The following is a 57,671-nucleotide window of genomic DNA, read 5'->3' on the forward strand; positions in this document are numbered from 1 at the left end:
GCCTTGTGCTTCACGACTGCTTTCCCCCACACAAAGGTATACCGATTCGCGTTGGCTTCAATCTTGGTACCATCCACGAAGTAATGCTCCAATTGCACGTAGTTCTCCTCCGCCAGAAAGTGAAGAACGGCGGTAAACACGGTCTCCAGCACGGTTTTCATGCGCTCCGAGCGAAACCGATTGATGGTGCGGAAGTCCGGTCGTTGTCGGCCTGCGATCCACATGAACATGATGTTTTCGCGCACGGCTTTGGCAATCTGACGAGAGGAGTAGATGCGCTGGGTGTAGGCGTAGATGATGACTTTGGTGAGCATCTTGGGATGGTAGCTATCTCGTCCTCCTCCAGGGTACGCCGCGTCGAAGATGGCGTCGTCGAGACGATTGACGGCGGCGTTCACCACGCGAATGAGGTGATTTGCGGGGATGTCTTCTTCCAAATCCATTGGTAAGCACAGTTGATCCATGCTATATTGAATGTACAAAGAAACCGACTCCTTTTGGCTTATGGTTGGGTGGTACCTCCATTTTACCAAAGAGTGGTTTCTTTTTGCTTATCCAAATGAGAAAGAGGGCGCCCCTCTGTCATCCTTGATGACTTTTGGGACACCCTCTTTTTTTGTTGGAACGTCCTTTTCTTTATATATTGGGACTCTATATATTGGATGGATGGTTTCCGTGGACACAGTTATCCTGATCGCACAGGGCAAGGGGGATATGTGTAGATTTCTATCCTAAAGGAGGCCTGCTTTGCTTCCGAACGTGTGGGAAAAGAGTGGACTAGAGCAACGCTGTATCTCGCAGTGAAAGCCACAGGGCAATAGCTGTATTAACACCCAAAACGGAGTTTATAAACGGATGGGCATGTACGGTGAAATTCACCATTCAAAAGTATTTTTAAAAAAGGCTTGCATTTCATCGATTGGGCTGGTAAGATGTATCCTTGTTACCGCGATTGTTCGTCGGCAAGCGAAACGGACAACCAAAGGACGAAGTTCTTTGAAAACTGAACAAACGAGTGAGTATGTCGCGCGAAATCGACTTCGGTCGAGGACGCACAAACAAACACGCAAGTGTTAAAGAATGAGCTTAATGAAACGATCTATAAACTTTTATGGAGAGTTTGATCCTGGCTCAGGACGAACGCTGGCGGCGTGCCTAATACATGCAAGTCGAGCGGAGTTTACTTGAATCTTCGGATGAAGGTAAGCTTAGCGGCGGACGGGTGAGTAACACGTAGGCAACCTGCCCTCAAGACTGGGATAACCTCCGGAAACGGAAGCTAAGACCGGATACGTTCTTTCTGCCGCATGGTGGGGAGAAGAAAAGCGGAGCAATCTGCTACTTGAGGATGGGCCTGCGGCGCATTAGCTAGTAGGTGAGGTAATGGCTCACCTAGGCGACGATGCGTAGCCGACCTGAGAGGGTGAACGGCCACACTGGGACTGAGACACGGCCCAGACTCCTACGGGAGGCAGCAGTAGGGAATCTTCGGCAATGGACGAAAGTCTGACCGAGCAACGCCGCGTGAGTGAAGAAGGGTTTCGGCTCGTAAAACTCTGTTGCCAAGGAAGAAGGGTAAGGAGAGTAACTGCTCTTTGCTTGACGGTACTTGAGAAGAAAGCCCCGGCTAACTACGTGCCAGCAGCCGCGGTAATACGTAGGGGGCAAGCGTTGTCCGGAATTATTGGGCGTAAAGCGCGCGCAGGCGGTCTTTTAAGTCTGGGGTATAAACGCAGGGCTCAACCCTGTGTCGCCTTGGAAACTGGGAGACTGGAGTGTAGGAGAGGAAAGTGGAATTCCACGTGTAGCGGTGAAATGCGTAGAGATGTGGAGGAACACCAGTGGCGAAGGCGACTTTCTGGCCTATAACTGACGCTGAGGCGCGAAAGCGTGGGGAGCAAACAGGATTAGATACCCTGGTAGTCCACGCCGTAAACGATGCATGCTAGGTGTTAGGGGTTTCGATACCCTTGGTGCCGAAGTAAACACAGTAAGCATGCCGCCTGGGGAGTACGCTCGCAAGAGTGAAACTCAAAGGAATTGACGGGGACCCGCACAAGCAGTGGAGTATGTGGTTTAATTCGAAGCAACGCGAAGAACCTTACCAGGTCTTGACATCCAACTAACGAGGCAGAGATGCGTTAGGTGCCCTTCGGGGAAAGTTGAGACAGGTGGTGCATGGTTGTCGTCAGCTCGTGTCGTGAGATGTTGGGTTAAGTCCCGCAACGAGCGCAACCCTTGATCTTAGTTGCCAGCATTAAGTTGGGCACTCTAAGGTGACTGCCGGTGACAAACCGGAGGAAGGTGGGGATGACGTCAAATCATCATGCCCCTTATGACCTGGGCTACACACGTACTACAATGGCCGGTACAACGGGAAGCGAAGCCGCGAGGTGGAGCGAATCTTTAGAAGCCGGTCTCAGTTCGGATTGCAGGCTGCAACTCGCCTGCATGAAGTCGGAATTGCTAGTAATCGCGGATCAGCATGCCGCGGTGAATACGTTCCCGGGTCTTGTACACACCGCCCGTCACACCACGAGAGTTTACAACACCCGAAGTCGGTGGGGTAACCCGCAAGGGAGCCAGCCGCCGAAGGTGGGGTAGATGATTGGGGTGAAGTCGTAACAAGGTAGCCGTATCGGAAGGTGCGGCTGGATCACCTCCTTTCTAGGGAGTTACCGGCGACTGTAATGGTCCGCCATATGTAACGAACTTGACGCTCCGATCGAGGGAGCAAAGCGACACACTCATTCTTGTTCAGTTTTGAAGGAACTTCCTCTGCGGGTATAAGGGGCCATAGCTCAGCTGGGAGAGCGCCTGCCTTGCAAGCAGGAGGTCAGGAGTTCGATCCTCCTTGGCTCCACCATTTCCTAACAAGTAGAAGCACGTAAGCCATAACGGTTTAGGTGCTTTTTTGTGTTTTCTTCCTTGCGATATCGCGGAGGAAACGGCGGAGTCGTCGCGATCGCGGCAGGACTGACCCGTCTTGTCTCGATCCTATTCATTCTCCTTGAAGCAAGATGCCCATCTTGTACCCTCTTCTCGCATTTAGTTCGCTGTCAGCTTAATAACAGCGGTCTCCGCACAACTTCCCACACCTATTGACGTCGATCCATATCCACACGATTAGGGCTGACAGCGTATTAGTTAAGCGAACCCGCTTCGTTTCCGAATACAAGTGAAGCTCCGTGATTCGCTTCCGTAAAATACGCTCCATTCCTGCACTTTTGTAGCTTATGAAGACGATCTAATTTGCTTGCTGCGTAGATAGTATTTGGTATGTATATGCTCGTCCAAAAGAGCTCTCATGTCGACTGGGCAAACAGCTGAAGGATAGAATCCGTAGGGACGATCCCGACTGACAAGGCCTAGGCCTTGATTGATGTAGACGGGTATTATAAGAAGTTGGGCCATCGTTGGGAAGGCGCTGTATTTGAAGTGAACAGGAGAGAGTAGAGGAGTGGCGTCATCTTCGAGACTTGAGATGACCGAAGGCTTGACGCGGTAACTGTTGGGGAAGATGAGGAGCGAATGCGACGTGAAAAGGCCTGCTGCAATTGGCATAAACGTACACCAAAAGAAAATGTCGAATAGGGGTTGACCCTGGTTAAAAAGCGTGATATTATATTCTTCGTTGCTCTTGAAGCAACAAGCAACAAGAAACAAAGCTTGTTCCTTGAAAACTGGATAGCGAAGCAACAAACGCGTAGGAATATTCTTACCGAATGTGTCGATCTGTTTCTTTTTTGCCGAGGGTTACCTCGACAAAAAGACAACATGGTTAAGCTAGTAAGAGCACACGGAGGATGCCTAGGCGCCAGGAGCCGAAGAAGGACGTGGCGAACGACGAAAATGCCTCGGGGAGCTGTAAGCAAGCATTGATCCGGGGATGTCCGAATGGGGGAACCCGGCTGCGGTAATGCGCAGTCACTCTTCACTGAATCCATAGGTGGAGAAGAGGCAGACCGAGGGAACTGAAACATCTAAGTACCTCGAGGAAGAGAAAACAAGAGTGATTCCGTCAGTAGCGGCGAGCGAACGCGGAGAAGCCTAAACTTACGCACTTGTCCCTAGGGGTTGTGGGACGTCTTACACGGAGTTACAAAGGAGTTTGGTAGGCGAAGAGGCCTGGAAAGGCCCGCCGTAGGAGGTAACAGCCCTGTAGCCGAAATCGAGCTCTCTCCAAGACGGATCCCGAGTACCGCGGGACACGAGGAATCCCGTGGGAATCTGGCAGGACCATCTGCTAAGGCTAAATACTCCCTGGCGACCGATAGCGAAGCAGTACCGTGAGGGAAAGGTGAAAAGAACCGCGGGAGCGGAGTGAAAAAGAACCTGAAACCGTGTGCTTACAAGAAGTCAGAGCCCGTTAACGGGTGATGGCGTGCCTTTTGTAGAATGAACCGGCGAGTTACGTTCACGTGCGAGGTTAAAGCGAGAAGCTGGAGCCGCAGCGAAAGCGAGTCTGAAGAGGGCGAATGAGTACGTGGGCGTAGACCCGAAACCGTGTGATCTACCCCTGTCCAGGGTGAAGGTGCGGTAACACGCACTGGAGGCCCGAACCCACGAACGTTGAAAAGTTCGGGGATGAGGTGGGGGTAGCGGAGAAATTCCAATCGAACTCGGAGATAGCTGGTTCTCCCCGAAATAGCTTTAGGGCTAGCCTCGGTGTAACAGCTCTGGAGGTAGAGCACTGATTGGATGCGGGGCCCGCCAAGGGTTACCAAGTCCAGTCAAACTCCGAATGCCAGAGACTGATCACCGGGAGTCAGACAGTGAGTGCTAAGATCCATTGTCGAGAGGGAAACAGCCCAGACCATCAGCTAAGGTCCCCAAGTGTGTGTTAAGTGGGAAAGGATGTGGAGTTGCACAGACAACCAGGATGTTGGCTTAGAAGCAGCCACCATTTAAAGAGTGCGTAATAGCTCACTGGTCGAGTGACTCTGCGCCGAAAATGTAACGGGGCTAAACACGCCACCGAAGCTATGGCTCGTACACCAATGTACTTGGGTAGGGGAGCGTTCTGTATNTGTATGCGGAGAAGGTATACCGTAAGGAGTGCTGGAGCGTACAGAAGTGAGAATGCCGGTATAAGTAACGAAAAGACAGGTGAGAATCCTGTCCGCCGAAAACCTAAGGGTTCCTGAGGAAGGCTCGTCCGCTCAGGGTAAGTCGGGACCTAAGGCGAGGCCGAAAGGCGTAGTCGATGGACAACAGGTTGAAATTCCTGTACCACCGTAAGCCGTTATGAGCGATGGGGTGACGCAGAAGGGTAGTGACGCGGACCGATGGAATGGTCCGTCCAAGCAGTGAGGCTGGGTTGTAGGCAAATCCGCAATCCGTAAGGCTGGGCTGTGATGGGGAGGGAAACTTACAGTACCGAAGGTCATGATCTCAAGCTGCCGAGAAAAGCCTCTAGCCAGGCGAAGGTGCCCGTACCGTAAACCGACACAGGTAGGTAAGAAGAGAATTCTAAGGCGCGCGGAAGAACTCTCGTTAAGGAACTCGGCAAAATGACCCCGTAACTTCGGGAGAAGGGGTGCCTCGGTAGGGTGAATAGCCCGAGGGGGCCGCAGTGAAAAGGCCCAAGCGACTGTTTAGCAAAAACACAGGTCTGTGCGAAGCCGCAAGGCGAAGTATACGGGCTGACGCCTGCCCGGTGCTGGAAGGTTAAGGGGAGCGGTTAGGGGTAACCCGAAGCTGTGAACCGAAGCCCCAGTAAACGGCGGCCGTAACTATAACGGTCCTAAGGTAGCGAAATTCCTTGTCAGGTAAATTCTGACCCGCACGAATGGCGTAACGACTTGGGCGCTGTCTCAACGAGAGATCCGGTGAAATTTTAATACCTGTGAAGATGCAGGTTACCCGCGACAAGACGGAAAGACCCCATGGAGCTTTACTGCAGCTTGATATTGGACTTGGGTACGGTCTGTACAGGATAGGTGGGAGCCTAAGAAGCATGTGCGCCAGCATGTGTGGAGGCGACGTTGGGATACCACCCTGATCGTATCTAGGTTCTAACCTGTCACCATGATCTGGTGAAGGGACCGTGTCAGGCGGGCAGTTTGACTGGGGCGGTCGCCTCCTAAAGCGTAACGGAGGCGCCCAAAGGTTCCCTCAGAATGGTTGGAAATCATTCGAAGAGTGCAAAGGCAGAAGGGAGCTTGACTGCGAGACGTACAGGTCGAGCAGGGACGAAAGTCGGGCTTAGTGATCCGGTGGTTCCGAATGGAAGGGCCATCGCTCAACGGATAAAAGCTACCCTGGGGATAACAGGCTTATCTCCCCCAAGAGTCCACATCGACGGGGAGGTTTGGCACCTCGATGTCGGCTCATCGCATCCTGGGGCTGAAGTAGGTCCCAAGGGTTGGGCTGTTCGCCCATTAAAGCGGTACGCGAGCTGGGTTCAGAACGTCGTGAGACAGTTCGGTCCCTATCTGTCGCGGGCGCAGGAAATTTGAGAGGAGCTGTCCTTAGTACGAGAGGACCGGGATGGACGTACCGCTGGTGTACCAGTTGTTCCGCCAGGAGCATCGCTGGGTAGCCAAGTACGGACGGGATAAGCGCTGAAAGCATCTAAGCGTGAAGCCCCCCTCAAGATGAGATTTCCCAGTTAGTAAGACCCCTGGAAGACGACCAGGTTGATAGGTCCGAGGTGGAAGTGCGGCAACGCATGCAGCTGACGGATACTAATCGGTCGAGGGCTTATCCAAATAGACCCCACAAAGTGAAGCAGACGCTGACGAAGCGGATGCCGAGTACTTTGCGGGGGCCCCGATAACAAGGGGACACACAGGTAAGAATGTTCCACGCGAGTTGCTTCGCATCCGGTTTTCAGGGAATAACCTTCCTTGAGCGACCTCGAATTTCGGGGTCCCCGAAAAGTAATTGGAGTAAGCTTCAGAGCTTCACTTCACTTTTTGGGGAAATGGTTTGGTGATAATGGCGGAGGGGAACCACGCGTTCCCATCTCGAACACGACCGTTAAGCCCTCCAGCGCCAATGGTACTTGGACCGCAGGGTCCTGGGAGAGTAGGACGTCGCCAAGCACAATCAAGTCTGCACACACCGTGCAGGCTTTTTTGTTGTTTCAGGGCGAATTGGAGCTGGAGCGTGTTTGCAAACACGATCTAGGTGATCGAAAGCGAGAAGCGGAGCTGCCTGCTGATGAAAAAAATGTCGAAAATGCGAGTTTCCTGCCAGTTTGGGCTTGAACATCCCTCCGATGGATTCTATGATGGATAAGTACTTCTAAGCGGAAACGAGCGAATTGAGGGCGAACGATGACAGCATGGAAACGATACCTAACAGCAGTAATGCTCGTAGCCGTTCTGATTCTCGTGTTTCTGTATCGAGCGGGTCAGCTGGAACCGAACTGGGTAATCCATGGAGAGCTTGATTTGGAAGCAGCCGGCTTTACCGCTTCATCCCCTATGGCCCTGAACGGAGATTGGGAGTTTTATTGGGGAAAGCTTCTACAGCCCGAGGATTTCGCAGCTGGCAGGCAGGGAGAGCCTGCCTGGATGAAGGTTCCGGGGAACTGGACGAAGGACACGGACGGACATTCCTATCCGAACACCGGGCTTGCAACCTATCGACTTACCCTACATCACGTTCCGGCAGATGGGATGTTCGGCATTAAGAAAGAGAGCATCCGCAACGCAAGTCGCATTTACGTGAATGGGAAGCTCGTGATGGAGAACGGCTCTTTTACCGAACAGGCCATCATCAAAGAAAGCAACTACCCGCAAACCGCTGCCTTCGAGCTGCCGTCGGAAACGGCCGACATTATTGTCCAGGTCGCTAACCATCAATATATTAGGGGAGGAATCGCCAGTCCGATTCTGCTGGGCAGTCGGGAAGCGATCGTCCTCCACAATAACCGTCATATGCTGGGTGAGACTTTTGCCGCTTCTTTGCTTTTCTCGATCGGGCTTTTTTATCTGCTGCTCTATGTCGGGTCTTCTCATTTTCGCAGGAAGGAACTGGCGATATTGCCCTTTGGGCTTACTTGTCTGTTTTCGATGGTGATGCTTGGCTATCTCAGTCAGCGCATTATTGCACGTATTTTTCCGCAGATCAGCTATGAAACTCTCTTTCGCCTCGGTCATATTGCCACCTACTGCAGCATGATCTCCCTGGTCCTCATCATTCATCGAACTCATGTGCTCTTTCTTTCGAGAAGGGTGAAGCAGGCGATAACTGTGGTGTATGCAGGATGCATTCTTTGCGTGGTTGTTTCGCCTCCGACGATCTTTATCCAGCTTGCTGGGTATATGGGTGTAATGAACGGAATTGTCATTCTCGGTGTGTTCATATCGGTGCTGGTAAGCTTCTACCGCCAGAAAACTCCCGTGGAGCCGGGTGTACATGCGGCACTGGTAGCTGCCTTGTTTTGTGTGAGCGTCTATACGGTGGACGTTGGGTTGTACAGCATGGGCCTCAAGCCGAATATGAACATCGGGATAGCGTTTCTTGTGCTGTATTCCTTAAGCTTGGCCGTATTGGTGATCGTCCGCTACTATTTAATGTTCCAGAATAACGAGCGGGTGTCCCTTCAGCTTGGACAGAGCCTACAAAATCTGAACGAAGCGGAGAGGCGTTCGCGTCAGAGTGAATCGGCCTTCTTGCAGGCGCAGATCAAGCCGCATTTTCTCTTCAATGCCTTGAACAGCGTCATCAGCCTCTGCTACATAAACGGAGCTCAAGCAGCGGAGCTTCTCCAGAAGCTTTCCGGCTACCTCCACCAATCCTTTGACATGGACGTAAGCTCCGAATTTGTCACGGTCCGAAAAGAGCTGGAGCTGATCCGTCTCTTTGTCGATATCGAACAGGTCCGTTTTGGAGCGCGGCTGCACATGGAGTATGACATTGATCCCGAAGCCCTTGATGTCCGAGTCATTCCGCTTGTGATCGAGCCCCTTGTTGAAAATGCCATTCGGCATGGAGTCATGGGCAATCGAGAGGGCGGAGTGATCAAGCTGACCCTCCGCCGCGAACGGGACTGGCTGCACGTATCCGTGGAGGATAACGGCAAAGGGATAAGCCGGCAGCAGGTGGAGTCGATTCAAGGCGGTTCCGGCAAGCTGGAGAGAGCGGAAGGCAATGGGATCGGCCTCGTCAATATCAATGGGCGATTGCGAGAGTTTTACGGCACGCAGCTGCATTTCGAGACGGGGAATGGCGGAACCCGGGTTACGTTTGCCATCCCGGTCGAGGAGAAGGAGGAACGAGATGATTCGAGCGATACTTGTGGATGACGAGGCGTTGGGACTTGCTCTTCTACGGCGGCTTCTGGAGGATACCGAGCAGGTGGAGATTGTCGGTGAATACACGGATCCGGATACAGCCCTTCGCGAAATCCCCCTCCTCTCGGCCGATGTCGTTTTCCTTGATGTCGAAATGCCGGAGAAGGATGGAATCAGCCTGGGGACGGAGCTTTTGGAAGCGGATGTGGAGCTGGAGATCGTCTTTGTCACGGCATACGAGCGCTACGCCGTACAGGCGTTTAAATTAAATGCGATTCATTACCTGTTGAAGCCGGTTAACCCGGATGCGATTGCAGACACGCTCTCTCGCATCGTTAAGAAAAAGCCGCAAGCGGTGCGCCCGCAGCAAGCGCCGGTGAGCTTGAGATTATTTGGAGATATCGGATTTTGGAAAAAGGATACTCCTCTGAAAGTGAATTGGATCACCTCTAAGGTGGAAGAGCTGTTTGCCCTGCTCGTCAGTGAGCGGGGGGGAGGGATCAGCAAATGGCGAATCATGGATCTCCTGTGGCAGGAGCTTGACCCGCATAAAGCGCAGCAAAATCTCTATACCACCGTATTCCGGCTGAAAAAGGCGCTCAAAGAAGCCGATATCCGTGCTTCGGTTGAAAACGAAACGGGCGTTTACCGGATTGTGCTGGAGGGCGTATCCAGCGATCTGGCTGAATTTGAACGGGAAGAAGAAAGGAACGGCTCCTTTGAGGAGTGGACGGCGGAAGAAACGGAGAAGGCGCTTGGCCTCTACCAAGGGGATTTGTTTGGGGAACGGGCATACCCTTGGAGCTTGTGGAGGCGAGACTTGTGTTATAACCGCTTTTTCGGTCTTCTCAAACGCGCGCTCTCTCATTATGCAGCGGCGGGAAACCGCGGAGGGGCCAAACGGCTGCTGCTGCAGAAGCTCCCTCTCCTCCAAGAGGAAGACGCAAAAGATGTAAATGACTTTTATCACAAATATTTTTGACGAGATTCGCTAAGAATAGTGAACAACTTTGGTCCTATAAGCGAGGGAAAACCTTATTCTATAAGGGTTTTTCTCGCTTTCTTCAGTTGCGAACGTGTAAGAATCTTGTAAGCCGGTTCCCGATAATATGACAATATGCCCATACGGAACAGGAGGAACTAGCTTGAGTAGGCAAATGGTCCTAAAAAAGAAATTGAGCATTCTTCTCGTCTCGGCGATGCTGTTGTCGCTGATTTCGCCTCTTTCCGCTCGGTCCTTGGCTTTCGCTGCTGCCGGTGAAGCCGGTATCGATGTAGCGGTTGCCCTTGGAAACAGCGGCCGCGATGTCAGTACGTTCGAGCGGGATTTGAAAACGGTGCTGGAGCAAGTGTACGGCATTCCCAGCAACCAGGTGAAGGTGAACGTCTTTGATCAAGCGAATGTCAAAGCGACGAACCCGAACAATTGGAAGACGTATGATCATTATTACAACAAGGATTACCCGACGAACGGCAGTGTCCCAGCGGCCTGGGATGATCTGCTAGGCTTCCGACCTTATTATTACTACAGAGAAAGCACGACTCCCGATTCAACCAAGTATTTCACGGATATCAGCCCGGATGACGAATCCCTGACGGGCACGTACTTCCGTTCGAAGCATGTGTATGCCAAGGGGGGAGATGTTCACTTCCTCGGCTACAGCGCTCCCGCCTACAAGGATTTTATGCTGTACCCCGATACGAGCAAATGGGAGAAGTCGATCACCTTTACGCTAAGTGAAGGGAAAATCGATGTCCACACGCTGGAGGGTGCCGGGTTCCTGTTCAATACGGAGATCACGGCTAGCGGTAAGATGAACGGCTATCTGGTTCTCTATGATTACAACGCTCCCGCTCAATGGCCGGATTATGATGAGAACTACATCGTGACGGCTTATCATCCCAACGTCAAACTGTACAAGCTGGCGAATGTGGATGTCGCACAGTTCCATAACGCGACCGGCGGCACGATCAGCACCATAGCCGGCGTGCAATTGCTGAAGACAAAGCCCAGCCTGAGCACCTCATCCATCAAGAACATCTCGATGGATGTTACGTCGACCAGCCTGAAGTTCGTGGAGAACGGGCAGACGATTTTTGACACCAAGGGAGCCGATAGCGATGTGGTGATTTCGGCTTCGAATGGCTACGGTTTCGGACCGCTGGTCAGCTATGTGGCCCACGGCTGCACCATTTTGACGTATTTCACCTTCAAAAACATCAGCATGACGAGCAACAAGACGCAAACCTTCGGCGAACTCGTCCGCAACCCGGAATGGGAAGACGGAACCGATCGGTATCTCGTCAACTTCACGGATACGGTAGAGCCGGATTTCACATCAAGCTCCGATACTCGCAGCGAAGTCTTGTACCGTTTGAGCAAGGATGACGTGCATTACATCGGCGTAGGTCAGGATGAGCCGACCCTGCGCGACGAAACGGATAAGCTGATCCAGGACAATGATGGAAAAGGGACGTTCATTTCGGACGAAGACTATCAGAAATCGGTTGAAGCCATTGCCAGCTACATCGCCGCGAACCGCAAGGCGGTTCAAGACAGCGGCACGCCGGTGGCTTCCATCGTCTACACCCCGGAGAATGGCCTGCAAAGCGAGTCTTTTGATCCCGAAGGGGGAACGCTGAGCGAGCTGTGGAAGTGGAAAACCGTCGGGCAGTCCGATTACGGCTGGACCTTCGGTAAGCCGGATACCGTGACCGACTTCGTGTACGCGAACGGCTATTACCTCGTCCAGCTTCAAGTAGTGGACAACGACCAAAAGTGGAGCAAGCCGGATGTAAAATACTTGTCACAGAACGGGCTGGCTCTTCCGGTTGCGGAATTTACCCTGCCGGACAAGGTGCTCAAGCATCATGAAGGCGAAACTTCCATTACCCTGCGGCAACAATCCTTCCATCCTGCAGGAGTGGCCATCGACGAGTATTCCTGGAAGATCTATGATTCCATGGGCAACGAGGTCTATTCCAGCAGCCTTTCGGAACCGACTGTCGATGTCAGCGGATTACCCACGGATACGTATACCGTTAAGCTGAGCGTGAAGTCCGGCAATAGCTGGTCATCGCCCTACTCGCAAAAGCTGACGGTCATCAATGACCAGTCGGCACCGCAAATTGAAACGACCGCTGCCTCCAACAAGACCGTAACGAATGCGGTGTTCCAGATTATCGACAGCGGCGGCAGCGGCATCTACGGATACCGCGTGAAGAAGAACGGCGGAGAATGGAGCGAATGGATTCGCGGTACGAGCGGCTACCTCGATGCCGGAACCTGGAGCTCTTACGAGATCGAAGCGAAGGATGAAGCGGGAAATGTTAGCCCGATCCTTACCTTAACGAACCTCGTGATTGTGGATACGAAGCCCCCGGTCATCGTTTCTGCCGGATTTGAGAGCATCAGCAAGACCGGAGCTGTCCTGTCCGCTACCGGTGATGAAGGCGGCAAGCTTTATTACGTAGTTGTTCCGAAGGGAGCGCCCGCCCCTACGAAGGAACAGGTGAAGAATGGGCAGGACGCGGCCGGCGAACCGGTAAACTCCGGCAGCGCGACCGCGAGCCCCAATACGGCGGCAACAACCGCAGTATCCGGACTCGCTCCGGGAACGGACTATGAGGTCTATGTAGTAGCGGAGGATGCAGCGGGCAATCTTTCCACCCCGCAGGTGCTGAGTCTCACCACGGCGCCGCTCGTGATCCCGTCTCTGACGGCCGAGCTTGCTCAAGTAAATCAGCGCGATGTGCAAGTGAAGGCAACGAGCACCGAAGCCGGTGTGGTCTACTATGTTCTCGTTGCTAAAGATGCGGAAGCACCGAGCAAGGAACAGATCATCGCCGGATTGAACGGCGAAGGCAAGGCAGCGCTTGCCGCAGAATCGGCACCGCTTCAAGCCGGAGTAACGCAAACGGTAACGGTCGACGGGCTTACGGTTGAGACCGCTTATGATCTCTATGTCGTCGTCCTGAACAGCGATGGAGATGCCTCCTCCGACGTAACCAAGCTCAGCTTTGAGACGCTGGACAACCATCGGGAGCTGGCGGAAGCGGATGCGGCTTCATTGAAGATCGGCTATCTGGGGAAAGACAATGAGAATCTCGTTACCCAACAGCTCCAGCTTCCCGTACTTGGCGGGAACGGCAGCGACATAACCTGGACGAGCAGCAACCCCGAGGTGATCTCCGCAAGCGGAGAATTCACCAAGCCGGATGTCAACACGTACGTGACTTTGACCGCTACTATCAAGAACGGCAACGAGACGGTTACCAAGACCTTCATGGTCAGAGCCGTAGCCGATATCGTGCCGCCGGAGCTTGTGCTGGTCGGAGAGAGCACGGTTACCGTAAAACAGGGAACCCTGTTCCACGAACCGGGCTATACGGCAACCGATAAGGTGGACGGGAACCTCACGGCTTCCGTCGAAGTGAAGGGATATGTCGACACCGACAAGCCGGGAACCTACTCGCTGATCTACAGCGTGAAGGACATCACCGGCAATGGAACCGAAATCGTCCGGACCGTAATTGTCACGGCCGCCGTTGTCTCGGCAGACGCTATTATCCCTGCCGCTAACGGGGATGTCTTGGCGGACGAGAAGGTGAACGGAGCCATTGAAGGCGCCAAGCAGCAAAGCGAGAAGAAGATTGTCGTTCGAGTGGACGAGGATGTCACGACGGACAAGCCCGTTCAAGTGGAGCTGACCAAGGAACAAGCGGCGAAGATCGCCGACAGCGGACTTGCCCTGACACTGGAAACCCGAAATGCTTCTATCGAAATCCCGCTGACGCAGGACCTGCTGAATGCCCTGCCGGAAGGCTCCAGGCTGAAGCTGGTATGCGAGCAGGTAGACACCGCCAAACCGGGCAATGAGTCCCTCACTTCGAGCATCAAAGCCGGTATGAGCATTTATCAAAATCAGATCTATGATTTCAAAATGGTCGCCGTCAAGCTCGATGCTTCCGGCCAAGTTCTGAGCGAGCAGGTCATCCCTTCCTATACCGGAGATCAGGATATCACGCTCGGGATGATGATCGGGCAAGGAATTGCGGATCAAGTCTTCATGACTTTCTATTACAACGAGGCAAAGGGAGCTTGGGAGTATGTGAGAGGCCAGTATGACGCGCAAACCGGGCGCATGACTCTTCTTACCCGGCACCTGAGCATCTATTCGGTCATGACCATGTCCCTGGAGCAAAAACGGGCGGAGCTGCTGAGTCTGGTAAACGGCGGCGGATTAACTCTTGAGGAAGTGCTCGCCATCCTGGACGACACGGATGCGGGCTTCCACCCAGAAGCCATTGCCTCCTACCAAGACTTCACCGAGCAGCACAAGGAAAATGTAGCCAAAGAAATACTGGCCGAAGCGCCGTACACCGACTATGCCGATCTGGTGGACAGCTTCGACCGCATCGTTCAAGCTGAGAAGGACAGCATCGCATCCGATACCGTCGCGCCGGTCGTCACCCTCAAGGGAGAGGCATCCATCACCCTTTACCTGAGAAGCGACTTTGTCGATCCGGGAGCGACCGCGATCGATGACCGCGACGGAGACATCACCAGCCGGATCATCATTGTGGGGCATGTGGATACAACCCAAACAGGCGAGTATGTGATCACGTACACAGCACGCGACCAGAAGGGCAACATCGGTAAAGCCGAGCGCCGCGTCACTGTTATCGCTCCGCCAGTTCCCGTCTACACCGAGGAAGTAAAGCTGGAGGTTGTCAAAGGCAAGGAAACGGTGAGAGTCGCCGAGCTTCCAGCGGCAAACGTTCCGGCGCCTTCCGCGGAGGGCATGAAGCAAATCGGCGATGCGTATGTGCTGACCCCGGTTGCAGTTGGGGAATCCACGCAAGTGTCCGTCGTCCTTCCGTATGACCCCGCGCTAACCGGCGCAGAGGATTTCCTCTCGGTCTTCTACTATGACGAAGCGACGCAAACGTGGAAATCGGCAGGCGGAGTGGTCGACAAGACGAAACATACCGTAACTGTGACCCTTACGGTGACGGGTGCAACCAAGATCGCGCTTATGGAATACACCAAAACGTTCAAGGATGTTCAGGGTCATTGGGCGCAATCGATCATCGAATTGCTTGCTTCCCGTCAGATTCTGGAGGGAGACAGCGCCGGTAACTTCCACCCGAACATGGGCATAACCCGCGCTGAATTCGCAACCCTCGTCGCCAAGATTTTGGAGCTCCCGGTCAAGAAGACGGATACCGGCTTTACGGATGTGGCGGCGAAGGATTGGTACGCTCCTTACATTGCAGCCGCGAGGGATGCGGGTGTGATCAAGGGAGTCAGCGACACGGAGTATGAGCCGAACCGCATCGTCAATCGTCAGGAGATGGCGGCCATCATCATGCGGGCGTACCGCAAGACGACAGGCACGGAGATTTCGGCGGAAGCCATCGAGCGGTTTATCGACTCCGACAAAATCGGCTTCTGGGCCTTCGACGACGTCTATGCCGCGAAAGCGCTCGGCCTTGTGGAAGGAAGAGGCGGGGAGGCTTACAAGCCGGCAAGTGAAACGCTGAAAGGAGAAGCCGCCGCTCTGATTTATCGCTTCCTGAAGCTCTTGAACAAGATCTAAGCGAATAGGCGAATAGGCTCACAGGGAAAAGCAAGCACGAGAGCAACTCTCAAAAGAGCAAACACTAAAAGAGACCGGTTCCGAGGCACTCCCCTCAGGATCGGTCTCTTGCTGTGTGTGCCCGGCATGGGCGATACGGGAGTTACGGCATGTAATAAGCGGCTTCCCGCTTGCCGTAGCGAATGAGGCCTCCCGGCTTCAGCCGCAGAAAGACGGGAGCGAGCGCATAATGCGGCAGAATGATCCAAGCGTGGACGAGCAGGCCGCAGGCGGCATATTCCGGCGGTCCCCACACATAGATCAAGGCCAGCAGAGCGGCTCCTAGAAAAGAGATCTGATGCAGCATGCGGAGGCATCTGCGATAGGGACAATGTCCGTCCGGCAGGAATCCCGCCCAGGGAGAGGCAAACCGAAAGCTCCAGGCGTCCTGCGAGCGTCCGGAGAGTCTCCGATAGATCCGGGCGATCGTCGTATGCAAGAGCGGAACACCGATCCCGGCGGCGACGACGGCGTAGATGCCCGCTTGTCCAAACCGGACGACGAACAGCGCGCACACTGCCGCGAGCAATAGGGCGTAAAGGATGCTGAAGAGGCGGGGGACGCTGTACTTGCGGACAAGTGTATACTGATAATAGGTGGAATCCTTGGATAGATTGAGCTCGGGCATGGGGACCTCCTGTCATTTCTCTACCTAAAATATCGGTTGAAAGAGTTCAAGGGAATAGTTTTCTGCGAAAAAAAGGCGTACAGACACCGGAAGCGGGCATTCCGCATACGGATAAAGTATGTGAGTGAAAGTTTGAAAGGCAAAAGATATGGCAATCCTAATAGAAAACAAGAAAGGGGTGAACGAGAATGGAAGAAACGAACAGCGAATGCATCATCTGCGGGGAAACGGGAAAGAGCGGAATCACCATTATATCCGGCTTTATCTGCGAAGCCTGCGAAGCGGAGATGGTGCGCACCGACGTGCTGGACGAGAAATATCCGTTTTTCATTCACCGGTTGAAGGGGATTTGGTTCAAAAAAAACGCGTAGAGCCCGAATGAACGAGCGCAGAGCTTCCCTCAAACGGGCTTTTCTTTGGTATAGTGGAGGAGAGCCCTTAGGGCATCTCCTTTCTTTTGTTGCACGGCGGAGGGTGAGCGGGCGTGACGGATGCTGCGAAAAGCATGACGAGTGATAAAACGAATGATATAACGAATGATGAAGCGAAAAGCAAAGGGAATTGCTTAGTGAATCGCAATGCGGAAGACCTTGGGGATGGCGATCCCAATCTAACGACAAAAGCACCTCTCGTAGAGGCGCTTCTTCAATATCGGGACAAGGCGCTCGCGAGCTATCATGTTCCGGGCCACAAAGGCGGGCAGGGAGTCCATCCCGAGGGAGAGGCTCTGTTCCGCAGCATCATGGCCATCGATTATACGGAGATCACGGGACTCGATGACCTTCACCATTCCTCGGGGGTCATCCGGGAGGCACAGGAGCTCGCGGCAGCATGCTTTGGTGCCGAGGAGACGCATTTTCTGGTCGGAGGCAGCACGGCAGGGAACCTTGCCCTCGTCATGGGGCTGTGCGGCCGCGGCGACCTGCTCATCGTGCAGCGAAATGTGCACAAATCGGTATTGAACGGGGCGGCACTGGCTGGAGCTCGCTGCGTATTCCTGCCGGGCCGCTTGGACCCGGCATCCGGGCTTACCGCAGGCGTGCGGCTCGCCGATCTGCGCGAAGCGCTTGAGCGCTATCCCGAAGCGCGAGGGGTTCTGCTGACGAACCCCAACTATTACGGCATGGCGGATGATCTGAGGGAAGCCGTCGAGCTGGTTCACCGCTGTGGGAAGCCGGTTGTGGTTGACGAGGCGCATGGAGCCCACTTCGGCTTTCACCCGGAGCTGCCGCCTTCGGCCTTGGCGTGCGGAGCGGATGGCGTCGTGCAGTCCACGCACAAGATGCTGACGGCGATGACCATGGGAGCGATGCTTCATCTTCAGGGAGAACGGCTGAACCGACCGCGCATCCGGCGCATTCTGGCGGCGGTGCAGAGCTCCAGCCCCTCGTATCCGCTGCTCGCATCCTTGGATCTCAGCCGCTACCAGATGCAGACGGAAGGCGGCGAGCTGCTTGATCGGGCGCTCGCCCGCCTCAAGGGACTGCGCAAGGTCTCCGAGGGCTGGACAGCGCTCGCTTTCCTCCAACGTGAAGAGGCTTCGGTTTACGATGCTCTCGATCCGTTTAAAATGTCCGTATGCGACTTAAGCGGGACCTTGAGCGGGTATCAGCTCCAGGAGCGAATCGAAGCCTACGGCTGCATGACAGAGCTGGCTGACCCGCGATATGTGCTTTGCCTGTTCAGTCTGGCTTCTCCGCAGGAGGACATGGACCGACTGGCGGAAGCGCTCACTGCTATCGATTCGGAAATATCGCGAGGAATGCAGGAAAATCGCAGGTTTTTGCCGAATCTATTAGAGAATGCTCCCGTTTTCGAGGCTTCGCCTCCGATTTCCATACCCTGGGACGCGGAGACGGAGTTTTCCTCGGCCAATCGCCCGATCGAATGGGTGTCGCTGAGCGAAGCGGTGGGCTGCTATGCGGCCGAAATGGTGATCCCTTACCCTCCCGGAATTCCGCTTCTGTATCCGGGCGAGCCGATAACGGCAGCCATGAGTGACTATCTGTCCCTCTTGTCCCGTTCCGGGGCACGCTTCCAGGGAGCGGAGGAGGAGCGGCTGACCGGGCTCAAGGTTACCCGTGAGCCGGAATAATGCTGGATCGGAATGACCGATTATGCATGATCAATCGGGGATAGAAAGGCAATGCACAAGGCACGCAGGCTTAAGCCGGCGGATTCATAGCCGGGCGAGAGCCCGGATGGAGGAACAGCATGAACGGCATGAATGGATTATTCATCACCTTTGAAGGACCGGACGGCTCCGGTAAAACGACCCAGATCGCCCGGGTGGCAGCTGAGCTCAGCGGCCTTGGGTTGCCCATCGTGGCTACCCGCGAGCCGGGCGGCACGGCGATCAGCGACAAGATCCGCTCCATCATCCTTGACCCGGAAAACCGGGAGATGGCGGACCGGGCGGAGGTGCTGCTCTATGCAGCTTCCCGCGCGCAGCATGTCGAGGAGAAGATAATCCCGGCGCTCAAGGAAGGCAAAATCGTGCTCTGTGACCGGTTTGTCGACGCCAGCATAGCGTATCAGGGACACGGTCTCGGTTTGGATGTGCATACCGTTGCGGAAGTCAACCGCTTCGCGACGGGCGGCCTTGTTCCCGACCGCACCTATCTGATCGATGTGCCGGTGAGTGTGACAGAAGCCCGTCTGCGGGCGCGTGCGGCAGCCGATCCCGCGCTCAGTCTCGACCGAATCGAGAGCAAGGGCAGCGAGTACCATGAGCGTGTCCGCAGCAGCTTCCATGCGATCGCAGAAGCGAATCCGGAGCGGATCGTCCCGGTGCGGGGTGATCGTTCCCCGGATGAAGTCTTCGACGACATCATTCGTGATTGCGAGAGCTTGCTTGCGGAGCGCATTAAGCGATAAGATAGAATGAAGGAGGAGGATTTACGATGAAAATGGTTATTGCCGTTGTACAAGACAAGGACAGCAACCGTTTGTCCAACGCCCTCATCACGGCGGGCTTTCGCTCCACCAAGCTGGCGACCACCGGCGGGTTTCTGAAGTCCGGTAACACGACTTTTCTGATCGGGATCGAAGACGACCGCGTGAGCGAGGTTCTTCAGGTCATTCGAAATAACTGCAAGGTTCGGGATCAGTTGGTGACTCCCGTATCGCCGATGGGCGGCACCACCGACTCGTACATCCCATTCCCGGTAGAAGTTCAGGTAGGCGGAGCGACGGTGTTCGTTCTTCCTGTCGAACGGTTCGAGCATTTCTAATCGGATGCGAATCGATCGTATCCGCTCTTCTCTGGTCCGTCCGGTCAGCCCTGCTTCCCAGAGCGGGGAGCAGGCGATTTCCGGCAAAGCCTTTTCCGATATTCTACAGCAGCAGGGCGGCGGGAAGTCGCGAGACCCAGAGCTCGCTGCGCAGCTCGAACAGATTCACCAGCAGTCCGAGCGCTTCACCCGCTCCATGAACATGCGGGAGCTTCACGAGTACAAGCGCTTGGTCAAGAGGTATTTGGAGCGAACGGCGCGCCGGGGAGTGGGGCTGAAGGACGCGAAGGGAAGAGACCGCGGAGGACGGGATCGAAGGTATCTGCTCCTGGATGAAATCGACCGGGAGCTTCTCTTGCTTGCGGACGAGCTTCTCGAGACGGAGCAGGGCCGTATGACGCTGTTAACCTCGGTAGGAGAGATCAAAGGCTTGCTGTTTCAAACCTTCTATTAACAGCGCGGGCAGCGAGTGAGTATAGAGGTTGGCAACGGATAGATAGCTTCGACAAAGTCTGGGAAGGGGGAAGCCATGTCGGTTCAGGAAACGGACGGGCAGGAACGGATTCGGCATATTCTCCGGACAGGCGTTCGAAACCACAGCTTGTCCCATGCCTATATCTTTAACGGGCCGCGCGGTTCGGGCAAACGGGACATGGCTCTCTGGCTCGCCCAGGCCGTATACTGCGTCCGTGGTCACGGCGATGCATGCGGGGAATGTCCGGAATGCCGCAAGGTCATCCATGGCAACCATCCGGACTTCCACTGGATCGAGCCGGACGGCGCCTCGGTTAAGATCGAACAAATCCGCGAGCTGCAGAAGGAATTTGCCTATCGTTCCTCGCAAGCTCGCAAAAAAATATATGTGATTCAGCAGGCCGACCGGATGACGATTCAAGCTTCGAACAGCCTGCTGAAATTCCTCGAAGAGCCCATCGCAGACGTCATGGCGATTCTCCTGACGGAGAACGGTCAAGCGCTCCTGCCCACGATCAAATCACGGTCGCAGTGGCTGTCCTTCGTTCCGGAGAATCCGGATGCGATGGAGGCCGCGCTCATCGCGGAAGGGGTCCCCGCGATGCTTGCCCGCACTGCCGTAAGGCTGGCGGCCGGCCTGCCGGCTGCGCGCGAGCTAGCGAGAGCGGAATGGTTTGCCGAAGCGAGAACCACGATGGTACAATTAGCGAAGGAGACGCTCACGCGTTTTCCGGCGGCGATGCTGACCGTGCAGCAGAAACTCGCGAAGGGCGAGATGGCCGAACGGCTGGATACGATCCTTGACCTGTGGCTTCTTCTCCTTCGGGACATGATTCAGCTGCAGTGCGGCCGCCGCGAGCAGATGGTTTTTGCCGATCAAGTCGATTGGATGGCGGACAAAGCCTTTTCCCGCGGAGCCCATGAATGGGTTCATGCGATGGAGCAGGTGACCGACGTCCAGAAACGGTTACGTTCCCATGCGAATTCCCAGCTTGCTGTGGAAAAGCTGATCATGGATATGCAAGGAGGCTAGACTTTGTATTCTGTAGTAGGGGTGCGCTTCAAACGGGCGGGAAAAATCTTTTATTTCGATCCCCATGAACTGCCGGTTGAGAAGGAACAAAGCGTCATCGTCGATACGGCGAGAGGCCTTGAGTACGGCAAAGTGGTGATCGGCAAACGCGACGTCCCCGAAGACGATGTCGTGCTGCCGCTCAAAAAAGTCATTCGGATCGCGGACGCGAACGACGCCGTACTGGTGGATGGCAACCGCAAGGCGGCGGGAGACGCGTTTCATATATGTCAGGCGAAGATCAAGGACCACAACCTCAAGATGAAGCTGATCGACGTCGAATATACGTTTGACCGCAACAAGATCATTTTTTATTTCACGGCGGACGGCCGGGTCGATTTTCGCGAATTGGTCAAGGACCTAGCCAGCATCTTCCGCACGCGGATTGAGCTCAGACAGATCGGAGTGCGCGACGAGGCGAAGCTGCTCGGAGGGATCGGGCCTTGCGGCCGCATCCTGTGCTGTTCCTCCTTCCTGGGAGATTTCGAGCCGGTATCGATCAAGATGGCCAAGGACCAGAACCTGTCGCTCAACCCGACAAAGATCTCCGGTCTCTGCGGCCGGCTGATGTGCTGCCTCAAATATGAGCATGATAACTACGAAAGTGTCAAAACCGAGCTGCCGAAGCCGGGTAAAATGGTCCTCACCTCTTACGGAACCGGCAAGGTGCTGAGCCTCAACGTAGCCGAGCGAACCGTCAAGGTGCAGATCTTCGATCTGAACAACAAGGTGATGGAACTGCCTGCGGATGACGTTGCCGAGCAGGAGTAGAAACCGAGCGTCAGACTCAGCAGCATCGCCGGATTAGCCGCTTGCTTACCTGCCAACCTTGAGGTGAACGAACTCATGAAGGATATTTTTCTTCAATTGGAACAGATTGAGGACAAGATGGGCTTAACCTACGCCGACCTCGGCGTGCTGAAGCAGAAGATTGTCGCTCTCCTGGAGGAGAACCAGCGTCTTCAACACGAGAACCAACAGCTTCGCGATCTGCTGAAGAACGGTGAGCTGCCGATACAGACAGCGGAAGACCCGGAAGCTCCGGGGACCGGGGAAGGCTTCGATAATCTATTGCGTTTATATAATGAAGGGTTTCACATCTGCAATGTGTACTACGGGCACCTTCGCACCGAGGGAGACTGCCTGTTTTGCCTCTCGTTCCTGAACAAATAAGTTTGGGAACCGGTGGAACAAGTACGCCGTCAGCCCTAATCGTGTGGATATGAATCCTCGTCAATGGGTATGAGAAGATGTGCGGAGACCGCGGTTTTTAAGCTGACAGCGTACAAGCGGCAGAACCGGCGCTCCTGCCGGCAGCGGGTGACCGCTCAGAACGGGATGCTAAGCCGCAGGGACAAGAGTCCCTGCGGCTTTTTTTGGAAAATGCGGAAAGAGGAACGATGGGGGTAAGCTATGGGACAGGACAGGGAATGGTTGCTTCCCGGTGAACGAATCGACGATCTGCTGCGCAACGACCTGAAGATCATTCAGAGCGGCGAAGTGTTTTCCTTTTCGATGGATGCGGTGCTGCTGGCGCATTTTTGCTCGGTTCCGGCGAAAGGACGGATTATCGATCTGTGTACGGGCAACGGTGTGGTGCCGATCCTGCTCACGGCGCGGACGAAGGCCCCCGTGTGGGGCGTGGAGATTCAAGAGCGCCTTGCCGAGATGGCGGAGCGCAGCGTCAGCTTGAACGGGCTGGAGGAGCGGGTGACCCTCTCGCGGATGGACCTGAAGGAGGCGCATCTGGCCTTCGGCCATGGCGGGTTTGACCTCGTGACCGTCAATCCACCTTATCTGCCCGCTCATGCAGGCGAACCGAACGGCAACCCGCATTTCGCCGCGGCCCGTCACGAGATTCATTGCACGCTGGAGGATGTCGTCGCGGCTTCGGCAAAGCTTGTGAAGGCGGGAGGCAAGGTGGCCATGGTGCATCGGCCTTCGCGGCTCGCGGATATCTTGATTCTCTTCCGCCAGTATCGGCTGGAACCGAAAAGGGTGCGCTTCGTTCATCCCCGAGCGGGAGAAGAAGCGAATATGGTGCTGATCGAAGCGATCAAGGATGGCGGCCCCGAGATTCGGCTGCTGCCTCCCTTGATCGTGTACCAGGAGGATGGCCGTTATTGTCCGGAGCTGATGAAGATTTATTACGAGCCTCTGGGCGCAGCCAGCGTAGACGAGAGACATGTGGATAATGGAGAGGGCGCGCAATGAACATTCAAAAAAGCTTTCAAGCGGAGCGCAGCACCGGGACGCTGTACTTGATCGGAACGCCGATCGGCAATCTGGAGGACATGACCTTCCGCGCCGTGCGGCTGTTGAAGGAAGCGGACCTGATCGCAGCCGAGGACACGCGGCAGACGCGGAAGCTGCTGACGCATTTTGAAATCGGCGGGCGCTTGGTCAGCTACCACGAGCACAACAAGGAGGCGAGTGGCCGGGAGCTGCTGCGGCTGATGGAGGAAGGGCAGACGATTGCGCTCGTCTCGGACGCCGGAATGCCGGCGATCTCCGATCCGGGCGCAGATCTCGCCCGTGGAGCCATCGAGCGGGGGATTCCGGTGGTACCGGTTCCCGGAGCCAATGCGGCGTTGTCCGCGCTCGTCATGTCCGGGCTGCCGACGGAGCGGTTCCTCTTCTGCGGCTTCCTGCCGCGCGAGAAGAAGAAGCGTTCCGACGAATTGCTTGGGCTCAGAAGCATCGCTGCCACGCTGCTCTTCTATGAATCGCCGCATCGGGTGGCGAAGACGGTGGAGGCGATGCTGGAGGCTTTGGGGGACCGGGAGGCCGTGCTCGTGCGGGAGCTGACCAAGCGGCATGAGGAAGCGGTGCGCGGGACGCTCAGCGAGCTGCTGAAGCATCTGGAGGAGCATCCTCCTCTCGGCGAATATGTCCTCGCGGTCACGGGGGCGAATGCGGCCGACGTTTCGGGGTCGGGAGCCGCCGACGGCGGAGACGAACCGTGGTGGAGCGGACTGAGCGCCATCGACCATGTCCAGCACTACCTGAATGCGGGAGAGGACCGCAAGGCGGCTATGAAAAAAGCGGCCGCTGACCGGGGCGTATCAAAGCGCGATATCTACCAGGAGCTGCTGTAGCAAGCCTGGTGATCGCGCTGCATGATCGAGAGCTCTGGCGATCGATTATCTTCGAGTGACCGAGGCGCCTACATTATATAGTAGAAACTCGGTTAATTGAGCAATTGGCGAGTAGAGAAAGCGGGGGACGGAGGGTTGGTGGCAGCAGATGGAGTAGGTACGCGCTGAACCGACCGTCCTGCCGAATCGGTACAAAAAAAGGTCCCCGATTTGAGCGGCTGCCGTTCCGCTCAAATCGGGGACAAGGAGTATGAAAAAGGTTATAAATAACAATGGGATCTCTTTCATTATACTATAGCTTGATTATTTTGTCACTGGCTCCGGCATATCTTGAATGCAGTTGTTGCAGACGATTTTTCCTTTGAAGTACGTGACGTTCTCCGCGTTGCCACAGAAGATACAGGCCGGTTCATACTTTTTGAGCATGATGCGCTCGCCGTCGACATAGATTTCGAGAGCGTCCTTCTCACCGATTCCAAGCGTGCGGCGCAGTTCGATGGGGATGACGACACGACCCAGCTCGTCGACTTTTCTAACAATCCCTGTTGATTTCATCATCGTTATTATCCCTCCGTGTATATGTATTCTTGCCTAATCGCCATAATTCGACAGGAAACTCTCAATATGATACCAACCATTCCCATAATAGTCAATAGAGAAAATTGGGTTATTGGGCACTGAAATCGAAAAAAGTTCATTTTTTCTAGAAAAAACATAGAAAAGACAACAGTTTTCTTCAAAAAGAGCCGGAATAGCCGCTCGGATGAGAAAAAGAAATGGCAATCGCAATGTGACAGCATTCGACATATGGCGTAAAAATCGCTGTCGAAATCGAGAGGAGATGGTGACGAATGGCAAGGCTGCAGGAAGAAAAAGTGTTTAAAGATCCCGTCCATCGGTATATTTATGTACAGGACACCCTCATCTGGGACCTCATCAATAGCCGGGAATTTCAGAGACTGCGGAGGATTCGACAGCTGGGTACCTCTTATCTAACCTTTCATGGAGCCGAGCACAGTCGATTCTCCCATTCGCTCGGAGTCTACGAGATTGTCCGGCGCATTCTCTCGCAGTTTGAACGCAGCGGCTTCGGCGACCTTAGCGAAGAGGAGCGGCTTGTCTGCTTGTGCGCGGCACTGCTGCATGATGTGGGGCATGCTCCTTTTTCGCATTCGATGGAAAAAATATTTGGGGAGCATCATGAAGCCTGGTCCTGCCGCATCATCCTCGGGGATACGGAGATTCATCAAATCTTGAGTCGAGTTGCGGAGGGCTTCCCCGAGCAGGTGGCCGGAGTGATTTGCAAAACCCATCCAAACCCTGTTGCGATCAGCCTGATCGCCAGCCAGCTCGATGCGGACCGGATGGATTACCTGCTTCGGGACGCGTACTGCACCGGAGTCAACTACGGAACGTTCGATCTCGACCGGATACTTCGTGTTTTGCGCCCCTTGAAGTCGGGAGTTGTGGTGAAGGAGAGCGGCATGCATGCCGTAGAGGATTACCTGATGTCGCGGTACCAGATGTATTGGCAAATTTATTTTCACCCGGTTACCCGCAGCGCCGAGATCGTCCTCACCAAGATTCTCAATCGGGCGAAGACGCTGTATGAGGACGGATATGCCTTTGCCTTTATGGTGGAACCGATTCGCAGGCTGCTTGAGGGAAAGCTCAGCGTCGAGGATTACCTCCGGTTGGATGAAGCGTTAATGCAGGCCGCTTTTTCTCAGTGGATGGAGGAAAAGGACCCGATTCTTGCCGATTTGTGCGAGAGGTTCTTAAACCGCAGGCTGTTCCGCTACGTTCCCGCCGAGGACATCTCCGGGTTTCTGTTCGAGCAGCTTCGCGCCGAGCTCGCCGCCATCGGTTGGGACCCGGATTATTACCTGGAGATCGACTTCCCTTCCGATTTGCCGTATGATGTGTACCGTCCAGGGCAGGAGGACGAGAAGCGGCCGATCCTTCTGCTCGGCCCCGATGGGGAGTTGGAGGAGATCTCCCGCCGTTCGGAGATCGTTCGTTCGATCAGCGGCATTCATTCCGGGCAAAACCAGCTCTACTACCCGGCGGAGCTGCTCCAGGACAAGCGGCTTCCGGATGGGGTTCGGAAGATTCTGGTGAACGGAATCCGCAAGTCCTGAAGCGCGATCTGGGACAAAGACGGACGGACTGGATGTATAAAAATTGCTGAGCGACTGGACAGGCTGTATTCGGATGACATCGGTTCAGGCCATCGCATGGAACGGGCTATCGGTGCGAATATTGATTGTGACCATTCAAAAATCACCATTCCAAAACCGATCCCGGTCCCATGAGGCTCATCCGTGTAACGGTTTAACGAGGGCGTGTTTGGCAAACCTGCTCAAGAGAGATGACAAAGGAGACGTACCTATGCTAACGGATTCGCATGCGCATCTGAACGCCCCTGAATTTGACGAGGACCGGGAAGAAACGATTGCCCGGGCTAGAGAGGCGGGAGTGACGCGCATCGTCAATATCGGCTTTAACCGCGAGACCATCCCGACTTCTCTGAAGCTGGCGGAGGCGTATGATTTTATTTGGACGGCGGTCGGCTGGCATCCCCAGGATGCCAAGGACATGCTGCCGGAGGATCTCGATTGGATCGAGGAGCTGTGCAAGCACGAGAAGGTGGTCGCCATCGGAGAGATCGGGCTCGACTACTACTGGGATACCTCACCTAAAGAAGTGCAAGATCGGGTGTTTCGCGAGCAGATCCGCTTGGCCCGCAAGGTGGGCAAGCCGATCATCATTCATGACCGCGACGCCCATCACGATGTGGTGGAGACGCTGAAGCAGGAAAAAGCCGCCGAGGTCGGCGGCATCATGCACTGCTTCTCGGGAAGCTGGGAGACGGCGAAGCTGTGCTTGGACATGAACTTCTACATCTCCTTCGGCGGGCCGGTGACCTTCAAGAATGCCCGGCAGCCGAAGGAGGTTCTGGCGCAGGTGCCGCTCGACCGTCTCCTCCTGGAGACGGACTCGCCGTACCTGACGCCGCATCCATTTCGCGGCAAGCGCAATGAATCAGCGCATGTGCGGCTCGTCGCCGAAGCCGCCGCCGAAATCAAGGGCTTGCCGGTGGAAGAGATCGCGCGGATCACGACGGAGAACGCCATCCGCCTCCTCGGCATCAACTAGTACGCTGTCAGCTTAAAAACCATGTTCTCCGCACAACTTCCCATACCTATTGACGCCGATTCATATCGACACGATTAGGGCTGACAGCGTACTAGAGCGTGTTTGCAAACACGCTCTAGCCGAGAAGAGGCGATGCGGCGGCTGTGGAATTTGGCCGCGCGAGCAAACAAAACAAATCCCCCCTGCTGCACTCTCCCGAGGCAGCAGGGGGGATTTGTCGGTTGTGGCGCCGCGCCGCGCCGCGTGGTGTGTGCGGGCGCTATGCCGCGACGCGGCGGCGGAACGCTACGCGGCGGCGCGTTCGCTGCGCGTCTAGCATGTTCGAGCCCATATCAACAGCGGAACCATCCATTTTCTGCTCGACTTCAGCAACTGCCAATTCATGGCCAGCACGAGGAACGCCTGCCAGAGGGCGGCGGACCGCAAGGCGCGCTGCAGGTAGCCGGCCATCGCCTGCTCCGCCGGGAGCAGGAACACCCGGTCCGCACCCTCCAGATGCGTGCGGATCGGACTCCAGCCGATGACCAGGGCGAGCACCGGCACCGTAATCCAGCGGTACGGGAAGTCCGGCGGCATCTGATCGAGGGCCCATGTGTACGCGGGACCGGCGGCCAACAGCGCCATCGCCGCAAGCATTCCCGCTCCGCTGCGGAGGACGTCCCGCCAATACGGGAACGTCCCTCGCCGCCAGCGGCTCTTCCTCACCCGGAAGAGCCGGGCGGCGTTCAGCCCTTGCCTGTCTCCGCTGCCCCCTACCCCAGCGCCGGTTCCATTTCTGCGCGGCGCGCTCATAAGCCCCCGCCTTCTCCGCTTCCTCCCACGAGGTGGAAGAAGACGTCGTCGAGAGTGGCTCCGACGGGCAATCCTGCCTGCGTGCGGATCTCCTCAAGAGTGCCGCGCGCGGCCATCTCTCCGCGTTCCAGAACGACGTAGCGGTCGCAGTATTTTTCAATGGTCGAGAGGATGTGCGAGCTGATGAGGAAGCTGCAGCCCTTCTGTTTGAAGGAGGCCATCAGCTCAAGCAGGGAGCGGATGCCGAGCGGGTCGAGGCCGAGAAAAGGCTCGTCGATGATGTAGAGCGGAGCCTGAATCAGGAAGGCGTTCATCAGCATCACCTTCTGACGCATGCCCTTGGAGAGATGGCGCGAGAAGCTGCCCGCTCTCTCCGTCATGCGGAACAAGCGCATCAACTGCTCGGCTCTCTCTTCGTATTCCTCCCGGCTCAGCCCGTACACCCGCGCTGTCAGCTCCAAATGCTCGCGGATCGTCAGCTCCTCGTACAGCTCCGGACTTTCGGGGACGAAGGCGATCGAGCTGTGATAGGTTGTCCCCTCTTCGCGAAGCGTCACGCCGTTGACCCGGATCTCCCCCTCTTCCGGTTCCATCAACCCGAGAATGTGTTTGATGGTGGTGCTTTTGCCAGCTCCGTTCAATCCGACGAGGCCGACCATTTCTCCTTTACCTACGGAAAAGGTCAAGTTCCGGATGACCGGCTTGCGGTACAAATATCCGCCATAAAGTCCGTTTACTGTCAAAACCGATTGCATGTCGATCAAGGCTCCTTTGGGTTTTTAAAAAAACCGCTTCCATTTTTCGCGGAGACCGCAACTTTTTTGGTGCTCTGAACGTTAAAAGAGTAACGAAATCAGACCCTTTTATTATAAACCGAGGGTGTGCGGAAGCAAGAAAACTATAAAATAGTGAGCAATCGTGTGATAGAGGGCGATTTAAAGAGTGTGAAGCCTATTTTATTTGGCGATTTCCGGAACTTGTGCGGATATGGCCTTTTTTTGCTGTGTACAGACGGCTGTTGACTCTTTACATGTCTTACCGGGAAGGCGTATCATACATTCAGGATAACTTAATAAACCATGCCAATTTTCCAAAAAAGTTCGCTGAGTTCCATTTGGGAAACGGGGGAACCGTGAAGCGGAAGCCGGAAGTTTCGGACTTTCCGCAGGTTTTAGGGGTGAATCGCAAGGGGGACGCGACTGTTCCTTCTCGCGTAGGGCGACTCTCGCGCCCGAATCCGTCAGCTAACCTCGTAAGCGTTGAAGAGAGAGGTATTGATCGGGCGGGTCTACATATGCCACGAGAAGTCCTCTTCTTATGGCTTTTTTGTGTCCAAAAAAGCGATAAGAATCCAAATGGGAAAAACAAGGAGCGGAGGTGGAGAGTCGAGAGTGCCGTTTTGATCTGGCAAATTGAAAACGGAAATTGGCGGATGCTTCACGAACACCAAAATCCATAGTCACGTCAGATGGAACCATGCATAACAGTCGATGGCGAGGCTTTCAAGGAGGACCGAAACAAGTGGGAGAAATGTCTAATCAGAACCCCCATGAGAAACGATCATCCAGCATGTCCTTCGCATTGCGTTGGAAGCATGAAAACGTGCGCAGAATCACTTATCTCGCATTGTTCACCCTCGTGGTGACCACCATGTTTTTCATGTTGCTGAGCGGTACCCAGACCAAGAGCGTCGCTCTGGTCGTGAACGGAGAGGAGCAGGTCGTTAAGACCAAGCACCAAACCGTCAAACAGTTGTTGGATGAACAAGATGTCAAGGTGGGCGAATACGACCGGATTTCCTTGGCACTCGATACGAAGCTGAAGCACGGCGACCGGATCGCGATTGAGCGGGCCCGGACGATCGAGCTGACGGCCGATGGGAAAGTCCAGACGCTTCATACGGTGGAGAAGACGCTGGATGCTGCACTTACGGAATTTCATATCACCGTGGATCAAGATGACCGCATTACCCCTGCCATTGGAACTCCGCTCACGGAGAACAACCAAGTGGAAATCGTTCGCGTAACCAAAGAAAAGAAAGAAATCGAAGTTCCGATTGCCTTTGAAACCACCACGAAGCAAGACGCAACGCTGCTGAAAGGCAAGCAGCAGACCCTCCAGGAGGGGAAAGCAGGCAAGAAGATCGTTACCAAGGAACAGGTATACGAGAACGGCGTTATGGTAAAGGAAAGTGTCCTTGGAGAGACCGTTGCCGCCCAGAGCGTAAAGAAAATCGTTGCAGTAGGAACCAAGAATCCCGTCGTCGTGATGGCGGTCAAAACGGAGAAGAAAGTCACTGCAGCGGCTAAGACAGAGAAAGCAAAGGCGCTTACCGTAACCAAAGGCGGCGTGCCCATCAGCTATAAGAAATTGTTAAACAACGTCACCTTGACCGCTTATTCCGCAGGCGTGGAATCCACCGGCAAAAACCCCGGCGATTCCGGCTACGGCATCACCCGTACGGGCACGAAAGTGACCGAAGGGAGAACCATCTCAGTGGACCCGAATGTCATTCCGCTCGGATGGTGGGTATACATTGAAGGCGTCGGCTACCGCCGCGCCGAGGATACCGGCAGTGCCGTCAAAGGAAACAAGATCGACGTTTATTACGACAGCGAGTCCTATGCCCAGCAGTTCGGCTTGAAGCGGGGCTATACCGTGTACGTGATCGGTCCGAAGAAGCCTTCGGTCGAGTAGCACGGAAGCGTTGCGAATGCAGCGGGGATTCGGTATACTACTACTTAAACCAAGGAGAGGCGATCGCCTCTCCTTTTATGCGATTATTTTCCAAGTTATACAGGAGGGGTCCTGCGTTTTGATTCGGGAGATCATAGTTGTGGAAGGCAAGGATGACACGACGGCCATCCGCCGAGCGGTGGAGGCCGATACGATAGAGACCGGAGGCTCGGCGATCAACGAGGGCGTGTACCGACGGATCGAGCGGGCGCAGGCGACACGAGGGGTCATTATCTTCACGGACCCGGACCATGCCGGCGAAAGGCTGCGCAAGCTGATCTCGGCGCGCGTTCCGGGCTGCAAGCATGCCTTTATCACCCAGGAGGAAGGGCGCAAGAGGGATGACATCGGGGTGGAAAATGCCTCCCCTGAGACGATCCGCCAAGCCCTCTCCCGCGTGAAGAGCGAGTACCGCGAAGTTCCGAGCGAAATCAGCATGGGGGATCTGATGGCGGCGGGGCTGCTCGTCCATGCCCGAGCGGCGGAACGTCGGCTGTTCGTCGGCAACGCTCTCGGCATCGGCTATGCCAACGGGAAGCAGTTCTTTAACCGCTGCAAGATGTTTCAGATCAACCGCCAGGAATTTACGGAAGCCGTGGCCGCAATGGAAGCCGCGCTCGGAGAAAGGGACAAGCCCAATGAGTGAACAAAGACCGGATATCGCGACGCCGAAGCGGACCCAGGAGATCGTCCGTCGCCACGGCATCACCATGAAGAAGAGCCTTGGCCAGAACTTCCTGATCGACCGCAATGTGCTGGCCAAAATCGTAGGAGCGGCAGAGCTTGACGCAAACCGCGGCGCACTCGAGATCGGCCCCGGCATCGGCGCGCTCACCGAGCAGCTGGCCCGCGCGGCCGGCAAGGTAATGGCGATCGAAATCGACCAGCGGCTGCTCCCGGTGCTCGCCGAAACCTTGGCTGATTACGGCAACGTGAAGGTCGTGCACGGCGATGTCCTGAAGCTGCCGCTCCGCGAGCTGATGGAGAAGGAGCTTAGCGGATGCGAAGAAGTGAGCGTCGTGGCGAATCTCCCTTATTATGTGACGACTCCGATCATCATGAAGCTGCTGGAAGAGAAGCTCCCGCTCGCCAACATCGTCGTTATGATTCAGAAGGAAGTAGCGGAACGAATGGCTGCTGCGCCGGGATCGAAGGATTACGGAAGCCTGAGCGTGGCGGTGCAGTACTACTGCGTGCCGGAGTTGGTAACCATCGTGCCGCACACGGTGTTTATTCCTCAGCCGCAAGTGGATTCGGCAGTCATCCGCCTCGCTCTTCGAGCTCAACCTCCTGTGGAGGTGGAGGATGAGAAGTTCTTCTTCGAGGTCGTGCAAGCTGCATTCGCCCAGCGGCGCAAAACGCTCGGCAACAATATGCTCGCCCGGTTCTTCGGCAAGGAAGGGCGCGACGAGATGAACCGGCTCCTCGAAGAGCTGGCTATCGACCCGGGCCGCCGCGGAGAGACGCTCAGCATCGCCGAATTCGCCAAGCTGGCGAATGCTTTGTACTTGCGTCAGAAAGGGTAACTCGAGGGTCGGGATGCTCTCACAACCGAAGCTTTACGATTTGAATGGCGTATCGCCGCCCGCATACACCAAAGGCCCAACACTTCCATAGGATGATGGAGGAGGGGATGGAATGCGGCAGGGCGATTTGGTTGTGCGCGACTCCTACGGCGGCGATGTGACATTTACGCTCGGGCCCGTCGTCCAGGGGCAAGCGCTTTTGAAGGGATTGGAGCTTCGGCTTCTGGCGGACGCACCGATCTATGACCTGCGTGCGGCTAAGCCAGAGGCGCTGCAGGAAGCGATGGAAGACGAGAATCGGCGTGCGCGCCGTTCCATTCAGCAGCTAGACCAGTTCCGCCGCCAGCGCAGCGAAACGGGAATGCGCGAGAAGAGCCGGGAGCAGGCGGGCTACTTCGAGGTGCCTGGCAAGGTGCTTCATCTCGACGGGGATGTCGGATATCTGCGCAAGAGCATGACGCTGTACAAAGAGCTGCGCGTGCCCGCGGAAGGGTATTACGTGGCGGAATCGGCGATGGCGAGCGCTTTGACAACCCTTTTGCCGAAGGTGATGCCGGATATTGTCGTATTGACTGGGCACGATAGCATCCTGAAGAACAGCAAAGGGCGGGATATGCAAAATTTGGCGAGCTACAAAAATTCCCGCCACTTCATGAATGCCGTACACGCGGCCAGACAATTCGATCGCGGCAAAGACAGCCTCGTCATCATCGCCGGGGCCTGCCAGTCGCATTTTGAAGCTCTTCTGCATGCGGGAGCCAATTTCGCGAGCTCTCCTGCGCGGGTCTTGATCCATGCGCTTGACCCCCTCGTGATCGCTGCCAAGGTAGCGTACACACCGTCGCGAAGCACGGTCAAGATCACCGATGTTCTTTCGGGCACTCTGAGCGGCCTGGAAGGGCTTGGAGGAATTGAGACGCGGGGAAGCTATCGGGTCGGAATGCCGGTGGTGGAATGGAAGGAATCGAGCGAAACAGCGACAATCGCGAGTTTAAGAACGAGTAAAAGAAGGAATACGGTAAGCTGATTGCCCTTCAAGCCGATATTCGGCTTTTTTTTTTGAAATTCTCTAAATTACCTCGTTGACAATGCAATTGTCCTGCTGATATAATAATTTGTTAATTTGACAAACCGACCTGTTTCCGCTATACTGAAAAGAAGGAAAGAGGTGGTTTGGAGACAATGGCTAAAAATGCGCTATTGGAAATCAAACGCAGTCTTGAACCCCATGTGGGACAAAAGATCATGTTACGGGCGAACGGTGGCCGAAGAAAGACCATCGAGCGTTCCGGAGTTTTGGAAGAGACCTACCCTTCTGTGTTTATCGTCAAACTTGACGAGGAGCAGCACTCGTTCAAGCGGGTGTCCTACAGCTACGCCGATATTTTGACCGAGTCCGTGGAGGTCACGGTTTGCCAGGACGAGGAAGAGCTTCGGATCATTTACTTAAATCACTGAAACAGCAGCAAGCACATAAGCAGAGCAGCAGCCGGGCAACAGGCTGCTGTGCATATTTGGCGGATTCGCCGGGAGTACATTCCGGCGGGGCGCCGCATACTAGTTGGAAACCGGCGAGCGCAAGCTTTCGTCCGCCGGTTTCCAACTTTTTTTTATTCGGCGAAGGAGGCGGGCATGTGAGCAGAAGACGGCGGAGCATGATGTCGGATCAGTTGAAATACGAGCTGGCGCAGGACCTCGGCTTTGCGGATAAGGTCGACCGGGAAGGGTGGGGAGCCATCACCACGAAGGAAGCCGGTAACATGGTGAAACGAGCGATCCAGCTAGCGGAGCAAGCAGCCCGGAAGCAGCCTTGATCGGTATAATCCTGCTCGACGAACAACAAGCCCCGCGTTTCGGCGGGGCTTTTGCCGTGGTCGGGAATGGATGTTTTTTGCAGGGGCCTTTGCTATAATAGATAGGCCTGTACCCGCTTCCAGATGAGGCTTTGAATGAGGCTGTGCGAGCGGGAATGGCGTACGAAACGACACGGAAGAACCCGTTGGGAAGTAGGTGCGCTCGTGAGAGTGTTGGAAAAGGCTCCGGCCAAAATCAATCTATCCTTAGATGTTTTATATAAACGCCCGGACGGCTTTCACGAGGTGGAGATGGTCATGACCATGGTTGATCTGGCCGACCGCCTCGAAATGCGGGAATTGCCCCGGGATACCATTATGATCTCCAGTCAGGCGGGCTACATCCCTCTGGACGAGAAAAACTTGGCCTTTCAAGCGGCCAAGCTGATCAAAGACCGGTATCAGGTGACCAAAGGGGTCTATATCCATTTGGATAAGAAGATCCCGGTAGCGGCCGGCCTTGCGGGGGGGAGCAGCGACGCAGCGGCTACCCTGCGCGGGCTGAATCGGCTGTGGAACCTGGGGATGACGCAGGAGGAGATGATGAAGCTCGGAAGCGAGCTCGGCTCCGACGTCCCCTTCTGCGTAAGCGGCGGAACGGCGATTGCCCGAGGCAGGGGGGAACAACTGACACCGATTGCCTCCCCGCCTTCCTGTTGGGTGGTTCTGGCCAAGCTCCCGCTTAACGTGTCCACCGCCGACGTATACGGAAAGCTCCGCGCTTCCGAAATCAAGCGTCATCCGGATACGGCAAAGCTGCTTGAAGCGATTAACGCGCAGAGCTTTACCGGCATCTGCTCCTCTCTCGGCAATGTCCTGGAGGAAGTGACGCTGTCCCTCTATCCAGAGGTGAAGCGGCTCAGAGACTGCATGGAGCGGCTCGGAGTAGACGGAGTGCTGATGTCCGGAAGCGGTCCGACGGTGTTCGGCCTCGTCGAGAAGGAGGGGAAGGCGGAACGGATCTACAACGGACTTCGCGGATTTTGCAAGGATGTCTATGCCGTTCGCCTACTAACCTAACCATCCCTGTTGAATAAACACGGACATAAATGGTATATTGAGTACAAATTATTCGGATTTCCGGGGGTGCATGATGAAGAAGTTGAAGCGCAGCGAGCGGCTTGTGGAGTTGACCCAGTACTTACTCTCCCGCCCCCACTCCCTCATTCCGCTGACGACGTTTGCCGAACGCTATCAATCTGCCAAATCCTCGATCAGCGAGGACCTGGCAATCATCAAGGAAGTGTTTCAAGAGGAAGGCATCGGCGAGCTGCAGACGATGGCTGGCGCGGCCGGTGGAGTACGCTTTATGCCGAAGGTTCCCGTTGCCCAATCTCTGGCCTTCATCGAATCGATCTGCCGGGAGCTGGAGCAGCCGGATCGGATCCTGCCGGGAGGCTACATGTACATGTCGGATATCCTCGGGGAGCCGCGGACGGTGAACGAGATCGGCCGGACCTTCGCCACGCTGTTCGCCGAGATCGAAGCCGATGCGGTCATGACGGTGGAGACGAAGGGGATCCCGCTCGCTTATGCGACAGCGAGCTACCTCAACCTGCCGGTGATCATCGTGCGCCGCGACCACAGCGCGGTGGAGGGCTCGGCCGTCAGCATCAATTACGTGTCCGGCTCCGCCAAGCGCATGCATACGATGTCGCTCGGAAGAAGAGCTCTTCGGGAGCAGTCCCGCGTCTTGATCGTGGACGATTTCATGCGCGCCGGGGGCACGATTCAGGGAATGAAGGATCTGCTCGCCGAGTTCCGCGCTCAAGTGGCCGGAGTCGGCGTATTCGTGGAATCGGGTGATGTGGAGGAGCATCTGGTCACCGACTATGTATCACTTGCCCGCATTCAGGATATTGATACGAAGAGCAAGGTGGCGTGTGTAACGCCGGGCAATTATTTCACGGCAGCGGATTCGTCGGCTGTCTCCCAACAAAGAGGAGGCGTATTGTCATGAAAACGGAACTCATCGCAACAACTCAAGCACCTGCCGCCATCGGCCCTTATTCGCAGGCGGTCCGGTTTGGGAATCTTCTCTTTACCTCCGGCCAGATTGCTCTTACACCGGCTGGGGAGTTCGTCCAAGGCGGAATCGATGAGGAGACCCGCCAGGTATTCCAGAATCTGCAAGCGATTCTGGAGGCGGCCGGAGCGGAGCGGACGGACGTCATCAAGGCGACGGTCTTTTTACAAGATATGGAACAGTTCGGTCGTGTGAATGCCATTTATGGAGAATTCTTCGGAGAGCATAAGCCTGCCCGTTCCACGGTTCAGGTCGCCGCTTTGCCCCGCGGAGCGCAGGTAGAAATCGAGCTGATCGTCGCTTTAGCTTCCGAATAATGGGATTGTTCAAAAAAATTTGCAAATTGAGCTCAAATAAGTAAAAAAAACTGGGACTTCATCACCAAATCGAGAAGGATTTCTAATTTCCGCGTGGAATTATATACCAAGTCTTTTTCGAGCCAAAGGTGGTGATCCCAAGATGCAAATCACTGACGTAAGACTCCGCCGAGTCAACTCCGAAGGGAGAATGAAGGCGATCGCTTCCATTACCATTGACAACGAGTTCGTCGTTCACGACATTCGTGTTATCGACGGCAACAACGGAATGTTCGTGGCAATGCCGAGCAAGCGCACTCCCGATGGAGAGTTCCGCGACATCGCGCACCCCATTTCATCGGCTACCCGCGAGAAGATTCAAGCCGCGGTTCTGACCGAGTACGAGAATGCCGCTGTGGAAGAAGAGGTCATCGAAGAAGGGGCCTGAGTGTAGGGGGGCCTTGTTCCAAATCTAGCAATTGAGTCTGAGGGCCCGGTGCGCTGCACTGTCGGCTCTCTTTTCTTTCCCTCCCCAGACCGGCGCTCGTTCACACAGGGGGCGCAGGGGTTTCCTTCTCTTCTAATTTCCGCTATAGTGGGTGGTAACTGGTGGCGCGACGAAGGTTGGGAAGGAAAACCCGCGTCTCTCTTGTTATGCAGCAAAACGAAGGATGGAGTGGATACGTTTGCGGATTAATGGAATCGTACTGGCTGCCGGTCAAGGCAAGCGGATGAAATCGAAGCTATACAAGGTGCTTCATCCCGTATGCGGCAAACCGATGGTGGGCCATGTGGTGGATTTGCTGGACCGACTGGATTGCGAGCGGCGAATCGTCGTGGTCGGCCATGGCGCGGATAAAGTAAAAGACTATCTGGGTTCTCGGACGGAGTTCGCTCTGCAGGAGCAGCAGCTCGGAACCGGACATGCGGTCCTGCAGGCAAAGGAAGTGCTGGGTGCGGAAGAAGGTCTTACGTTTGTCCTGTACGGCGACACTCCGTTGATCAAGGAGGAAAGCCTCCAGGAGATGATCCGGCTCGCCAAGGAGCAATCCGCTGCCGGAGTCGTGCTGACGGCAGAGGTGGAGATTCCCTTTGGGCTCGGCCGAATTCTGCGCGACGAGAACGGCTCGCTCGTCGGAATCGTGGAAGAGAAGGACTGCACGCCGGAGCAGGCGGCGATCCGCGAGATCAACACGGGTATTTACTGCTTTGACAACCGGAAGCTGTTTGCAGCCCTCGAGCAGGTAACCAATCAGAATGCGCAGGGAGAGTACTACCTGACGGATGTGATCTCCATTCTGCGGCAGGCCGGAGAAACGCTCGCCGTCTACAAGACCCCCGATTCGACGGAAGGAATCGGAGTCAATGACCGCGTGGCGCTCTCGGAAGCGGAAGCCGTGATGAAGGAGCGCATCAATCGGAAGCATATGCTGAACGGCGTCAGCATCCAAGACCCGTCGGCCACTTACATCGAGGCGGATGTTGTGATCGGCTCGGATACCCGCCTGCTTCCAGGAACAATCCTGCGCGGCGCGACGGTCATCGGCGAGGACTGCGTGATCGGCCCGAACACCGACATCACGGATTCGGACATTGCAGATGGCGCTGAGATCAAGCACTCGGTGCTGCTTGAGGCCTCCGTCGGTCGCTCAGCGACGGTCGGACCCTTCGCTTATCTGCGCCCGGGGGCCAAGCTCGGCGAGAAGGTTAAGGTCGGCGATTTCGTTGAGATCAAAAACGCAACGCTTGGCGCGGGCAGCAAGGTCTCGCACCTGAGCTATGTGGGCGATGCGGTCGTAGGCAAGAACGTGAACATGGGCTGCGGCTCCATCACGGTCAACTATGATGGGTTCAACAAGCACAAGACGGAGATCGGCGACGATGCGTTCGTCGGCAGCAACGTCAATCTGATCGCCCCGGTGACGATCGGCAAAGGCGCCTTTGTGGTGGCCGGCTCGACCATTACGAAGAACGTCGAAGAGGATTCGCTGGCTGTCGCCCGCGAACGCCAATCCAACAAGGCGGGTTACGCCGCCAAGCTTCGCGCTCGGCTGAAAAACCGCCCGAAGGACGAAGACGAATAAGCGGACTCCGTTTCTTTTTTTCGTGATTTCTAAAAAAAATGGTTTAACACCTCCTTGAATAGGGTAAATAAATAGGTGAAACCTATTTCTCTCATCCGCGTCGAACAAGCCCGCCTCCGGCTCTAGGGACGGACAGCGGGCAAGTCCGGGAAGCACGGAAGTTCAAGGAGGTTCTTTTGTATGTCCATTCAGTTGAAGGCCGAGATTCGCACGGGAAAAACCCGTTCGGCAATCCGGGGGTTGCGGAATGGAGGGCGGGTACCGGCTTCGGTATACGGCAAGAAGATCTCGTCCGGAGAGTCCATTTCGGTGGAGGAAAAGGAGCTGGGTGCGCTGCTGCGCAAAAATCCCCACGCGATCATTGATCTGATCGTCGGCGGGGAAGGAGCCCAACCGGTCATCATCAATGAAATTCAAAAGGACAAGATGTCCGGCAAGGTGCTGCATGTCGATTTCCATCAGATCAGCATGGATGAGCCGATCCACTCCGCTCTGCCTGTTGAACTGGTCGGCACGGCGGCCGGAGTGAAGGAGGGCGGCATCCTCACGGTGGAAAGTCACCAAGTGGAAATTCGCTGCCTGCCAAAGGACCTGCCCGCATCCTTGTCCGTCGATATCAGCGAGCTCGGGATCGGAGACAGCATTCATGTATCCTCGATCCAGCTGCCTGAAGGGGTAGAGCTGATCAGCGAGTCGACCGATGTCATCGCCTCCGTTCTCGCGCCGCAGAAGGCTGATGAATCCGATGCCGGCGAGGCTCCGAAGGATGCCCCTGTCGCCGCTCCGGCCGCAGAGGACAACGAATAAACCGACCGGCGTGTTGGCCAGACCGGTTGACGAACGGCAAATCTCCGCTGAGGGGATTTGCCGTTTTTGCTGCGTATCGGCAGGATTGCTCCGGGACGCGGGAATGTGATACGTTGTAGAAAGCAAAAAATGAGCAGGCAATCGCATCCCGTGCGTAGCTTGAACACGCGGAAGGAAGAGAAGAATGAAATGGTTTGTCGGGCTGGGAAATCCCGGCCGAGAGTACAAGGATACCCGTCATAATGTGGGCTTCATGGCCCTTGACCGCTTTGCGGAGGAATGGAACCTCACGTTCAAGGAAAGCAAGTGCAAGGGCTGGATCGCCGAAGGCCTTGTGGAGGGACAGAAGGTATGCCTGCTGAAGCCGGCTACGTTCATGAACCTGTCCGGGGAAGCGGTTCGCGCTTTCCTGCAGTTCTACAAAGCGAATCTGGACGATATGGTCGTCATCTATGATGATCTCGATACCGAGGTGGGCCGCATGCGGCTTCGCTACCAAGGAAGCGCCGGAGGGCATAACGGCATCAAGTCGATCATCCAGCACGCGGGGACTCAGACCTTCAACCGCATCCGCATCGGCATCTCGCGCCCGCAGCCGGGCCGCAGCGTCGTGGATTATGTCCTCGGCGAATTCAGCAAGGAAGAGCGCAAGCTGCTGCCCGAAGTGTTGGACAAGACGGGTGAAGCGATGATCTACAGCCTGGGCCACACCTTCGAGCAGACGATGGCTAAGTTTAATAGTTAGTTCGATCGAGCCGCGATAAGGAGTGGCAGCGAATCCCCATATCCGATATAAAAACCTTCTTTTGCGGGCATACTGAGGGTATACGCCGGTATGCGAGGAGGTTTTACCCATGTCAATTCGTTACGTTTGCCGCCACTGCGGGTCGACGATCGGAGTGCTGGACAGCGGCGCGGTCAGCGAGCTGCAGTTGGGTCTCCATTTCTTGACCCTCGCGGAGCGGCGGGATATAATAGCATATAACGCCGACGGAGGGATGACCGTTAAAGTGGTCTGTGAGTTTTGCCGGGAAGCGCTGGAAGCCCATCCCGAACTCTCCCTCGTCAACAGCCCGCTGCAATAATGCCGCTTGCGGCATCCTGTGCAGAATAACGATGGGCCAGAAGGCTGAGAAGCTTTAAATCCCCCCACAAGACGAGCGCATGAGCAGATGCGCGTCCCGTGTTTGGGGGTTCTTTTGATGGGCGTTTGTTTGCTTTTTTACCAGGAGGTGCGTCATGCGGGAGTTGATCTCCGCCTTTAAGGAAGATAAGGATTTTGCCGCGATAGCAGCCGGTGTCGGCTCCGGTATGCGGGAGCAGCTGGTGGCCGGACTTGCCGGCTCATCGCGTCAGGTGATGATCGCCGCTCTCATGGATGAGACGGAACGCCCGGTGATGATCGTCACCCATAATATGTTTGCCGCGCAAAAAATAGCGGAGGATTTGGTAGAGTGCATCTCCGCCGATAGAGTTCTGCTCTACCCCGCTCAGGAAATGCTGGCGGTGGAAGCGGCGGCGGCTAGTCCTGAGACGGAGGCTCAGCGGATCGATGCGCTGACCAAGCTCGCAACGGGATTCAAGGGCGTGCTCATCACGCCTTACGCCGGTCTTCGCCGCTTGCTGCCGGAACGGAGCGTCTTTGCCGATTCTTGCATTCGAGTGAAAGAAGGCGAGGAGCTCGTACTGGAAGAGTTCCTGCGAAGGATCGCTGAGCTCGGCTACGAGAGGGCGGAACGCGTGGAGAAGAAGGGCGAATTCAGCGTTCGGGGCGGCATTGTCGATCTTTATCCGCTTACATCCGCCACGCCTTACCGCATTGAGTTGTTCGATGTGGAAGTGGATTCGATCCGTTCCTTCGACCCGGAGACGCAGCGCTCCCAAGACCGCTTATCCTCTCTGGAGATTCCTCCCGCGAAGGAGATCATCGCTTCCGTTAAGCGCTTTCAGAATGCCGCTCATCATGCGGCCGACCTCTTGGAGGTTCAGCTTGGCAAAATGACCGATCGCCAAGCCAAGCTGCGCCTGCGCGACACCATTCAGGATGAGCTTGGACGTCTGGAGCAGGGGACGCCGTTTGCTGGGATTTCCAAGTATATCTCGCTCTTATACCCCGAACGGCAAACTCTGTTTGACTATGTCTCTTCCGATACTCTGCTCTTGATCGACGAGCCGGCGCGGCTTTTGGAGACGGCGAAGCAGCTGGAGCGCGACGAAGCGGAATGGGTGACGGGTCTTCTTCAGGAAGGGAAGACGCTGCCTCAGCTCGCCCTGTCCAAGCCCTATGATTCTCTTTTGCACCGCAAGCCGTTCCCGACGATCTATCTCTCGCTGTTCTTGCGCCAGGTTCCCGGGACCCAGCCGCAGAACATCGTCAATTTCATGTGCCGCACGATGCAGAGCTTCCACGGTCAGATGAACCTGCTCAAAGCTGAGATGGAGCGGTGGAAAAAATCTGGCTCCCGGGTTCTGCTCCTGGCCGAAGGCAGCGAGCGCAAAGACCGGGTGAGGCGTGTCCTGGCGGACTACAGCATCGAGGAACCGGAGATTCTGGATGGAAATCTCCAGAGTGGGTTCGAGCTGCCTTCCATTCGGCTCGTCGTCATCACGGAAGGCGAGATGTTCTCCCAAAAGCAGCGCAAGGCGCGGCGCGTGGACAAACGGATCGAGAATGCTGAGCGAATCAAGAGCTACCAAGAGCTGAAGCCGGGCGATTACGTGGTGCATGTCAACCACGGAATTGGGAAATATATGGGGATCGGCACCCTGGAGGTCGGAGGCATCCATAAGGATTACATGCATATCCTGTATGCCGGCGGCGACAAGCTGTCCGTTCCGATCGATCAGATCGATCTGATTCAGAAATATGTGGGCTCCGAGGAGAAGGAGCCGAAGGTTTACAAGCTGGGCGGGACCGAATGGAGCAAGGTCAAGACCAAGGTGCGTTCGTCCGTCAAGGACATCGCGGATGACCTGATCAAGCTCTATGCCGAGCGGCAGCAGGCCCCCGGGTACGCCTTTACCAAGGATTCCGCGTATCAGGGCGAGTTCGAGGCGATGTTCCCGTATGACGAGACCCGCGATCAGCTGCGAGCGATATCGGAGATCAAAACCGATATGGAGAAGACGCGACCGATGGACCGGCTCCTGTGCGGCGATGTCGGCTACGGCAAGACGGAGGTGGCCGTACGCGCCGCCTTCAAGGCTGCGATCGACGGGAAGCAGGTGGCCATTCTCGTGCCCACGACCATCTTGGCCCAACAGCATTACGAAACGTTCCGCGAGCGGTTCAGCGACTATCCGTTTCGCATCAGCGTGCTCAGCCGCTTCCGCTCCAAGAAGGAGCAGACGGAGACGATCAAGGGCATCAAGGCGGGTACCGTGGATATTGTCATCGGCACACACCGCATCCTGTCGGCCGACATCAAATTCAAGGACCTGGGACTGCTCATCGTCGACGAGGAGCAGCGGTTTGGCGTCTCCCATAAAGAGAAGCTGAAGCGCCTTAAGACGAACGTCGACGTGCTCACGCTGACGGCTACGCCGATCCCCCGCACCCTGCACATGTCGATGCTCGGCGTGCGCGACCTCTCGGTCATCGAGACGCCGCCCGAGAACCGTTTCCCCGTGCAGACGTACGTCCTGGAGTACAGCGCCGGGCTCGTCCGCGAGGCGATCGAGCGCGAGCTTGCCCGCGAGGGACAGGTCTATTACCTGTACAACCGGGTTCAAGGCATCCAGCAGATGGCCGATCAGATTTCGGCGCTCGTTCCCGATGCGCGCGTGGCGTACGCCCACGGGCAAATGTCCGAACAGGAGCTGGAACGCACCATCCTCGACTTCCTGGACGGCGAATACGATGTGCTCGTCAGCACGAGCATCATCGAGACCGGCGTGGACATTCCGAACGTGAATACCCTGATCATTCACGACGCCGACAAGATGGGGTTATCCCAGCTTTATCAGCTGCGCGGACGGGTCGGGCGATCGAATCGGATCGCTTACGCCTACTTCACGTATCAACGGGATAAGGTCTTGACGGAAGTGGCGGAGAAGCGTTTGCAGTCGATAAAAGAGTTTACAGAACTTGGGTCAGGGTTTAAAATTGCTATGAGAGACTTGTCCATTCGAGGCGCAGGCAATCTGCTCGGAGCCGAGCAGCACGGATTTATTGCCTCTGTCGGCTTTGACATGTACTCGCAGATGCTGGCCGATGAAATCAACAAGCTGAAGGCGGAAATGGACGGGGGCGCTCAGATTCCGCTTCAGGACTTCTCGACCCAGCTCGATCTGCAAATCGACGCTTACTTGCCGTCTGATTATATTTATGACAGCATGCAAAAGATCGAGATCTACAAAAAAGTCGCCGGTATTACGACGCTTGATGAAGCAGGGGACCTCCAGGATGAGCTGGTGGATCGGTTCGGGGATCTGCCCGAGGCCGTGGACAATCTGCTCGCGGTCGCAAGGGTTAAAGTATACGGTTCTTTGTTCAAGATCGAATCGATCGTCCAGAAAGGAGAGGATTTCCACCTCAAGCTTCACACCAGCCAGAACGACAAGCTGGACGGCAAGCGCCTCGTCGCCTTGTCCGCCCAATTCGAGAATAGAATCCGGCTCACGCCGGGAACCCAGATTCAAATCGAGATCAAGGGAAAAGGGTACAAATCGGGCCGACCGTTCCTGCTTCTTGAAGAAATCCTACAAAAGATGACCGAGGCCCACATCCTGAAAGGAGAATTACAAAATGCAGCAAACGAATAAACGGAACTGGACGAAAGCTCTGGCCGTGTGTCTGGCTCTGGTCCTGGCCGTTTCTCTTAGCGCCTGCGGAAAGAAAGACGGTTCCAAGGCAGAAGGCAAAGACGACAGCAAGGTTGTGGCGACGTACAAGGACGGCGAAATCACCCAGAAGGAATTCGATACCTTCCTTGGCGTCAACCAAGTGATGGATTCCACCGGACAAGTCGCCCAGATGCTCGCCAGCGAAGAGCTGAAGAGCTACATCCAAGACCAGTTCCTCCAGCAGTTGGCCGTATGGAAGGTGCTTGACGCCAAGACGACCGACGAGAACCGCAAGGAAGGCGACAAGAAAGCCGACGAGCTGGAAAAGCAGATCAACGATATGGAGGCCGAGAGCAAAACTTCCTTCGAAGCGGCGCTTAAGGAGAGCAAGATTACCGTTGCCGACCTCAAAAAATATGTTTCGATGACGTACAGCATCGTCCACCAAATGGAGCAATCCTTGACGGATAAGGACATTCAGGAAGCTTATGACGCCAACGTGAAGACGAACGCTAACTTCTACGATGTCGTGAACGTTCGACACATCCTGATTGTCACGAAGGAAACCGATTCCACAACAGGGGAATCCAAGGAAAAGCGCACCAAGGAAGAAGCTTTGAAGCTGGCCAAGGAAGTCAAAGCCAAGCTCGACGCCGGCGGCGACTTCGCTGCACTTGCCAAGGAATACTCGGAAGATCCGGGCTCCAAGGATAATGGTGGCTTGTATGAGAATCAGCAGATCGGCACATCCCAGTTCGTAGCTCCGTTCCTGAAAGCCATGACGGAACAAGAAGTGGGCAAGGTCAGCGATCCGGTTGAAACCGACTTCGGCTACCACCTCATCAAGGTCGATTCCCGCAAGACGCTATCTTTTGCAGACGAAAAGGAATCGCTCCGTTCCGAGAAAGCGCAGACGAAGCTGTCTGAATTCGTTCAGAACGATTTCCCGTCCTATGAGTTCAAGTCCAATCTGCCGCAGCCTTCCGTCGCTCCGAGCGCAAGCCCGGCCGCAACCGGCGAAACGAGCCCGGTCGCTTCCCCCGCTGCAAGCCCGATCGCTACGGAAGCGGTTAGCCCGAGCCCGGCAGCAACGAAGTAGCACAGCGGTTCGCCAACATCTACCAGGGTCCTCCTTCCGGAGGCCCTGTTTCTTTTTCCAGCTTCCGGGCATAATGAAGGGGACAGAAATCCAGCCCCAAGAGGCGGTCCTAAGATCGTTCTCAGGTCGGATGCATAACCAGCCGTTCAGGGAGAATACTGAGCATACACTTATATCCAGTGAATTTATCATCTGAGGAAAGAGAGGCATCACGAGCATGAAAGCAACTGGAATTGTCCGCCGTATTGACGATCTGGGCCGAGTCGTTATCCCGAAGGAGATCCGCCGTACCCTGCGCATTCGGGAAGGGGATCCGCTGGAGATTTTCGTTGACCGCGATGGCGAAGTCATTTTGAAAAAGTATTCCCCGATCGGGGAATTGGGTGATTTTGCGAAGGAATATGCGGATTCGCTGTTTGAAAACACCAATCACATCGTCCTTGTCACAGACCGGGACAATATCATCGCCGTATCTGGCGGATCCAAGAAGGATTTTATGGACAAGCAGGTAGGCAGCATTGTGGAGAGCTCCATGGAGAACCGCAGGTCGGCATTGGAAAGCGGCTCCGGCAGCTATGAAATCGTCAAGGACAACAAGGAAACGTATTCGTCTTATGTCGTATCCCCGATCGTTGCTGGCGGAGATCCCATCGGATCTGTGATCATGCTCAGCAAGGAAGAAGGCGTCAAGATGGGCGAGATGGAGCAAAAGATGGCGGAAATCGCCTCCGGCTTCCTCGGCAAGCAGATGGAGCAGTAAGGTTGTCAGCCGCGAGGCGGATGAACATCCGGCTATCGGCAGACGCCGCGAGCCGCGGGCATACTAACCATGAACGTAACCGCGAGTGTAACCGTGAACGAAAGCCTTGAACGTACCAGCACATGCGGTTTAAACTCTTCCTTGCTTCGGCATGGAAGAGTTTTTTATTACGGCATGAGTTTGAGTCGGCTTCCGAGGCTGGCCCGTTCCACTCGAACGGTTGGGACTTGATGCTACTGCATGTTAGGATTTTTGGGCTATTATTTAAGCGGTAACTATTGTCCATTTCATTCGTCTCCGCGGTCTGACAACACGCTTGAGTCTCCGGCCCGGTTGGTCGCATCCCGCAAATGCGCTATAATAGGAGCAGCTTGCGTAAGGGACGGGACATGCGTGAAGAAAACCACCGGTAACGGGTACCTCCAAGGAGCAGCGGTGCTGGGCGCGGCGGCGATCGTGTCCAAGCTCCTCGGCACCCTTCAGAAAATTCCGCTGCAAAACCTTGCGGGAGAAGAAGCTTTTGGCATTTATAATGTCGTATATCCGCTTTATACGTTTATCCTGACGCTGGCCGTTGCCGGGCTGCCGCTAACGGTGTCGGCTTTTGTTTCGGAAGCGAGGGCGCTGGGCAAGCCGGGGGAGACAAGGCGCGTTCTTCGAACGGCCACGGCTACCTTGGTGAGCACGGGACTTTTGTTCTTCCTCCTGCTGTACGGGGGTGCGGACGCCATCGCCTCCCTGTTTGGGGTTCCGAAGACGGCTGCTGCCATTCGGAGCGTATCATGGGCATTGCTCGTCGCTCCGGTTATGGCTGCCCTTCGCGGCTATTTTCAAGGCTTTGGGGAAATGGTGCCGACTGCCGTCTCCCAAGTGGCGGAACAGCTGATCCGGGTGGCTGTCATGCTCGGGCTCCTGTTGTATTTCCTTCACCTCGGGTACGGACCGGAGAAGATTGCGGCTGGAGCGACCTTCGGCTCGACAGCGGGGGCGTTAGCCGGTCTCCTCGTCATGCTAGGTTACTGGCGGCGGGAACAGCGGCTGCGTGCCTATTTGCCGGAAGAAGCCGGCGCAGCGGACATGCCTTACCCGGTCCAGACCGAGCCTGCGGGAGCGTTTGTCCGGCGCTTTTTGCGGGCCGCCATCCCGGTCTGCCTAGGCTCGATGGCTTTGCCCATCCTGACTTTGGTCGATTCGGCAACGCTGCCCCGCCTGCTTGCAGCGGACGGCCTTGCGGAATCGGCCCGGCTGCATGCCGTAGGGCTGTACAATCACGCCCAGCCGCTCGTGCAGCTGGTCGCGCTCATCGCCACCTCGATGACGGCGGCGCTGGTGCCGGCTATCGCGGAAGCGCGGGCAGCGGGCAGCCGGGAGCTCCTCGCGAGGAGAACCGAGCTGTCGGTCCGCTGCGCTTGGCTGATCGGGTTCGCCGCCGCCTTCGGATTGGCTGCTGCGGCTAAGCCGATCAATATCATGATGTTCACCTCGCCGGAAGGAACCCGGACGATGGCGATCCTGGCGTTTACCGCGGCCTTCTCCACGCTGCAGATCGTCAGCGGCAGCGTCCTGATCGGCCTTGGCGAAGCGAAGCGGCCCGCGCTCCACTTGTTCGCAGCGGCTGTCCTGAAGCTTGTGCTGAACGCGCTCCTCGTTCCGTTCTTCGGCATCGCCGGAGCGGCGGCGGCAGCCGTGGCCGCTTACGCACTCGCCGCGCTCTGGAACCTGGCCGCGCTCACGCGGCTCACCGGCGTGCGCTTCCCGGCGGCGGCCTATCTGTGGCGGCCACTCGCCGCCGCCCTCGCGATGACCGCCGCCGTGCTCGCCATCCGTATCGGCTTCCTCGGCGCCCTTGCCGTCGCTCGTGCGCCTCGTCGCCATCCGCATTCGCGCCTTGCGGTCGCTCGTGCGCCCCGCCGCTAGCCGCGTTCGCCGCTGCTAGCCGCTTATGCGCCTCGCCTCGGGTGTGCTTGCTTCCCCCGCATCTCCGCCGCGCCAACACGCGGCTTATCCATCTGCGCTGTCCATTACTCAGCCTGCTGCTCGCAGGCGGAAGGAGTTGCTTGATGTCTGCACAGCTCACGGTCATCGGACTCGGGTCCGGTGACGAAAATCAACTCACGCTCGGCATCTGGAAGAAGCTTCGCGAAGCCCAGCGCCTCTACCTCCGCACGGCTCACCATCCGGTCGTCGCGTTTCTGACGGAGAACGGCGTCGCCTTCGAATCCTTCGACGCCGTGTATGAAACCCACCCCGATTTCATCGCCGTCTACGATGAAATCGTGAAGCGCCTGCTCGCTGCCGCAGAGGAGGCGGACGGCGGCGAGATTCTCTACGCCGTTCCGGGCCACCCCTGGGTGGCGGAGCGCACCACCGTGCTGCTCCGCGACGCCTGCGCGGAGCGCGGAATCCCTTTCGCCGCTCTCGGCGGCGAAAGCTTCCTCGACCAAGCCTTCCTGCGTTTCGGCTTCGATCCGGTCGAGGGCTTCCAGCTGCTCGACGCCGCGGAGCTCGCGGCTGACCGCCTTGATCCCCGGCAGCATCTCCTCATCGGCCAAGTGTACGATGCCTTCACGGCATCGGATGCCAAGCTGGCCCTCATGGAGATCTACCCGGATGAGTATCCGGTCACGGTGGGCCACGCCCTCGGCGTTGCAGGCGAAGAGCGCATCCGGACCGTGCCGCTCTATGAGCTTGACCGGGAGGAGGGCTATGGCAACCTGTCGCTCATCTACGTCCCGCGCTCCGCGGAAGAGAACCTCTTGAACCGCAGCTTCGGCCGCCTGCATGAGATCGTCGGTATCCTCCGCAGCCCGGGCGGCTGTCCGTGGGACCGCGAGCAGACTCATGACAGCTTGCGCAAGAACCTGATCGAAGAAGCGTATGAGGTGCTGGAGACGATCGACGAGGACGATCCTGATCACATGCAGGAGGAGCTCGGCGATCTCATGCTTCAGGTGATGCTGCATGCGCAGATCGAAGAGGAGACCGGCGCGTTCACCGTCTACGACGTCATCCGTACCTTGAACGAGAAGCTGATCCGCCGCCATCCCCACGTCTTCGGAGATGTGGCGGCAGAGGATGCAGATGAAGCGCTAGCGAACTGGCAGGAGGTCAAGCGGCAGGAGCGGGAAGGGAAGGAAAAGAAACCCGCTTCGGCGCTCGACGGCATTCCCCGCGAGCTTCCGGGGCTCATGAAGGCCTGGAAGCTGCAGAAGAAAGCCGCTTCCGTCGGCTTTGACTGGAGCGATATTCGGGATGTGTTCGCGAAGGTGGAGGAAGAGCTGGCCGAGGTCCGCGAGACGATTGTCGCGGAGGAGCCGGAGGAAACCCTGGGCGAGCTCGGAGACCTGCTCTTTTCCGTCGTCAACCTGGCTCGCTTCCTGAAGACCGATCCCGAAGAAGCGCTCGCTGCCACCAACCGCAAATTTTACGACCGTTTCCGGTATGTCGAGGAGCAGATTCGTTTAAAGGGTGGGAAATTGGACGAAACTGGTCTTGACGAGATGGAACGGTACTGGCAGGAAGCGAAAACCGCCGTTCAAGAAAAATAACGGTAAAAAGCAGGAATTATGGCGGCAGTAAAGAATATAGTGAGGGTTAGCTTACTATTTAGAGGAGGATTTCTCATGAACAAAACGGATTTGGTTAACAATATCTCGCAAAAAAGCGGTATGTCCAAACGTGACGTAGAAGCAGTATTGAACGGATTTTTCGGTGAAGTGACCAGCGCCCTGTCTTCCGGCGACAAAGTTCAACTCGTGGGCTTCGGCACCTTCGAAACCCGCAAGCGCAACGGCCGCACGGGCCGCAACCCGCAAACCGGCGAATCCATCACGATCCCGGAATCCGTTATCCCCGCCTTCAAAGCAGGCAACAAGCTTAAAGAAGCCGTAAAATAATGCGGGTCGACAAGTTCCTCAAGGTCTCGCGCCTCATCAAGCGGCGCACCGTCGCGAAGGACGTCTCCGACCAAGGGCGCGTCTGGATCAACGGCCGCGAGGCTAAGCCTTCCAGCACGGTAAAGCCAGGTGACGAGCTCACGATCGGGTTTGGGCAGAAGAACGTCACCGTCCGGGTGGAGCGCATCGCCGAAACCGTCCGCAAGGATGATGCTGGCGAGATGTATACCCTGCTGAGGGAAGAACCGAAGCAGCCGTCGCAAGGATAAACAAAGCACATCAAACGGGTATTTCGTTCCGGCTAAACCGGTGCGGGATGCCCGTTTTTTATTTGCCACCGCCGCTCTAATGCATTTTATTTCGCAATCCTCCCACCTCTCGTTCGCCGTATCCTTTTCGCAGGAGCTTGTTCTAAAGCGGGACATCCTCCCATAGGGTAGTGGTAAGAGGAGGGACGTACCATGGCCGAAACCCAAAGCAAGATGAAGCGTCAGGAAATCCGCATGCTGAACCGCAAGGTGATGGAGGTCACCGGGGTCTTGAATGTGGATAGCTTCGACAGCGAGGAATTCCAGTTGGAGACGGAGTGCGGATTTTTGAGCATCAAGGGCAGCAACCTGCACATCAAGAATCTGAATCTGGAGCAGGGCTTGGTGGCGATCGAGGGACTGGTCGACGAACTGGCTTACCGGGAAACGGGAGGCCCGGCTAAATCCAAGGGATTGCTCGGCAAGCTGTTTAAATGACGCTGGAAACACAAGCGGTCACCCTGGCGGTCATGATGGCATGCGGACTTGCCATGGGCATCGTCTTTGACGGATACCGGGTGTTGACCTGGCAGCTTCCGTTTCTCCGCAGGCTAACCCCGGTCCTCGATCTGTTGTATTGGGCGGGAGTGACGCTGTTTGTCTTCCGGGCTCTGAACGGAAGCAACGAGGGACAGCTGCGCTTTTTCATCTTCCTGGGTTTGGCGGCAGGTGTTCTCCTGTACTACCTGCTGTTCAGCCGGCTCACGGTTTGGCTTGTCCGCAAGCTAATCGAGGGGATTCGCTATACGATCCGTCTCATCGTCAAGCTTTTCCATATTCTTGTCGTGAAACCGCTTCTTTTGCTGATTCGATTTTTATGGGTTCTCCTCGGAATTGCGGCTTCCGTCTCTATTTTCCTGCTAAAAGTTGTGCTACAATTGCTTTACCCTTTTCGGATTTTACTTCGTTGGCTCTGGAAGCTGACGGGGGGAAGGATCGCCTGGCGGAAGCTGGGGACCTGGATTCTTCATGCAACGAGGCTGTACAAGCTGGCAAAGCTCAAAGAACCGGCCAAGAAAATCTGGCGGTTTCTGTTTCGCAGGTAAGGAATGCGTGTAAAGAGTACAATGTGCTTTTCACGGACAGCCGGAGCTTGCTTCCGCCCTTTTTTCCGAATCGACGCAAGGATTCCGCATCCGTTACATACTCTATTATCGACAGGGCAGGAGGTCCGCCGTTATGCCGCAATCTCCCAGCCGGGAGCCCAAACGTGGGAAAGCGTCAGTCCGTCGGATGAGACTGGCCTTCCTGGTCGTTCTCGCACTCATGATCCCCATCGGCTACTCCGCCTGGGGCCAGCTTGCCAAGCTGAAGGACAACAACGCTCAACTGAATGACCTTCGGGGCCAGCTTAACGCCAAAAAGAAAATCAACGCCGAGATGGAGCTCGAGCTGAAGCGGATGAACGATCCGGAATACCGGGAAGAGATCATTCGCAGTGAGCTGAATCAGGCGAAAGACGGAGAGACGGTTTTTGAGTCGGCGAAGCCCGCGAAATAGGCTTGCCAGGCTTCAAGGCTGCTTATGGCATGATTCAACCACAGTTACGCAGGGATTGCCCCCGCTTGCCTGTACAATCCGCAAGCATCGGCCGCGGTCTCGGAATCATCTGCTCCTGACCAGACTTTCGCACGCTTAATTTGCCAGTCCCGACGAGGCAACGGTTTCTTGCTTTCGGGGCAGGCATCAGGTATAATCTGCATAGCTCTTGTTTTTCTAACCATTATGAGGAGGAACGTATTACCTTATGGCCATCGAAGTAGGCGCCAAACTGCAAGGCAAGGTGACAGGCATCACTCACTTCGGAGCATTCGTGGAGCTTCCGGAGGGAGGGACCGGTCTTGTTCACATTTCCGAGATCGCGGACAATTACGTCAAGGATGTAAATGATCACCTGAAGCTGAGCGACATCGTAACGGTGAAAGTGATCAATGTGGACAAAGACGGCAAGATCGGTTTATCCATCAAGCAGGCCGTCGATAAACCGGTATCCGAAAGGCCCGTACGTACCGGACCAAGCGGTGGCGGCTTTGGCGAGAGAAGAGAGGGCGGCGGCGGTGGTGGTTTCAACCGTGATCGCGGCGGACGTCCGTTCAACAAGCCGGGATACGGCGGGAAGCCCAGCTTCAACAAACCCTCCTTTGAAGACAAAATGAGCAAATTCCTGAAGGACAGCGAAGAGCGAATCTCCTCCCTCAAGAAGAACACCGAAGGCAAGCGCGGTGGTCGGGGAGCCCGCCGGGACTGATCTTTTCCAAATAGGTGACCGCGGTCGGCAGCAGCCGGCGGCGGTTTTTGTGTTCCGAGGCTAGCCCACGTCTTGTCCCATTGACGGCCCCCTTGTAAGCGGTATATAATCATCTCTATATGGCGGTGTAGCTCAGCTGGCTAGAGCGTTCGGTTCATACCCGAAAGGTCGGGGGTTCGATTCCCTTCGCCGCTACTTATATCCACGAAGAAAGTCCCGATTTCGGGGCTTTTTTTGTTATAGCTGCTCCGGACTTCCGGTCTTACTAAGGGGAGGATCGGCTCTTGGCAGCGGCTCATCGTTTCCCGACACCGTCGGCGGCAGATTCCTCTTTGTCCCCACCCGGCGACAGCATGCGGGTTACGCATGCAAGGATTGGGGAACGAAGCGACATGTCCGACGGTCCCGAAAAGACTCTTCCAAAAAAGAATCGACATAAAGGTCCGCAGGCCGGATAGGGCCAGTGAGCCCTTGTGTGGAGGGGGAAATCGCGGACGAACCAACGGTTAAATGCCCTGAGAAAAGCTTCCCCGGGCGCTCGTCAGGACAAGCACTCGACACCACGCGCTGTCAGGATAGGCAATAAACCCTCGCCTAGATCCGCCTTCACTTCTGATTTGTTCGGAGAGGAGGAACCTCAAAGCCGCGTTCCTCTTCGGCTTTTGCTTGTCGACGGAGAGCTTGTCCAACTTGTCGGAAATTTCTTCCAACTGCATTCCGATATGCGACAAACTTTCTTCCTACCACCCCGTATAATAGGGACCACCAAAACTGCTAGGGTGGTGTCAATCGAGTATGGAGAAGAGGAATGCGGCTGGCCGCGCAGTGGATTGGACTCGGGAAGCTTTTGCAGAATGGAGACTCGCGGGATGGGGGCTCCTTCAGAGAAACAAGTGGATGCAGGCGTGGACGGTGAAGAAATGGGGGATGCTGCTTGCGGTTATGGCTTTTTTGCTCGGACGAGCTGCGATTCTCGATCAGCTGGCGCCTTTTGCGCTCGCGTACTTTGCCGTCATCTATTACTTGCGCAAGGATCTGGTTGTCTGGGTCGGGATCGGAACGGCAGCTGGCTGCCTGTTCTCTCCGGTCGCACATCCGGTAGGCCTGTTTGGTGAACTGGCCGTCTTTCTCCTTCTGCAAAAGGCAATGGAAAAATTTGAACGAATCGAGCTGTCCTATGTGCCCGTTCTGGTAGGGAGCTCGATCCTGCTCGTTCAGTTGTTTTTGGCATTGGTTGGGCCTGTCGAGGGCTGGTTCCCGATGGTCATGGCGGGAATCGATGCGGCGCTCGGACTGATCCTCTCTCTGATTTTCGTACAGGCGATTCCGATCTTTGCCCCTGCTCGCAAATCCTATCACTTGAAAAATGAGGAGATCATCTGCCTCATCATCCTGCTCGCCTCTGTCATGACCGGCACGGTAGGCTGGGCCGCGGGTCCGGTGACCGTAGAGCATGTGCTGTCGCGCTATCTGGTTCTCCTGTTCGCGCTGGTCGGCGGAGCGCCGCTCGGGGCCTCCGTCGGCGTGGTGGCGGGAATGATCCTGAGCCTCGCTGATCCCAATGCGGTGTATCAGATCAGCCTGCTCGCTTTCTCCGGCATGCTGGCCGGACTGATGAAGGAGGGCGGGCGCGTTCCTGTCGCACTCGGCATGCTGCTCGGCTCCTCCATCCTCTCGTTCTATATCGGGGATCAGGCCGCCGTGCTGAATTCCACCTGGGAATCGCTTCTCTCCGTCACTCTCTTTTTCCTGACCGGGCGGACACTGATCCATACTCTATCCCGCTATGTGCCGGGAACCCAGGAAAATCTCAAGTCGCATTATGAATATGCGAAACGGGTGCGGGATATTACCGCTAGCCGGGTCGAGCAGTTCTCGGAGGTGTTCCGCCAACTGTCGCGCAGCTTCACGCAGCTGGCGGCAGACGGAACCGGCGGTGAACGCAGGAAGGCCGAGCAGGAGCATTTCATGGATGCGGTGGCCCAGAAAACCTGCGCGAGCTGCTTCCGGCAGAAGATGTGCTGGAACGAAAAGTTCTACGACACCTATGCCGTGATGACGGAGATGATGACCTCCATCGAAGGGGAAGGCAAGAGCAAGCGGGAGAAGAGAGACATTCGCCCGGAATGGCGGACGGCCTGCAAGAAGCCCGAGCAGGTGCTGGCCGTGATGAGGGAGCAGTACAGCCTGTACCGGAACGACCAGCACTGGCGGCGGCAGATCATTGAGAGCCGACAGCTCGTGGCGGACCAACTGGTGGGCGTCTCGCAGGTGATGGAGGACCTGGCGCGTGAAATCAAGCGAGAGGGGCAGCAGCTCTATCTGCAGGAGGAGCAGATCCGCTCCGCTCTGGAGCAGCTTGGCTTATCGGTCCATAGCATCGATGTCATCAATCTGGAGGAGGGCAATGTCGAGATCGAGATCGTGCACCAATATACGCGCGGCTTCGATGAATGCCGCAAGATCATCGCCCCGATGTTATCGGACATCCTGGGCGAGACGATCACGGTGACCCGGGAGCAGCCGACGGATCGCGGCCCGAGCTACAGCCTCGTCACCTTCGGCTCGGCGAAGGAATTCGAGGTGTGGACCGGAGTGGCGGGTGCGGCCAAGGGCGGCGATCTGCTGTCGGGCGACAGCTTCACCGCCGTGGAGCTCGGCAACGGCAAGTTCGCGGTCGCGCTCAGCGATGGCATGGGCAACGGAGAGCGGGCGCGGCAGGAGAGCAGCACGGCGCTGACGATTCTCCAGCAGCTGCTGCAGTCGGGGATGGACGAGAAGCTGGCGATCAAGTCGGTCAATTCCGTCTTGATGCTGCGCTCGCCGGAGGAGATCTATGCCACTGTGGACATGGCAATCATCGACCTGTACAGCGCCGAGACGACGTTCATGAAGATCGGCTCGACGCCGAGCTTCATCAAGCGGGCGGGCGAGGTCATTCCGATCACGGCGAGCAATCTCCCCGTGGGCATCCTGAGCGAGATCGAGGTCGATCTGGTCAGCGTCCAGCTCCTCCCGGGCGACACGCTGATCATGATGACCGACGGCATCTTCGATGCGCCCGGCTACGCCGTGAACAAGGAGCTGTGGCTGAAGCGCGTCATCCAGGAGATTCGCGCCGACGACCCGCAGGAGTTCGCCGACTGCCTCCTGGAGCGGGTCGTCCGCCACCAGGAGGGCGACATCCACGACGACATGACCGTCATCGTCGCCAAGGTGAACCGCTACCAGCCGGAGTGGGCCACCTTCCGCTGGCCCGGCGTCAGCCGGATGGAACGGCCGAAGGTGGTGAGTTAGCGGGCTCTGCGAGGAGAGAGCAGCCGGGAGCTGCTCTTTTTTATGCCAATTGGATTAATAGGGGAAACGCTCGTATTCACACAAAATACATATTATAGAATTTTAACCATTTTAATGGCAAAAACGTTTAACTAGTAACCAGACCATTCAACCGTACGAGCATTCCTTAACTCTGGAATCTGGAATTGCTATGGAGGTGAGCCCTCTCTTCATTGCTGCCTGAAAGGGATCAAACCAGCTGTTCAATTTACTAGTTTAGGAGGATTTCATTATGAAGATGAAAAGTATCGCCAGTTTTCTCTTGGCCCTTGTAATGGTAAGCACAATCAGCGTATCGAGCGCAGTAGCCGAGTCAAATGCCGTTCCGGTTTCGGGAGAGAAGCTTGCCAGCCGAACGGTGGACGATCATGGGGCTTCTCTCACTTGGCAAAAAGGAACCTCCGGGGAAACTCTGGCGAGAGTCAAGATTGGCAAAAATGAAGCGGACTATTCGTACAATAATCAAAAGAACCGGGTATCCAAGAAGACTGGTGAGCAAACCGTCTCCTATGTCTATGATTCGGACTCCCGTTTGATTTCAGAAACGAGAAATGCGGACGTGTTTACCTACTTGCAGGAGAACGCCGATTTCGCAGGGTTTATTTTCCGAGATGCAACCTATGCCTATGTAAAAGACGATGACCGAAACGTAGTTGCCCTTAAAGATGCTTCCGGGCAGGAAGTGGCGAAGTATGCATACAGCCCCGATGGAACTACCTCCATTCTTGGCAAGGACGAACTTGGGAATTGGGTAGACAAAAGCCAGGACGAAACGTTTATCGGTACTCTGAATCTGATTCGGTTGCACTCGTTTTATTATGACTGTTACTGCTAACCCATAATGTCCGGCAATTGACGGCGTAAGTTGTCCTGCTGGTGACGGACAAGCTGTCCGCGCGAGATTAAAAGAAAGGGAGAATCATGATAATTCTCCCTGGATGACGCGCTTGACCATATGGTCGTCGACGATCCGATGTTGATTCTGCGCTCCGTACAACAAACAGTGTGTACATACCTTGTTGATAAGCCGTGCGGCACCACTCGAGAAGCGGTAAATGTCATCGATTGCACTGTCCGAGAAGATGTCATGCTCCGCACCGGCGAACGCCATGTGACGACGAATGTAATCGCCGGTCTGGGCGCGATCGTAATGCGGCAGCTTGCACTGCAGGTCGATGCGCTGGCGAATGGCCGCATACGCCTGAAGATTGAGTCGATCCCACAGCTCACTCTGGCCTACGAGAATGAGTGCCATGGGGCTTTGCGCGTCCATCTTGAAATTGAGCAGGAAGCGTACTTCTTCCAGCATTTCGCGGTCGAGCAAATGCGCTTCGTCGACGACGACAACCGGTTGCAGCCGATGAATGCCGCGCATGAGCTCGATCTCGCGATGCAACTGACGTTTGGCGTCACCGCGGTAGAATTTCGACTCGCAGCCGAGCTGCTCCAAGAGTCCCTTGTAGAAGTGCCGTGGCGTCAGCTTGGAGTCCGACAAGTAAAGCACCTTGTACTTCGCCGGGTCGAGTGCTTCCGTGAACCGCCGAATCGTCGTCGTCTTGCCTGTGC

The 57,671-nt window shown here is 56.0% G+C and carries 48 protein-coding genes, 2 tRNA genes, 3 rRNA genes and 1 riboswitch (1 of these 54 only partly in view); of the genes, 47 read left to right on the forward strand and 6 right to left on the reverse strand.

Features of this window, described 5'->3' with window-relative positions; all coding sequences use genetic code 11:
- A partial coding sequence (locus BN2684_RS01615; protein ID WP_148449850.1) for a transposase occupies positions 1-482 on the reverse strand: 482 nt, incomplete at its 3' end.
- 626 nt (positions 483-1,108) lie between these two features.
- On the opposite strand from BN2684_RS01615, the gene BN2684_RS01620 reads away from it, so the two are divergent.
- The 7 genes from BN2684_RS01620 to BN2684_RS01650 all read left to right on the forward strand — a co-directional run bounded on the left by BN2684_RS01620 (position 1,109) and on the right by BN2684_RS01650 (position 15,850).
- Positions 1,109-2,667, forward strand: a 16S ribosomal RNA gene (locus tag BN2684_RS01620).
- 123 nt (positions 2,668-2,790) lie between these two features.
- A tRNA-Ala gene (locus tag BN2684_RS01625) sits at positions 2,791-2,866 on the forward strand.
- Positions 2,867-3,779: 913 nt separating this feature from the next.
- Positions 3,780-6,713 (forward strand): 23S ribosomal RNA (locus BN2684_RS01630).
- Between the two features lie 219 nt (positions 6,714-6,932).
- Positions 6,933-7,049: ribosomal RNA gene (gene rrf, locus BN2684_RS01635) — 5S ribosomal RNA — on the forward strand.
- The 16S, 23S and 5S rRNA genes sit together here with 1 tRNA gene alongside, the layout of an rRNA operon.
- Before the next feature lie 234 nt (positions 7,050-7,283).
- Positions 7,284-9,260, forward strand: coding sequence for a sensor histidine kinase (locus BN2684_RS01640; RefSeq protein WP_082651681.1), 1,977 nt, complete (start codon positions 7,284-7,286; stop codon positions 9,258-9,260).
- Entirely contained in the window at positions 9,235-10,230 is a 996-nt protein-coding gene (locus tag BN2684_RS01645) for a response regulator (protein ID WP_058300429.1), read from the forward strand. The genes BN2684_RS01640 and BN2684_RS01645 overlap by 26 nt, the downstream gene beginning before the upstream one ends.
- Positions 10,231-10,393: 163 nt before the next feature.
- Positions 10,394-15,850, forward strand: a complete 5,457-nt coding sequence (locus BN2684_RS01650; protein WP_159065746.1) for an immunoglobulin-like domain-containing protein — start codon at positions 10,394-10,396, stop codon at positions 15,848-15,850.
- Between the two features lie 142 nt (positions 15,851-15,992).
- Here BN2684_RS01650 and BN2684_RS01655 read toward each other — a convergent pair whose 3' ends face one another.
- Positions 15,993-16,517, reverse strand: coding sequence for a hypothetical protein (locus BN2684_RS01655; protein ID WP_058300431.1), 525 nt, complete (start codon positions 16,515-16,517; stop codon positions 15,993-15,995).
- A gap of 188 nt (positions 16,518-16,705) precedes the next feature.
- Between BN2684_RS01655 and BN2684_RS01660 the strand changes: the two genes are divergently transcribed.
- The 10 genes from BN2684_RS01660 to rsmI all read left to right on the forward strand — a co-directional run bounded on the left by BN2684_RS01660 (position 16,706) and on the right by rsmI (position 24,394).
- Entirely contained in the window at positions 16,706-16,888 is a 183-nt protein-coding gene (locus tag BN2684_RS01660) for a sigma factor G inhibitor Gin (RefSeq protein WP_058300432.1), read from the forward strand.
- A 113-nt stretch (positions 16,889-17,001) separates the two neighbouring features.
- Entirely contained in the window at positions 17,002-18,612 is a 1,611-nt protein-coding gene (locus BN2684_RS01665; RefSeq protein WP_234340129.1) for an aminotransferase class I/II-fold pyridoxal phosphate-dependent enzyme, read from the forward strand.
- 128 nt (positions 18,613-18,740) lie between these two features.
- The gene (gene tmk / locus BN2684_RS01670; protein WP_058300535.1) at positions 18,741-19,394 is read left to right on the forward strand and encodes a dTMP kinase; all 654 of its coding nucleotides are present in this window, start codon (positions 18,741-18,743) and stop codon (positions 19,392-19,394) included.
- Positions 19,395-19,420: 26 nt separating this feature from the next.
- Complete coding sequence (locus BN2684_RS01675; RefSeq protein ID WP_058300433.1) at positions 19,421-19,750, forward strand: cyclic-di-AMP receptor; 330 nt, start codon at positions 19,421-19,423, stop codon at positions 19,748-19,750.
- 4 nt (positions 19,751-19,754) lie between these two features.
- Positions 19,755-20,204, forward strand: a complete 450-nt coding sequence (locus BN2684_RS01680; protein WP_058300434.1) for a DUF327 family protein — start codon at positions 19,755-19,757, stop codon at positions 20,202-20,204.
- A gap of 75 nt (positions 20,205-20,279) precedes the next feature.
- Entirely contained in the window at positions 20,280-21,257 is a 978-nt protein-coding gene (gene holB / locus BN2684_RS01685) for a DNA polymerase III subunit delta' (RefSeq protein ID WP_058300435.1), read from the forward strand.
- Positions 21,258-21,260: 3 nt separating this feature from the next.
- Entirely contained in the window at positions 21,261-22,067 is an 807-nt protein-coding gene (locus tag BN2684_RS01690; RefSeq protein ID WP_058300436.1) for a PSP1 domain-containing protein, read from the forward strand.
- Between the two features lie 75 nt (positions 22,068-22,142).
- The gene (locus BN2684_RS01695) at positions 22,143-22,469 is read left to right on the forward strand and encodes an initiation-control protein YabA (RefSeq protein ID WP_058300437.1); all 327 of its coding nucleotides are present in this window, start codon (positions 22,143-22,145) and stop codon (positions 22,467-22,469) included.
- Positions 22,470-22,709: 240 nt separating this feature from the next.
- On the forward strand, positions 22,710-23,510 hold the full coding sequence (locus tag BN2684_RS01700) for a tRNA1(Val) (adenine(37)-N6)-methyltransferase (protein WP_058300438.1): 801 nt from the start codon (positions 22,710-22,712) through the stop codon (positions 23,508-23,510).
- Positions 23,507-24,394 (forward strand): 16S rRNA (cytidine(1402)-2'-O)-methyltransferase, encoded by an 888-nt coding sequence (gene rsmI / locus BN2684_RS01705; RefSeq protein WP_058300439.1) that lies wholly within the window; start codon positions 23,507-23,509, stop codon positions 24,392-24,394. The genes BN2684_RS01700 and rsmI overlap by 4 nt, the downstream gene beginning before the upstream one ends.
- 303 nt (positions 24,395-24,697) lie before the next feature.
- On the opposite strand, the gene BN2684_RS01710 is transcribed toward rsmI, so the two are convergent.
- Positions 24,698-24,952: an AbrB/MazE/SpoVT family DNA-binding domain-containing protein gene (locus tag BN2684_RS01710; protein WP_058300440.1), complete on the reverse strand. Its 255-nt coding sequence runs from the start codon at positions 24,950-24,952 to the stop codon at positions 24,698-24,700.
- Positions 24,953-25,245: 293 nt separating this feature from the next.
- Between BN2684_RS01710 and BN2684_RS01715 the strand changes: the two genes are divergently transcribed.
- Together BN2684_RS01715 and BN2684_RS01720 are read left to right on the forward strand one after the other, a co-directional pair.
- Positions 25,246-26,535, forward strand: coding sequence for an HD domain-containing protein (locus BN2684_RS01715; RefSeq protein WP_187385738.1), 1,290 nt, complete (start codon positions 25,246-25,248; stop codon positions 26,533-26,535).
- Between the two features lie 250 nt (positions 26,536-26,785).
- A complete protein-coding gene (locus BN2684_RS01720) occupies positions 26,786-27,553 on the forward strand; it encodes a TatD family hydrolase (RefSeq protein WP_058300441.1) in 768 nt (255 codons plus the stop codon).
- Between the two features lie 312 nt (positions 27,554-27,865).
- Here the strand turns inward: BN2684_RS01720 and BN2684_RS01725 are convergent, their stop codons facing one another.
- Both BN2684_RS01725 and BN2684_RS01730 read right to left on the reverse strand, forming a co-directional pair.
- Positions 27,866-28,345, reverse strand: coding sequence for an ABC transporter permease (locus BN2684_RS01725; protein ID WP_058300442.1), 480 nt, complete (start codon positions 28,343-28,345; stop codon positions 27,866-27,868).
- Positions 28,342-29,106 carry an ABC transporter ATP-binding protein gene (locus BN2684_RS01730; RefSeq protein WP_316245495.1) on the reverse strand — a complete coding sequence of 255 codons (765 nt, stop codon included), beginning with the start codon at positions 29,104-29,106 and terminating at the stop codon, positions 28,342-28,344. Before BN2684_RS01730 ends, BN2684_RS01725 begins: the two co-directional genes overlap by 4 nt.
- Before the next feature lie 330 nt (positions 29,107-29,436).
- Positions 29,437-29,619, forward strand: a riboswitch (cyclic di-AMP (ydaO/yuaA leader).
- Between the two features lie 256 nt (positions 29,620-29,875).
- Between BN2684_RS01730 and BN2684_RS01740 the strand changes: the two genes are divergently transcribed.
- From BN2684_RS01740 to BN2684_RS01880, 28 genes are all read left to right on the forward strand, one after another.
- Positions 29,876-31,042 carry a ubiquitin-like domain-containing protein gene (locus tag BN2684_RS01740; protein ID WP_316245496.1) on the forward strand — a complete coding sequence of 389 codons (1,167 nt, stop codon included), beginning with the start codon at positions 29,876-29,878 and terminating at the stop codon, positions 31,040-31,042.
- A 118-nt stretch (positions 31,043-31,160) separates the two neighbouring features.
- Positions 31,161-31,727: a ribonuclease M5 gene (rnmV, locus tag BN2684_RS01745; protein WP_058300446.1), complete on the forward strand. Its 567-nt coding sequence runs from the start codon at positions 31,161-31,163 to the stop codon at positions 31,725-31,727.
- Positions 31,720-32,607 carry a 16S rRNA (adenine(1518)-N(6)/adenine(1519)-N(6))-dimethyltransferase RsmA gene (gene rsmA / locus BN2684_RS01750; protein ID WP_058300447.1) on the forward strand — a complete coding sequence of 296 codons (888 nt, stop codon included), beginning with the start codon at positions 31,720-31,722 and terminating at the stop codon, positions 32,605-32,607. The genes rnmV and rsmA overlap by 8 nt, the downstream gene beginning before the upstream one ends.
- 112 nt (positions 32,608-32,719) lie before the next feature.
- Complete coding sequence (gene yabG / locus BN2684_RS01755; RefSeq protein WP_058300448.1) at positions 32,720-33,634, forward strand: sporulation peptidase YabG; 915 nt, start codon at positions 32,720-32,722, stop codon at positions 33,632-33,634.
- Between the two features lie 155 nt (positions 33,635-33,789).
- Positions 33,790-34,065 carry a biofilm formation stimulator Veg gene (veg, locus tag BN2684_RS01760; protein WP_058300449.1) on the forward strand — a complete coding sequence of 92 codons (276 nt, stop codon included), beginning with the start codon at positions 33,790-33,792 and terminating at the stop codon, positions 34,063-34,065.
- A gap of 176 nt (positions 34,066-34,241) precedes the next feature.
- Entirely contained in the window at positions 34,242-34,421 is a 180-nt protein-coding gene (locus tag BN2684_RS01765; protein ID WP_058300450.1) for a small, acid-soluble spore protein, alpha/beta type, read from the forward strand.
- 204 nt (positions 34,422-34,625) lie between these two features.
- Positions 34,626-35,480, forward strand: a complete 855-nt coding sequence (ispE, locus tag BN2684_RS01770) for a 4-(cytidine 5'-diphospho)-2-C-methyl-D-erythritol kinase (RefSeq protein ID WP_058300537.1) — start codon at positions 34,626-34,628, stop codon at positions 35,478-35,480.
- Between the two features lie 73 nt (positions 35,481-35,553).
- Entirely contained in the window at positions 35,554-36,420 is an 867-nt protein-coding gene (gene purR / locus BN2684_RS01775; protein ID WP_058300451.1) for a pur operon repressor, read from the forward strand.
- Complete coding sequence (locus tag BN2684_RS01780; protein ID WP_058300452.1) at positions 36,417-36,803, forward strand: RidA family protein; 387 nt, start codon at positions 36,417-36,419, stop codon at positions 36,801-36,803. Before purR ends, BN2684_RS01780 begins: the two co-directional genes overlap by 4 nt.
- Before the next feature lie 142 nt (positions 36,804-36,945).
- Entirely contained in the window at positions 36,946-37,230 is a 285-nt protein-coding gene (gene spoVG, locus BN2684_RS01785; protein WP_058300453.1) for a septation regulator SpoVG, read from the forward strand.
- Positions 37,231-37,468: 238 nt separating this feature from the next.
- Positions 37,469-38,866 carry a bifunctional UDP-N-acetylglucosamine diphosphorylase/glucosamine-1-phosphate N-acetyltransferase GlmU gene (gene glmU, locus BN2684_RS01790; RefSeq protein ID WP_058300454.1) on the forward strand — a complete coding sequence of 466 codons (1,398 nt, stop codon included), beginning with the start codon at positions 37,469-37,471 and terminating at the stop codon, positions 38,864-38,866.
- Positions 38,867-39,046: 180 nt separating this feature from the next.
- The gene (locus BN2684_RS01795) at positions 39,047-39,673 is read left to right on the forward strand and encodes a 50S ribosomal protein L25 (RefSeq protein WP_058300455.1); all 627 of its coding nucleotides are present in this window, start codon (positions 39,047-39,049) and stop codon (positions 39,671-39,673) included.
- 184 nt (positions 39,674-39,857) lie between these two features.
- Entirely contained in the window at positions 39,858-40,418 is a 561-nt protein-coding gene (gene pth / locus BN2684_RS01800; RefSeq protein ID WP_058300456.1) for an aminoacyl-tRNA hydrolase, read from the forward strand.
- Between the two features lie 109 nt (positions 40,419-40,527).
- A complete protein-coding gene (locus tag BN2684_RS01805; protein WP_058300457.1) occupies positions 40,528-40,758 on the forward strand; it encodes an anti-sigma-F factor Fin family protein in 231 nt (76 codons plus the stop codon).
- Between the two features lie 154 nt (positions 40,759-40,912).
- Positions 40,913-44,437 (forward strand): transcription-repair coupling factor, encoded by a 3,525-nt coding sequence (gene mfd, locus BN2684_RS01810; protein ID WP_058300458.1) that lies wholly within the window; start codon positions 40,913-40,915, stop codon positions 44,435-44,437.
- Positions 44,421-45,557, forward strand: a complete 1,137-nt coding sequence (locus BN2684_RS01815) for a peptidylprolyl isomerase (protein WP_058300459.1) — start codon at positions 44,421-44,423, stop codon at positions 45,555-45,557. The genes mfd and BN2684_RS01815 overlap by 17 nt, the downstream gene beginning before the upstream one ends.
- Positions 45,558-45,774: 217 nt before the next feature.
- On the forward strand, positions 45,775-46,317 hold the full coding sequence (spoVT, locus tag BN2684_RS01820) for a stage V sporulation protein T (RefSeq protein WP_058300460.1): 543 nt from the start codon (positions 45,775-45,777) through the stop codon (positions 46,315-46,317).
- 393 nt (positions 46,318-46,710) lie between these two features.
- Positions 46,711-48,234 (forward strand): polysaccharide biosynthesis protein, encoded by a 1,524-nt coding sequence (locus tag BN2684_RS01825; RefSeq protein WP_058300461.1) that lies wholly within the window; start codon positions 46,711-46,713, stop codon positions 48,232-48,234.
- Between the two features lie 143 nt (positions 48,235-48,377).
- On the forward strand, positions 48,378-49,865 hold the full coding sequence (locus tag BN2684_RS01830) for a bifunctional methyltransferase/pyrophosphohydrolase YabN (RefSeq protein WP_058300462.1): 1,488 nt from the start codon (positions 48,378-48,380) through the stop codon (positions 49,863-49,865).
- Between the two features lie 75 nt (positions 49,866-49,940).
- On the forward strand, positions 49,941-50,213 hold the full coding sequence (locus tag BN2684_RS01835; protein WP_058300463.1) for an HU family DNA-binding protein: 273 nt from the start codon (positions 49,941-49,943) through the stop codon (positions 50,211-50,213).
- Positions 50,213-50,482 (forward strand): RNA-binding S4 domain-containing protein, encoded by a 270-nt coding sequence (locus tag BN2684_RS01840; RefSeq protein WP_058300464.1) that lies wholly within the window; start codon positions 50,213-50,215, stop codon positions 50,480-50,482. The genes BN2684_RS01835 and BN2684_RS01840 overlap by 1 nt, the downstream gene beginning before the upstream one ends.
- A gap of 192 nt (positions 50,483-50,674) precedes the next feature.
- Positions 50,675-50,959 carry a sporulation protein YabP gene (gene yabP / locus BN2684_RS01845; protein WP_058300465.1) on the forward strand — a complete coding sequence of 95 codons (285 nt, stop codon included), beginning with the start codon at positions 50,675-50,677 and terminating at the stop codon, positions 50,957-50,959.
- A complete protein-coding gene (gene yabQ / locus BN2684_RS01850; protein ID WP_058300466.1) occupies positions 50,956-51,567 on the forward strand; it encodes a spore cortex biosynthesis protein YabQ in 612 nt (203 codons plus the stop codon). The genes yabP and yabQ overlap by 4 nt, the downstream gene beginning before the upstream one ends.
- Before the next feature lie 133 nt (positions 51,568-51,700).
- Positions 51,701-52,021 carry an FtsB family cell division protein gene (locus BN2684_RS01855; protein WP_058300467.1) on the forward strand — a complete coding sequence of 107 codons (321 nt, stop codon included), beginning with the start codon at positions 51,701-51,703 and terminating at the stop codon, positions 52,019-52,021.
- Between the two features lie 247 nt (positions 52,022-52,268).
- A complete protein-coding gene (locus BN2684_RS01860; protein ID WP_058300468.1) occupies positions 52,269-52,769 on the forward strand; it encodes a S1 domain-containing RNA-binding protein in 501 nt (166 codons plus the stop codon).
- A gap of 121 nt (positions 52,770-52,890) precedes the next feature.
- Positions 52,891-52,964, forward strand: a tRNA-Met gene (locus tag BN2684_RS01865).
- Positions 52,965-53,564: 600 nt separating this feature from the next.
- Positions 53,565-56,066, forward strand: a complete 2,502-nt coding sequence (gene spoIIE / locus BN2684_RS01875) for a stage II sporulation protein E (RefSeq protein WP_058300470.1) — start codon at positions 53,565-53,567, stop codon at positions 56,064-56,066.
- A 271-nt stretch (positions 56,067-56,337) separates the two neighbouring features.
- Entirely contained in the window at positions 56,338-56,940 is a 603-nt protein-coding gene (locus BN2684_RS01880; protein ID WP_058300471.1) for a hypothetical protein, read from the forward strand.
- A gap of 84 nt (positions 56,941-57,024) precedes the next feature.
- Here the strand turns inward: BN2684_RS01880 and BN2684_RS01885 are convergent, their stop codons facing one another.
- Positions 57,025-57,671, reverse strand: the 3' portion of a protein-coding gene (locus BN2684_RS01885) for an ExeA family protein (RefSeq protein ID WP_058300472.1). 154 nt of this gene lie beyond the right edge of the window; 647 of the gene's 801 nt are visible here — the last part of the coding sequence; the start codon falls outside the window, past its right edge; its stop codon occupies positions 57,025-57,027.

It is taken from the genome of Gorillibacterium timonense, assembly GCF_001457415.1.
Lineage (GTDB): Bacteria > Bacillota > Bacilli > Paenibacillales > NBRC-103111 > Gorillibacterium > Gorillibacterium timonense.

Bases quoted from the DNA above. Each gene is read 5' to 3' on its own strand.
- BN2684_RS01640 (WP_082651681.1), top strand. From the start codon at position 7,284: ATGACAGCATGGAAACGATACCTAACAGCAGTAATGCTCGTAGCCGTT.
- BN2684_RS01645 (WP_058300429.1), top strand. From the start codon at position 9,235: ATGATTCGAGCGATACTTGTGGATGACGAGGCGTTGGGACTTGCTCTT.
- BN2684_RS01655 (WP_058300431.1), bottom strand. From the start codon at position 16,517: ATGCCCGAGCTCAATCTATCCAAGGATTCCACCTATTATCAGTATACA.
- BN2684_RS01660 (WP_058300432.1), top strand. From the start codon at position 16,706: ATGGAAGAAACGAACAGCGAATGCATCATCTGCGGGGAAACGGGAAAG.
- tmk (WP_058300535.1), top strand. From the start codon at position 18,741: ATGAATGGATTATTCATCACCTTTGAAGGACCGGACGGCTCCGGTAAA.
- BN2684_RS01675 (WP_058300433.1), top strand. From the start codon at position 19,421: ATGAAAATGGTTATTGCCGTTGTACAAGACAAGGACAGCAACCGTTTG.
- BN2684_RS01680 (WP_058300434.1), top strand. From the start codon at position 19,755: ATGCGAATCGATCGTATCCGCTCTTCTCTGGTCCGTCCGGTCAGCCCT.
- holB (WP_058300435.1), top strand. From the start codon at position 20,280: ATGTCGGTTCAGGAAACGGACGGGCAGGAACGGATTCGGCATATTCTC.
- BN2684_RS01695 (WP_058300437.1), top strand. From the start codon at position 22,143: ATGAAGGATATTTTTCTTCAATTGGAACAGATTGAGGACAAGATGGGC.
- BN2684_RS01700 (WP_058300438.1), top strand. From the start codon at position 22,710: ATGGGACAGGACAGGGAATGGTTGCTTCCCGGTGAACGAATCGACGAT.
- rsmI (WP_058300439.1), top strand. From the start codon at position 23,507: ATGAACATTCAAAAAAGCTTTCAAGCGGAGCGCAGCACCGGGACGCTG.
- BN2684_RS01710 (WP_058300440.1), bottom strand. From the start codon at position 24,952: ATGATGAAATCAACAGGGATTGTTAGAAAAGTCGACGAGCTGGGTCGT.
- BN2684_RS01715 (WP_187385738.1), top strand. From the start codon at position 25,246: ATGGCAAGGCTGCAGGAAGAAAAAGTGTTTAAAGATCCCGTCCATCGG.
- BN2684_RS01720 (WP_058300441.1), top strand. From the start codon at position 26,786: ATGCTAACGGATTCGCATGCGCATCTGAACGCCCCTGAATTTGACGAG.
- BN2684_RS01725 (WP_058300442.1), bottom strand. From the start codon at position 28,345: ATGAGCGCGCCGCGCAGAAATGGAACCGGCGCTGGGGTAGGGGGCAGC.
- BN2684_RS01740 (WP_316245496.1), top strand. From the start codon at position 29,876: ATGTCTAATCAGAACCCCCATGAGAAACGATCATCCAGCATGTCCTTC.
- rsmA (WP_058300447.1), top strand. From the start codon at position 31,720: ATGAGTGAACAAAGACCGGATATCGCGACGCCGAAGCGGACCCAGGAG.
- yabG (WP_058300448.1), top strand. From the start codon at position 32,720: ATGCGGCAGGGCGATTTGGTTGTGCGCGACTCCTACGGCGGCGATGTG.
- veg (WP_058300449.1), top strand. From the start codon at position 33,790: ATGGCTAAAAATGCGCTATTGGAAATCAAACGCAGTCTTGAACCCCAT.
- purR (WP_058300451.1), top strand. From the start codon at position 35,554: ATGAAGAAGTTGAAGCGCAGCGAGCGGCTTGTGGAGTTGACCCAGTAC.
- BN2684_RS01780 (WP_058300452.1), top strand. From the start codon at position 36,417: ATGAAAACGGAACTCATCGCAACAACTCAAGCACCTGCCGCCATCGGC.
- spoVG (WP_058300453.1), top strand. From the start codon at position 36,946: ATGCAAATCACTGACGTAAGACTCCGCCGAGTCAACTCCGAAGGGAGA.
- BN2684_RS01795 (WP_058300455.1), top strand. From the start codon at position 39,047: ATGTCCATTCAGTTGAAGGCCGAGATTCGCACGGGAAAAACCCGTTCG.
- pth (WP_058300456.1), top strand. From the start codon at position 39,858: ATGAAATGGTTTGTCGGGCTGGGAAATCCCGGCCGAGAGTACAAGGAT.
- BN2684_RS01805 (WP_058300457.1), top strand. From the start codon at position 40,528: ATGTCAATTCGTTACGTTTGCCGCCACTGCGGGTCGACGATCGGAGTG.
- mfd (WP_058300458.1), top strand. From the start codon at position 40,913: ATGCGGGAGTTGATCTCCGCCTTTAAGGAAGATAAGGATTTTGCCGCG.
- BN2684_RS01815 (WP_058300459.1), top strand. From the start codon at position 44,421: ATGCAGCAAACGAATAAACGGAACTGGACGAAAGCTCTGGCCGTGTGT.
- spoVT (WP_058300460.1), top strand. From the start codon at position 45,775: ATGAAAGCAACTGGAATTGTCCGCCGTATTGACGATCTGGGCCGAGTC.
- BN2684_RS01830 (WP_058300462.1), top strand. From the start codon at position 48,378: ATGTCTGCACAGCTCACGGTCATCGGACTCGGGTCCGGTGACGAAAAT.
- BN2684_RS01835 (WP_058300463.1), top strand. From the start codon at position 49,941: ATGAACAAAACGGATTTGGTTAACAATATCTCGCAAAAAAGCGGTATG.
- BN2684_RS01840 (WP_058300464.1), top strand. From the start codon at position 50,213: ATGCGGGTCGACAAGTTCCTCAAGGTCTCGCGCCTCATCAAGCGGCGC.
- yabP (WP_058300465.1), top strand. From the start codon at position 50,675: ATGGCCGAAACCCAAAGCAAGATGAAGCGTCAGGAAATCCGCATGCTG.
- yabQ (WP_058300466.1), top strand. From the start codon at position 50,956: ATGACGCTGGAAACACAAGCGGTCACCCTGGCGGTCATGATGGCATGC.
- BN2684_RS01855 (WP_058300467.1), top strand. From the start codon at position 51,701: ATGCCGCAATCTCCCAGCCGGGAGCCCAAACGTGGGAAAGCGTCAGTC.
- BN2684_RS01860 (WP_058300468.1), top strand. From the start codon at position 52,269: ATGGCCATCGAAGTAGGCGCCAAACTGCAAGGCAAGGTGACAGGCATC.
- spoIIE (WP_058300470.1), top strand. From the start codon at position 53,565: ATGGAGAAGAGGAATGCGGCTGGCCGCGCAGTGGATTGGACTCGGGAA.
- BN2684_RS01880 (WP_058300471.1), top strand. From the start codon at position 56,338: ATGAAGATGAAAAGTATCGCCAGTTTTCTCTTGGCCCTTGTAATGGTA.